The organism is Streptomyces sp. WAC 06738, from assembly GCF_003945505.1.
Taxonomy (GTDB): domain Bacteria; phylum Actinomycetota; class Actinomycetes; order Streptomycetales; family Streptomycetaceae; genus Streptomyces.
The window spans coordinates 2795172-2852842 of record NZ_CP029618.1 but is presented as its reverse complement, the minus strand read 5'-3'; the positions used below and the strand labels follow the sequence as shown (position 1 = coordinate 2852842).

General features: G+C 72.6%; 52 protein-coding genes, 1 tRNA gene, 1 pseudogene and 1 riboswitch (2 of these 55 cut by a window edge). Of the genes and pseudogenes, 33 read left to right on the top strand and 21 right to left on the bottom strand.

What is annotated here, in order from left to right:
- Positions 1–517, bottom strand: partial view of an ABC transporter ATP-binding protein gene (locus tag DMB38_RS11955; RefSeq protein WP_125935161.1) — the 5' portion only. The gene continues 248 nt to the left of window position 1, outside the view; the window shows 517 of its 765 coding nt (coding positions 1–517); it begins with the start codon at positions 515–517; the stop codon falls past the left edge of the window.
- Positions 518–1132: 615 nt separating this feature from the next.
- On the opposite strand from DMB38_RS11955, the gene mfd reads away from it, so the two are divergent.
- A complete protein-coding gene (mfd, locus tag DMB38_RS11950; RefSeq protein WP_125935160.1) occupies positions 1133–4687 on the top strand; it encodes a transcription-repair coupling factor in 3555 nt (1184 codons plus the stop codon).
- A gap of 24 nt (positions 4688–4711) precedes the next feature.
- Here mfd and DMB38_RS11945 read toward each other — a convergent pair whose 3' ends face one another.
- The 3 genes from DMB38_RS11945 to DMB38_RS11935 form a co-directional block, all read right to left on the bottom strand.
- Positions 4712–5146, bottom strand: a complete 435-nt coding sequence (locus DMB38_RS11945) for a TA system VapC family ribonuclease toxin (RefSeq protein WP_125935159.1) — start codon at positions 5144–5146, stop codon at positions 4712–4714.
- On the bottom strand, positions 5143–5385 hold the full coding sequence (locus tag DMB38_RS11940) for a type II toxin-antitoxin system VapB family antitoxin (protein ID WP_240662138.1): 243 nt from the start codon (positions 5383–5385) through the stop codon (positions 5143–5145). Before DMB38_RS11940 ends, DMB38_RS11945 begins: the two co-directional genes overlap by 4 nt.
- Positions 5386–5498: 113 nt before the next feature.
- A complete protein-coding gene (locus DMB38_RS11935; protein WP_125935158.1) occupies positions 5499–5783 on the bottom strand; it encodes an antibiotic biosynthesis monooxygenase family protein in 285 nt (94 codons plus the stop codon).
- A gap of 140 nt (positions 5784–5923) precedes the next feature.
- Between DMB38_RS11935 and DMB38_RS11930 the strand changes: the two genes are divergently transcribed.
- Positions 5924–6685: an N-acetyltransferase gene (locus DMB38_RS11930; protein ID WP_125935157.1), complete on the top strand. Its 762-nt coding sequence runs from the start codon at positions 5924–5926 to the stop codon at positions 6683–6685.
- A gap of 23 nt (positions 6686–6708) precedes the next feature.
- On the opposite strand, the gene DMB38_RS11925 is transcribed toward DMB38_RS11930, so the two are convergent.
- Positions 6709–7197, bottom strand: coding sequence for a DinB family protein (locus DMB38_RS11925; protein WP_125935156.1), 489 nt, complete (start codon positions 7195–7197; stop codon positions 6709–6711).
- A 226-nt stretch (positions 7198–7423) separates the two neighbouring features.
- Between DMB38_RS11925 and DMB38_RS11920 the strand changes: the two genes are divergently transcribed.
- Positions 7424–8608: an epoxide hydrolase gene (locus tag DMB38_RS11920; protein ID WP_125935155.1), complete on the top strand. Its 1185-nt coding sequence runs from the start codon at positions 7424–7426 to the stop codon at positions 8606–8608.
- A 99-nt stretch (positions 8609–8707) separates the two neighbouring features.
- Here DMB38_RS11920 and DMB38_RS11915 read toward each other — a convergent pair.
- Positions 8708–9154: pseudogene (locus DMB38_RS11915) on the bottom strand (ATP-binding protein); the annotation flags it as partial.
- A 1279-nt stretch (positions 9155–10433) separates the two neighbouring features.
- Here DMB38_RS11915 and DMB38_RS11910 point away from each other — a divergent pair.
- From DMB38_RS11910 to DMB38_RS11900, 3 genes are all read left to right on the top strand, one after another.
- Positions 10434–11279: a helix-turn-helix transcriptional regulator gene (locus DMB38_RS11910; protein WP_125935153.1), complete on the top strand. Its 846-nt coding sequence runs from the start codon at positions 10434–10436 to the stop codon at positions 11277–11279.
- A complete protein-coding gene (locus DMB38_RS11905) occupies positions 11276–11521 on the top strand; it encodes a DUF397 domain-containing protein (RefSeq protein WP_125935152.1) in 246 nt (81 codons plus the stop codon). Before DMB38_RS11910 ends, DMB38_RS11905 begins: the two co-directional genes overlap by 4 nt.
- A gap of 101 nt (positions 11522–11622) precedes the next feature.
- Positions 11623–12615 carry a helix-turn-helix domain-containing protein gene (locus DMB38_RS11900; protein WP_125935151.1) on the top strand — a complete coding sequence of 331 codons (993 nt, stop codon included), beginning with the start codon at positions 11623–11625 and terminating at the stop codon, positions 12613–12615.
- Here DMB38_RS11900 and DMB38_RS11895 read toward each other — a convergent pair.
- On the bottom strand, positions 12602–12937 hold the full coding sequence (locus DMB38_RS11895; protein ID WP_125935150.1) for a metalloregulator ArsR/SmtB family transcription factor: 336 nt from the start codon (positions 12935–12937) through the stop codon (positions 12602–12604). The two genes, DMB38_RS11900 and DMB38_RS11895, sit on opposite strands and share 14 nt — an antisense overlap.
- 91 nt (positions 12938–13028) lie before the next feature.
- Between DMB38_RS11895 and DMB38_RS11890 the strand changes: the two genes are divergently transcribed.
- The 6 genes from DMB38_RS11890 to DMB38_RS11865 all read left to right on the top strand — a co-directional run bounded on the left by DMB38_RS11890 (position 13029) and on the right by DMB38_RS11865 (position 21189).
- On the top strand, positions 13029–14192 hold the full coding sequence (locus tag DMB38_RS11890; RefSeq protein ID WP_125935149.1) for an MFS transporter: 1164 nt from the start codon (positions 13029–13031) through the stop codon (positions 14190–14192).
- Between the two features lie 74 nt (positions 14193–14266).
- The gene (locus DMB38_RS11885) at positions 14267–15778 is read left to right on the top strand and encodes a family 43 glycosylhydrolase (protein WP_125935148.1); all 1512 of its coding nucleotides are present in this window, start codon (positions 14267–14269) and stop codon (positions 15776–15778) included.
- A 78-nt stretch (positions 15779–15856) separates the two neighbouring features.
- A complete protein-coding gene (locus DMB38_RS11880) occupies positions 15857–16678 on the top strand; it encodes an HNH endonuclease family protein (protein ID WP_125935147.1) in 822 nt (273 codons plus the stop codon).
- A complete protein-coding gene (locus DMB38_RS11875) occupies positions 16666–18669 on the top strand; it encodes a hypothetical protein (RefSeq protein WP_240662136.1) in 2004 nt (667 codons plus the stop codon). Before DMB38_RS11880 ends, DMB38_RS11875 begins: the two co-directional genes overlap by 13 nt.
- Positions 18670–18825: 156 nt before the next feature.
- Positions 18826–19851, top strand: a complete 1026-nt coding sequence (locus DMB38_RS11870) for a glycosyltransferase family 2 protein (protein WP_125935146.1) — start codon at positions 18826–18828, stop codon at positions 19849–19851.
- Positions 19852–19854: 3 nt separating this feature from the next.
- Positions 19855–21189: a polysialyltransferase family glycosyltransferase gene (locus tag DMB38_RS11865; protein WP_125935145.1), complete on the top strand. Its 1335-nt coding sequence runs from the start codon at positions 19855–19857 to the stop codon at positions 21187–21189.
- A gap of 63 nt (positions 21190–21252) precedes the next feature.
- On the opposite strand, the gene DMB38_RS11860 is transcribed toward DMB38_RS11865, so the two are convergent.
- The gene (locus DMB38_RS11860; protein WP_240662134.1) at positions 21253–22386 is read right to left on the bottom strand and encodes an acyltransferase; all 1134 of its coding nucleotides are present in this window, start codon (positions 22384–22386) and stop codon (positions 21253–21255) included.
- 158 nt (positions 22387–22544) lie between these two features.
- Between DMB38_RS11860 and DMB38_RS11855 the strand changes: the two genes are divergently transcribed.
- The 9 genes from DMB38_RS11855 (at position 22545) to DMB38_RS11815 (ending at position 31934) form a co-directional block, all read left to right on the top strand.
- Positions 22545–23198 carry a SurA N-terminal domain-containing protein gene (locus tag DMB38_RS11855; RefSeq protein WP_125935144.1) on the top strand — a complete coding sequence of 218 codons (654 nt, stop codon included), beginning with the start codon at positions 22545–22547 and terminating at the stop codon, positions 23196–23198.
- A 92-nt stretch (positions 23199–23290) separates the two neighbouring features.
- Complete coding sequence (locus DMB38_RS11850; RefSeq protein WP_240662132.1) at positions 23291–24532, top strand: MazG family protein; 1242 nt, start codon at positions 23291–23293, stop codon at positions 24530–24532.
- Between the two features lies 1 nt (position 24533).
- On the top strand, positions 24534–25808 hold the full coding sequence (locus DMB38_RS11845; RefSeq protein WP_125935143.1) for a cytochrome P450: 1275 nt from the start codon (positions 24534–24536) through the stop codon (positions 25806–25808).
- 98 nt (positions 25809–25906) lie between these two features.
- Positions 25907–26950, top strand: coding sequence for a transglycosylase family protein (locus tag DMB38_RS11840; protein WP_125935142.1), 1044 nt, complete (start codon positions 25907–25909; stop codon positions 26948–26950).
- 161 nt (positions 26951–27111) lie between these two features.
- A riboswitch (cyclic di-AMP (ydaO/yuaA leader) is annotated at positions 27112–27323 on the top strand.
- 76 nt (positions 27324–27399) lie between these two features.
- A complete protein-coding gene (locus DMB38_RS37470) occupies positions 27400–28092 on the top strand; it encodes a transglycosylase family protein (protein WP_125935141.1) in 693 nt (230 codons plus the stop codon).
- A 383-nt stretch (positions 28093–28475) separates the two neighbouring features.
- On the top strand, positions 28476–29759 hold the full coding sequence (gene eno, locus DMB38_RS11830; protein WP_047016128.1) for a phosphopyruvate hydratase: 1284 nt from the start codon (positions 28476–28478) through the stop codon (positions 29757–29759).
- Positions 29760–29869: 110 nt separating this feature from the next.
- Positions 29870–30337, top strand: a complete 468-nt coding sequence (locus tag DMB38_RS11825; protein WP_164715962.1) for a septum formation initiator family protein — start codon at positions 29870–29872, stop codon at positions 30335–30337.
- A gap of 137 nt (positions 30338–30474) precedes the next feature.
- Positions 30475–31011, top strand: coding sequence for a DUF501 domain-containing protein (locus DMB38_RS11820; protein ID WP_101424179.1), 537 nt, complete (start codon positions 30475–30477; stop codon positions 31009–31011).
- Positions 31008–31934, top strand: coding sequence for a Ppx/GppA phosphatase family protein (locus DMB38_RS11815; RefSeq protein ID WP_125935139.1), 927 nt, complete (start codon positions 31008–31010; stop codon positions 31932–31934). Before DMB38_RS11820 ends, DMB38_RS11815 begins: the two co-directional genes overlap by 4 nt.
- Here the strand turns inward: DMB38_RS11815 and DMB38_RS11810 are convergent.
- Positions 31926–32303 (bottom strand): ASCH domain-containing protein, encoded by a 378-nt coding sequence (locus tag DMB38_RS11810; protein ID WP_125935138.1) that lies wholly within the window; start codon positions 32301–32303, stop codon positions 31926–31928. The genes DMB38_RS11815 and DMB38_RS11810 overlap by 9 nt on opposite strands.
- Complete coding sequence (locus tag DMB38_RS11805) at positions 32300–33418, bottom strand: hypothetical protein (protein ID WP_125935137.1); 1119 nt, start codon at positions 33416–33418, stop codon at positions 32300–32302. The genes DMB38_RS11810 and DMB38_RS11805 overlap by 4 nt, the downstream gene beginning before the upstream one ends.
- Before the next feature lie 142 nt (positions 33419–33560).
- Between DMB38_RS11805 and DMB38_RS11800 the strand changes: the two genes are divergently transcribed.
- From DMB38_RS11800 to DMB38_RS11785, 4 genes are all read left to right on the top strand, one after another.
- Entirely contained in the window at positions 33561–34355 is a 795-nt protein-coding gene (locus tag DMB38_RS11800) for a GntR family transcriptional regulator (RefSeq protein ID WP_125935136.1), read from the top strand.
- A complete protein-coding gene (locus DMB38_RS11795) occupies positions 34352–35017 on the top strand; it encodes a YdcF family protein (RefSeq protein WP_125935135.1) in 666 nt (221 codons plus the stop codon). Before DMB38_RS11800 ends, DMB38_RS11795 begins: the two co-directional genes overlap by 4 nt.
- Before the next feature lie 298 nt (positions 35018–35315).
- Positions 35316–36827, top strand: coding sequence for an NAD(P)/FAD-dependent oxidoreductase (locus DMB38_RS11790; RefSeq protein ID WP_125935134.1), 1512 nt, complete (start codon positions 35316–35318; stop codon positions 36825–36827).
- Between the two features lie 188 nt (positions 36828–37015).
- Complete coding sequence (locus DMB38_RS11785) at positions 37016–38302, top strand: cyclopropane-fatty-acyl-phospholipid synthase family protein (RefSeq protein WP_125935133.1); 1287 nt, start codon at positions 37016–37018, stop codon at positions 38300–38302.
- A gap of 277 nt (positions 38303–38579) precedes the next feature.
- Here the strand turns inward: DMB38_RS11785 and DMB38_RS11780 are convergent, their stop codons facing one another.
- The 5 genes from DMB38_RS11780 to DMB38_RS11760 form a co-directional block, all read right to left on the bottom strand.
- A complete protein-coding gene (locus DMB38_RS11780) occupies positions 38580–39248 on the bottom strand; it encodes a hypothetical protein (RefSeq protein ID WP_125935132.1) in 669 nt (222 codons plus the stop codon).
- Positions 39241–39918, bottom strand: coding sequence for a hypothetical protein (locus tag DMB38_RS11775; protein WP_125935131.1), 678 nt, complete (start codon positions 39916–39918; stop codon positions 39241–39243). Before DMB38_RS11775 ends, DMB38_RS11780 begins: the two co-directional genes overlap by 8 nt.
- A 34-nt stretch (positions 39919–39952) precedes the next feature.
- Positions 39953–41350 carry a hypothetical protein gene (locus tag DMB38_RS11770; RefSeq protein ID WP_125935130.1) on the bottom strand — a complete coding sequence of 466 codons (1398 nt, stop codon included), beginning with the start codon at positions 41348–41350 and terminating at the stop codon, positions 39953–39955.
- Complete coding sequence (locus DMB38_RS11765) at positions 41347–41655, bottom strand: hypothetical protein (protein ID WP_125935129.1); 309 nt, start codon at positions 41653–41655, stop codon at positions 41347–41349. Before DMB38_RS11765 ends, DMB38_RS11770 begins: the two co-directional genes overlap by 4 nt.
- A 93-nt stretch (positions 41656–41748) precedes the next feature.
- Entirely contained in the window at positions 41749–43137 is a 1389-nt protein-coding gene (locus DMB38_RS11760) for a cystathionine beta-synthase (protein ID WP_125935128.1), read from the bottom strand.
- Between the two features lie 333 nt (positions 43138–43470).
- Between DMB38_RS11760 and DMB38_RS11755 the strand changes: the two genes are divergently transcribed.
- Positions 43471–44505 (top strand): SGNH/GDSL hydrolase family protein, encoded by a 1035-nt coding sequence (locus DMB38_RS11755; RefSeq protein WP_125935127.1) that lies wholly within the window; start codon positions 43471–43473, stop codon positions 44503–44505.
- Positions 44506–44678: 173 nt separating this feature from the next.
- On the opposite strand, the gene DMB38_RS11750 is transcribed toward DMB38_RS11755, so the two are convergent.
- Positions 44679–45515 (bottom strand): MurR/RpiR family transcriptional regulator, encoded by an 837-nt coding sequence (locus DMB38_RS11750; RefSeq protein ID WP_125935126.1) that lies wholly within the window; start codon positions 45513–45515, stop codon positions 44679–44681.
- A 137-nt stretch (positions 45516–45652) separates the two neighbouring features.
- Here DMB38_RS11750 and DMB38_RS11745 point away from each other — a divergent pair, with 137 nt between their 5' ends.
- Positions 45653–46069 (top strand): hypothetical protein, encoded by a 417-nt coding sequence (locus tag DMB38_RS11745; protein WP_125935125.1) that lies wholly within the window; start codon positions 45653–45655, stop codon positions 46067–46069.
- 180 nt (positions 46070–46249) lie between these two features.
- Positions 46250–47602: an SGNH/GDSL hydrolase family protein gene (locus DMB38_RS11740; protein ID WP_125935124.1), complete on the top strand. Its 1353-nt coding sequence runs from the start codon at positions 46250–46252 to the stop codon at positions 47600–47602.
- Positions 47603–47869: 267 nt separating this feature from the next.
- On the opposite strand, the gene DMB38_RS11735 is transcribed toward DMB38_RS11740, so the two are convergent.
- Both DMB38_RS11735 and DMB38_RS11730 read right to left on the bottom strand, forming a co-directional pair.
- Positions 47870–48454 (bottom strand): hypothetical protein, encoded by a 585-nt coding sequence (locus tag DMB38_RS11735; RefSeq protein WP_125935123.1) that lies wholly within the window; start codon positions 48452–48454, stop codon positions 47870–47872.
- A gap of 268 nt (positions 48455–48722) precedes the next feature.
- A tRNA-Leu gene (locus DMB38_RS11730) sits at positions 48723–48804 on the bottom strand.
- Between the two features lie 350 nt (positions 48805–49154).
- Between DMB38_RS11730 and DMB38_RS11725 the strand changes: the two genes are divergently transcribed.
- Positions 49155–49943 (top strand): ABC transporter ATP-binding protein, encoded by a 789-nt coding sequence (locus DMB38_RS11725; protein ID WP_125935122.1) that lies wholly within the window; start codon positions 49155–49157, stop codon positions 49941–49943.
- 58 nt (positions 49944–50001) lie between these two features.
- Positions 50002–52560, top strand: coding sequence for an ABC transporter permease (locus DMB38_RS11720; protein WP_125935121.1), 2559 nt, complete (start codon positions 50002–50004; stop codon positions 52558–52560).
- A 153-nt stretch (positions 52561–52713) separates the two neighbouring features.
- On the opposite strand, the gene DMB38_RS11715 is transcribed toward DMB38_RS11720, so the two are convergent.
- Complete coding sequence (locus DMB38_RS11715; RefSeq protein ID WP_047016108.1) at positions 52714–52944, bottom strand: DUF4287 domain-containing protein; 231 nt, start codon at positions 52942–52944, stop codon at positions 52714–52716.
- A gap of 118 nt (positions 52945–53062) precedes the next feature.
- On the opposite strand from DMB38_RS11715, the gene DMB38_RS11710 reads away from it, so the two are divergent.
- On the top strand, positions 53063–53371 hold the full coding sequence (locus DMB38_RS11710) for a hypothetical protein (RefSeq protein WP_125935120.1): 309 nt from the start codon (positions 53063–53065) through the stop codon (positions 53369–53371).
- A gap of 68 nt (positions 53372–53439) precedes the next feature.
- Here the strand turns inward: DMB38_RS11710 and DMB38_RS11705 are convergent, their stop codons facing one another.
- Entirely contained in the window at positions 53440–54369 is a 930-nt protein-coding gene (locus DMB38_RS11705; RefSeq protein WP_125935119.1) for a hypothetical protein, read from the bottom strand.
- Positions 54370–54649: 280 nt separating this feature from the next.
- Positions 54650–55882: an acetyl-CoA C-acetyltransferase gene (locus tag DMB38_RS11700; protein WP_173534843.1), complete on the bottom strand. Its 1233-nt coding sequence runs from the start codon at positions 55880–55882 to the stop codon at positions 54650–54652.
- 238 nt (positions 55883–56120) lie between these two features.
- Between DMB38_RS11700 and DMB38_RS11695 the strand changes: the two genes are divergently transcribed.
- Both DMB38_RS11695 and DMB38_RS11690 read left to right on the top strand, forming a co-directional pair.
- Entirely contained in the window at positions 56121–57020 is a 900-nt protein-coding gene (locus DMB38_RS11695) for a Bax inhibitor-1/YccA family protein (protein WP_125935118.1), read from the top strand.
- Between the two features lie 98 nt (positions 57021–57118).
- Positions 57119–57671, top strand: the 5' portion of a protein-coding gene (locus tag DMB38_RS11690) for a pyridoxal 5'-phosphate synthase (RefSeq protein WP_206337681.1). It continues 101 nt past the right edge of the window; 553 of the gene's 654 nt are visible here — the first part of the coding sequence; it begins with the start codon at positions 57119–57121; its stop codon lies beyond the right edge, outside the window.

Genomic DNA, 57671 nt, shown 5'->3' with positions numbered 1-57671 from the left:
AGATGATCTCCGGCCGGGAGGCGAGGGCCCGCGCCACCGCCACGCGCTGCTGCTGGCCGCCGGAGAGCTGGCTCGGGCGGTGCTTGAGCCGCTCGGCCAGGCCCACGGTGCCCACCACGCGCTCCAGCCACTCGCGGTCGGGCTTGCGGCCCGCGATGTCCATGGGCAGCGTGATGTTCTCCAGTGCGTTGAGGGTGGGCAGGAGGTTGAACGCCTGGAAGATGAAGCCCACGCGGTCGCGCCGCAGTTGGGTCAGCTTCTTGTCCTTCAGCCCGGTGATCTCGGTCTCGTCGATCCAGATGCGGCCCGCCGTGACCGTGTCGAGGCCGGCGAGGCAGTGCATGAGGGTCGACTTGCCGGAGCCCGAGGGCCCCATGATGGCGGTGAACTGGCCCCGGGCGATGTCCACATCGACATTGTCGAGAGCGAGGACCCGCGTCTCCCCCGAGCCGTACGCCTTGGTCACCTGTCGCGCTCGTGCGGCGACGGCCGTGCGCGCCGCTACAGCCGTAGTCACTGTCGTGTCTCCTTCGTCTGCGGAACCGCCCTGCGGAACCTGTTCGCACCGCTGCCGCGGTGCTGCTTCGTCGTCTGTACGAGTCTTGTGGGCGGGGGCCGGGAAATCCCTGGTGCCTGGCGCCGTATCGGGTGTGGGGATATCCCCACCCCGCTCCTGGGGAAGGACCCCCGCCCGGCCCGCCGTCTCCGCCGTCGACCCGCCTGACCAGGCTAGACAGCCGCGCGGGCGGTCCCGTCGGCCGGACGGAGGAGCCCGCCCCTGCTTTCCGGCGGGGGCGTGCCCTTAGGGGTGCGCGGTGCGGTACGGGCCGGAGGTCGGGGTTCCGCGGCGGCACCTGCGGCTTCGTGCTGAGGGCGCGGGGCGGCGGGCAGCGGTGCGGGGAGTACGGGGGTACGGGGCCCGGGCGGGCGCGGGGGCGCCGGGCGGCGCGGCACCGGGCGGCCGGCCGCCGCCACCGCGCGGGCGGTCCGGCCGCTCGGGGCGCGGGGTGCCGGTGGGGCGTCGTACGCTGGAGACCCCCGGGGCGTCCGCCGCCTCGGGCTGTTCGCGTTGCCCGCGGCGCCAGCCGCCTGCCCACCCAGCCAGCACCCAGCCACCCGGAGCGGATGCCCCATGAGTCTGTACGGCCTGCTCGACGCCGTCGTCCGCGACCCCGCGCTCGCCGAGGCGGTGACCGCCGCGGAGGGCGGCGCGCGGCCGCAGGTCGACCTCGTCGGCCCGCCCGCCGCCCGTCCCTTCGCCCTCGCGGCGCTCGCCGCGCGTACCCGCCGCCCGGTGCTCGCCGTCACCGCCACCGGCCGCGAGGCCGAGGACCTGGCCGCCGCCCTGCGCTCGCTGATGCCGCCGGGCCGCGAGGACGCCGTGGTGGAGTACCCGGCGTGGGAGACCCTGCCGCACGAGCGGCTTTCGCCCCGCTCCGACACCGTCGGCCGCCGCCTCGCCGTGCTCCGCCGGCTCGCCCACCCGGACCCCGGCGACGCGGCGGCGGGCCCTGTCTCCGTCGTCGTCGCGCCCGTACGTTCCGTGCTCCAGCCGCAGGTCAAGGGCCTCGGCGACCTCAAGCCGGTGGCGCTGCGCAGCGGCAGGTCCGCCGACCTGGAGGAGACGGTGCAGGCGCTGGGGGCCGCCGCGTACAGCCGGGTGGAGCTGGTCGAGAAGCGCGGCGAGTTCGCGGTGCGCGGCGGGATCCTCGACGTGTTCCCGCCCACCGAGGAGCATCCCCTGCGGGTGGAGTTCTGGGGCGACGACATCGAGGAGATCCGCTACTTCAAGGTCGCCGACCAGCGCTCCCTGGAGGTCGCCGAGCACGGCCTGTGGGCGCCGCCCTGCCGCGAGCTGCTGCTGACGGGCTCCGTCCGGGCCAGGGCCGCCGACCTCGCCGTACGGCATCCGCAGCTCGGCGAGATGCTGGGGAAGATCGCCGAGGGCATCGCGGTGGAGGGCATGGAGTCCCTGGCCCCGGTCCTCGTCGACGACATGGAGCTGCTGCTCGACGTGCTGCCCGCCGGCAGCATGGTGGTGTCCTGCGACCCGGAGCGGGTGCGGACCCGCGCCGCGGACCTGGTCGCCACCTCGCAGGAGTTCCTCCAGGCGTCCTGGGCCGCCTCCGCGGGCGGCGGCGAGGCGCCGATCGACCTGGAGCTGCTGGGCCGCGCCTCGCTGTGGGGCATCGCCGACGTCCGCGAGCACGCGCGCGAGCTGGGCATGATGTGGTGGTCGGTCAGCCCCTTCTCCGCGGACGCGGAGCTGGAGGACGACACCCTGGAGCTGGGCCTGCACGCCCCAGAGGTCTACCGGGGGGACACCGCCCGCGCCCTCGCCGACACCAAGGGCTGGCTCGCCGACGGCTGGCGCGTGGTCTATCTCACCGAGGGCCACGGCCCCGCGCAGCGCACCACCGAGGTCCTCGGCGGCGAGGGCATCGCCGCCCGCCTCGACGCGGACCTCGCCCCCGACGCGCTCGCCCCGTCCGTCGTGCACGTCTCCTGCGGCGAGCTGGACCACGGCTTCGTCGCCCCCGGCCTGCGCCTCGCGGTGCTCACCGAGACCGACCTGTCCGGCCAGAAGGCCGCCGGCCGCGAGGGCGCGCGGATGCCCGCGCGGCGGCGCAAGCAGATCGACCCGCTGACCCTCCAGGCCGGCGACTACATCGTGCACGAGCAGCACGGCGTGGGGCGCTACCTGGAGATGGTGCAGCGTACGGTCCAGGGCGCCACCCGCGAGTACCTGCTGGTGGAGTACGCACCCGCCAAGCGCGGCCAGCCCGGCGACCGGCTCTACATCCCCACCGACCAGCTCGACCAGGTCACCAAGTACGTCGGCGGCGAGGCCCCCACGCTGCACCGGCTGGGCGGCTCCGACTGGGCCAAGACCAAGTCCCGGGCGAAGAAGGCCGTCAAGGAGATCGCCGCCGACCTCATCAAGCTCTACTCGGCGCGCATGGCCGCCCCCGGCCACGCCTTCGCGGGGGACACCCCGTGGCAGCGCGAGCTGGAGGACGCGTTCCCGTACGTGGAGACGCCCGATCAGTTGTCCACCATCACCGAGGTGAAGGAGGACATGGAGAAGCCGATCCCCATGGACCGCCTCGTCTGCGGCGACGTGGGGTACGGCAAGACGGAGATCGCGGTGCGGGCGGCGTTCAAGGCGGTCCAGGACGGCAAGCAGGTCGCTGTCCTCGTACCGACGACGCTCCTGGTGCAGCAGCACATGGGCACGTTCTCCGAGCGGTACGCGCAGTTCCCCGTGGTGGTGCGGGCGCTGTCGCGGTTCCAGACGGACACCGAGGCCAGAGCCGTGCTCGACGGGCTGCGCGAGGGCTCCGTGGACATCGTCATCGGCACGCACCGGCTCTTCTCCTCCGACACCCGGTTCAAGGACCTGGGCCTGGTCATCGTGGACGAGGAGCAGCGCTTCGGCGTGGAGCACAAGGAGCAGTTGAAGAAGCTGCGCGCCAACGTCGACGTGCTGACGATGTCCGCCACCCCCATCCCGCGCACGCTGGAGATGGCGGTCACCGGCATCCGCGAGATGTCGACGATCACCACCCCGCCGGAGGAGCGGCACCCGGTGCTGACCTTCGTGGGCCCGTACGAGGAGAAGCAGATCGGCGCCGCCATCCGCCGCGAACTGCTCCGCGAGGGCCAGGTCTTCTACATCCACAACCGGGTGGAGTCCATCGACCGCGCCGCCGCCCGGCTGCGGCAGGCCGTGCCGGAGGCGCGGGTCGCCACGGCCCACGGGCAGATGTCGGAGTCGGCGCTGGAGCAGGTGGTGGTCGACTTCTGGGAGAAGAAGTTCGACGTGCTGGTCTCCACGACGATCGTGGAGAACGGCATCGACATCTCCAACGCCAACACCCTCATCGTCGAACGCGGCGACACCTTCGGCCTCTCGCAGCTCCACCAGTTGCGCGGCCGCGTCGGCCGCGGCCGCGAGCGGGGCTACGCGTACTTCCTGTACCCGCCGGAGAAGCCGCTGACGGAGACGGCGCACGAACGCCTCGCCACCATCGCGCAGCACACGGAGATGGGCGCCGGCATGTACGTGGCGATGAAGGACCTGGAGATCCGCGGCGCGGGCAACCTGCTGGGCGGCGAGCAGTCGGGCCACATCGCGGGCGTCGGCTTCGACCTGTACGTCCGGATGGTCGGCGAGGCCGTCGCCGATTACCGCGCGACGCTGGAGGGCGGCGCAGAGGAGGCGCCGCCGCCGGAGGTGAAGATCGAGCTGCCGGTCGACGCCCACGTCCCGCACGACTACGCCCCGGGCGAACGGCTGCGCCTGGCGGCGTACCGCGCGATCGCCTCGGTGACGTCGGAGGACGACATCCGCGCGGTCCGCGAGGAACTCACCGACCGCTACGGCCCCCTCCCGGAGCCGGTCGAGAACCTCCTGCTGGTCGCCGGCCTGCGCATGCTGGCCCGTGCCTGCGGCGTCGCGGACATCACCCTGCAGGGCACCCGCATCCGCTTCAGCCCGGTGTCGCTGCGGGAGTCGCAGGAACTGCGGCTGAAGCGGCTGTACCCGGGCGCGGTGGTGAAGCCGGCGCTGAACCAGATCCTGGTGGACCGCCCGAAGCCGAAGCAGATGGGCGCCCAGCCGCTGAAGGGCCGGGAACTGCTGGCATGGGTGGGCGAACTGCTGACGACGATCCTGGATTCGTAGGGACGAGCGACGGGAGCGGGGGCGTCACCCCTGGAGAGGATTGCGCACCCGGACTCCGGGAAACCGGCTGAAGTCACGGTCGGCGGACCAGAGTTCCCGTACGCCGTGCATCCGGCACAGCGCGGCGACGCGCCCGTCGTGCACCATCGGCCCGGCGACCTTGCCCTGCTCCAGCGCCTCGCGGAGCACGGGCCAGTACCCGGTGCCCTCGGCGAGGAGGACGGCGGTGGGGGACTGCAGCCAGGCGTCGATCTGGGTCAGCGCCTGGTCGGTGGTGCTCGGCGGCTGGTAGACGCGCGGGTGGGTGGCGACGGAGAAGAACTCGTGCAGACACGGCCACGGCAGCGCCCACGGGACCGACCCCTCGGCGAGCCCCCGCACGGCGGCCGCGGCGGCGTCGTGGAACGGGCTGTCCGCGCGGTGGGCGTAGACGAGCACGTTGGTGTCGAGTGCGATCACGCCCGGTCCCCGTAGGCGAGGTCACGGATCTCGTCCCAGCTCGCCCCGCGCACGTCCCGCTGCAGCCCGTCGCCGGTCACGCTGGCGTCCCGCAGCGTGAAGGCGGCGCGGTCGGCCTCTTCCTCCAGGACGGCGCGCAGGCCCTGCTCGATGAGGGCCTTGAGCGTGGTTCCCTTGCGTCGGGCCGTCCGGCGTGCCTCGGTCAGCAGCGCGTCGGAGATGTCGACGGTGGTCTTCATATGGCTCACCATACCCATGGACCCATACTCCCATACATCGTGACACTCTGCATTGGATTATCACCCTGCGTACGGGTGTGCTGATTGGGTCGGTGTCCGGTGTGCCTGTGGCTCTACGGGGCCTCGATGCCGGAGATGCGGTACTTGTGGACGTCCGCGTCGAGGATGCGGACGGACTGGTCGGCGTCCGGGCCCGTGCCGCGGAAGCGGAGGACGTCCTCGTCGGTCTCCCACCGCTCGTAGACGTTGATCCGGTCCGCCTCGACGGGGTCGGGGGAGAGCGCGAAGTCCAGACAGCCGGCGGCGGCGCGCGCCTGCGTGACGACGTTCGCGCAGCCGGCCAGATAGTCGTCCCGCCCGGCGGCGTCGACTCGCAGCATCCCGGCGATGATGATCATGATGTTCTCTCCGGTTCTCGGTGCGGCGGTGTGTGGGTACAGACCACCGCGGCACGCAGGATTCATCGCACCGCCACGCCGCCCGCCACGCCCCGTTTAACCTCGGCGGATCGCCCCCACCCCTCGCTACACTCCGCCGGATGGACCCGATCCGCGTCACCAGCCTCGCCGAACGCCCGGAACTCCGTGCCCGGCTCTGGGAGATGGCGGACTCCTGGCCGGAGTTCATAACCCACGACCACGTCGCGAACGCCCTCCACGAGCGGATCGCCGAGGTCTTCCCCGAGCACGTCCACGTCGCCACCGACGAGTCCGGCGCGGTGGTCGCCCGCGCGTTCGCCGTACCGTTCGCGCTGCGTGGCCCGGGCCAGGACGGGGCGCTGCCGGGGCGGGGCTGGGACCAGGTGCTGGTCTGGGCGTTCCAGGACCGGCGGGACGGGGTCGAGCCCGACACCGTCAGCGCCATCGAGGTCGCCGTCGACGCGGGCCGGCAGGGCGGCGGGCTGTCGGCGGTCATGCTCGGCGCGATGCGCACGGCCGCCGCGGACCGCGGCTTCGCGGAGGTCGTCGCCCCCGTACGCCCCAGCGCGAAGCACCTCGAACCGCACACCCCGATATCCGAGTACGCCACCCGCGTACGCGACGACGGCCTCCCGCACGACCCCTGGCTCCGCGTCCACATCCGCGCGGGCGCCACCCTGGCCGCCCCCGACCCGGTGGCCCCGGCCTCGATGGTCATCGCCGCCCCGCTCCCGCAGTGGCGAGTGTGGACGGGCCTCCCCTTCGACAAGGAGGGCTGGACAACGGTCCCGGGCGCCCTCACCCCGGTCCGCTGCGAACCGGCCCACAACTGGGCGGTCTACGTGGAACCCAACATCTGGCTCCGCCACCACCTGGGGTGACCGAAGAGGGACTGCCGTCCCGGTCAGCGGCCTGTGGTGCCGTCGATTTGTTCGCGGAGGATGTCCGCGTGGCCCGCGTGGCGGCCCGTTTCCTCGATCATGTGCGTCAGCGCCCACCGCACGCTCGGCGCCTTCCCGCCCCGCCGCGGTACCTGCGCGCCCAGGTCCGTGCAGTCGTCGAGCACCCGGTTCGCGCCCGCCACCGCCTCGCGGTAGTCCGCGACGATCTCCGCCACGGTCGACGCCGCCGGGGCCTCGAACGTCGACGGCCAGTCGGTGACCCGTTCGCCGAGGAACGTCGCGCGCTCGACGTACGTGAGGTGGTGCAGCAGGCCCAGCAGGTTCGTACCCGACGGGACTCCCGCCGTGCGCACCTGCGGTTCGGGGGCGGACTCGACCTTCGCGGCGATCGACGTCCGCAGGTAGTCGAGGAAGCCGCGCAGCGTCTCGGCCTCCGAGGCTCCGGTACGGGGCGGCGGGGTGTCCCTGCGGCGGGATGCGGCGGTGGCCATGGGGTGTCCTGCCTTTCGGCGGTCGGCGGTCGGTGCTCTGCGGTCGGCGGGTCGTCGTGTCGGCGGTTGGCGGTTGGCGGTTGGCGGTTGGCGTGAGCCTTCGGTACGTCGTCAGTCTCCGCACGCCCGCCCCCATCCCGCGAGAAACGTTGCCGTTCCGGCAAATCCCCCGCACCCGTAACGGATGAACCGAAGCCGCCCCGACCCCGGCGGTAAGGTGCGTCGCATGCCGGATGCACCGTCCCGCCCCGAGCCGTTCACCCCGCACACCGAGCCCGCTGCGCTGGACGACCTCCGTGCGAGGCTGCGCGCGACCCGCTGGCCGGACGCGCCCGAGGACGCCGGCTGGTCCATGGGCACCGACCTCGCCTACCTCCGTGAACTCGTCGGCTACTGGGCGGACGGTTTCGACTGGCCGGCGCAGGAGGCCGCGCTCGCCCGGCTGCCCCGCTTCCGCGTCCGGCTCGGCGGCCTCGGGATCCACTTCGTGCACGTACGGGCCGCCGCGTTCTCCGCCTCTGCCGCGCCCGTCCTGCCGCTCGTCCTCAGCCACGGCTGGCCCGACTCCTTCTGGCGCTACACGAAGGTCATCCCCCTCCTCACCGATCCCGGCGCGCACGGCGCCGACCCCGCCGACGCCTTCGACGTCGTCGTGCCCGACATGCCCGGCTACGGCTACTCCGACCGCCCCGCAGGACCGCCCCTCGACTCCCTCGCCGTCGCCGGCCTGTGGGCCCGGCTCATGGACGTGCTCGGCTACGCGCGGTTCGGCGCCGCGGGCGGCGACATCGGCAGCCACGTCAGCCGCTACCTCGCGCTCGACCACCCCGACCGGGTCGTCGCCGTTCACCGTACGGACGCGGGCGTGCCCGTCCCGCCCGGCGACCCGGCGGACCTCGCCCCCGAAGAGCGCGCCTGGTTCGAGTCCGTCACCGCCTGGGCGGCGACCGAGGGCGCGTACGCCGCCATGCACCGCACGAAGCCCCAGACCGCCGCCTTCGGGCTCGCCGACTCGCCGGCCGGGCTCGCGGCGTGGATCGTCGAGAAGCTCCGGGCGTGGAGCGACTGCGACGGCGACGTCGAGCGCTCGTACACCAAGGACGAGATCCTCACCAACGTCACGCTCTACTGGCTGACGAACACGATCGGCTCGTCGATGCGCATGTATCGCGCGAACGGCGCGATCCCGCCCGCGCAACTCGCCCGCCGCGTCGAAGTGCCGTCCGGCTTCTCGCTCTTCCCCGGCGACATCGCCCGCCCGCCGCGGGCCTGGCTCAAGCGCACCGCGAACGTCGTGCGGGTGACGGAACCGGCGCGCGGCGGGCACTTCGCGCCGTTCGAGGAGCCGGAGCTGTACGCGGAGGAGCTACGCGCCTTCTTCCGCCCGTACCGGGCGGCGGGGGCGGCCTGAGCTACCCGGCTCCGGACTTCGCGGAACCGGCCGACGCCCTGGCCCGCTCCTGCCGGCTTCCGGCCGCGGCGGGGGAGGTGCCGCCGGCGCGTCCCCGCGTAGGTCCAGTTCGGCGCGGACCGTCTTCCCGACCGGCACCCGGTCCAGCACCGCCCACCGGTCGGCCAGTTCGTCGACGAGCAGCAGCCCCCGCCCGGATTCCCCCTCCGGTACGGGCATCGCCCCCACCTGCTCCGGCCCCGGCGGCCGCCGCTGCCCCCGGGCGTCGGAGACCTCGATCCGTACGGCCTGCCCGAGGAGCGAGAGCCGCAGCTCGAAGTCCCGCCCGGGCACACGGCCGTGGGTCACGGCGTTCGCCGCCAACTCGGCGACGATGGCGGCGGCGTCCCAGACGGTGGCGGTCTGCGGGACACCCCAGGAGTGGAGCTGCACGATCGTGAGATGCCGCGCCAGCCGTGCCCCGAGGGGAGTGGAGCTGAAACGCTGGCTGAACATACGTACGGTGACGGGAGGGGGTGCCGGGTGCGGCGTGGAGAGTGCGGTCATGCCCCCGAATCTGGCCCGGGGGAGGGGTGGTTCGCCAGGTCAGACGCGCGTACACGCCGGATGGTATGCGACGGCGGGATGGACGGTACCCGTCACTACCCGTAACCCTCGGGGAGGGTGCGGCGGTTCTGTCCGCCACCCGCCAAGTGAATCACCCGTGGCGCAACCGCGACGGGTGATGGGTGATGGGAAGCATGCCCGCCTCGCCACATCCCATGCCCGATCATGTCCGGATCCCTGGATGGGTGGATGTGGTTGCTCTGTGGGTGGGTTCGGTCGGAGGCACGGAGGCACGGAGGCACGGAGGCACGGAGGCACGGAGGCACGGAGGCACGGAGGCACGGAGGTCTGGAGGCACGGAGGTCTGGAGGCCCGGAGGCACGGACGCACCGGCGCCGACGCACTCGTGCCCTCACGCCCGCCCAAGGGTATGCGGCTGGTCTGACAGTTCGGGGGCGGTGCGGGGTGTAGCGGGGCGTTGAGTTGGTACGTGGTGGGTGTGTGGGGCGGGTGCGGGGGGTCGGTGTCGGGCGGGGTCTGCTGCGTGGGGTGGGCCGGTGTCGGGGGGAGCCGAGTCGGGGTGGGCGGTGTCGTTTTGGCTCCCACCGGGCCACCCATCTCTTGAGTGTGCGGGCCTCCGTCCGCCGTCAAGGGCGTCCCCTCCGCTTCGCTCCGGGAACGTCGCTGCGCGATGGGGCTTCGCCCCACCCTTGACTGCGGACTCCGGCCCGTGACAGACCGGCGGCTATGGGTGGCCCGGAGGGAGCGGCGTCCCTTGAAGCCGCGTACGGGTCGGTTGTCCGGTGACGGGGGCCGGCTGCCGGGGGCGGGCTTGCCCTGTGCGCGGGCGGGCCCGGTGTCGGTGGGGGATGGCGCCCTGGCCGGGGTCGGTCTGCCTGCGTGTCGGGGCTGTCGGCGGGGTGGTTCGGCTGGGGTGAAAGTCGGGCTGGGTGGGTGTTTTGCCCGGGTTTCCGGCTGCTGTTGCGACGACTTTGTGGCGGTGGGGTGCATTCCGGGTGGCCTGGGGGCGGATCTGGCGGCTGCCGGGTGGGTGGGTGCGTCTGGAGGGGCGAAAGTCGGCGCTGGGGGGCTGATTCGGCGCGGATCGGGGGGTGTTACCGCGAGTCACGGCCCATTTTCTCCGCTCGGAGTGCCATGACCCGCCCGCGTACGTGTCCAACTGTATGAAGGGGCGGGGATGGACGGTGATCGTCACTGTACGTAAGTATTCGCGTGCACGGTGTTCAAGGCGGGCCGGGTGAGTGGGAGGTGGCCGCTGATGGCCGGGGATGTGAGCGGGACGAGTGGGCTGGGGAGTGAGCCGGAGCCGTCGGACAGCATGAGGACCTTCGGTGCGGTGGTCCAAGCGCTGCGTGAACACGCGGGGTTGAGCCGGGAGCAGCTCGGTGAGCACGTGCGGTACTCGAAGCACACGGTGGCGTCGGTTGAAGGCGGACGCCGGATGCCCCCGCCCGACTTCGTGGAGCGGGCCGAGCCCGTCCTCGGGGGGACGGGGGTGCTGCGGAAGTCGGTCCCGCATGTGGTGCGAAGGCCAGGGCTGGCGCGGTGGTTCCGGGCGTGGGCCCACCTGGAGACGGACGCGATCAGTCTCTATACGTACGAGTGCCGGCTGATCCCTGGGCTGTTGCAGACGGAGGCCTACGCACGGTCCTCGTTCATGAATCAGTTGCCGCCGATGAGTGACGAACGCATCGAGGCGCAGTGGGAAGCGCGTGCCGAGCGGCAGCGGTTGTTGCGTGAGCGGACCGACACCGCGTTCAGCTTCATCCTGGAAGAGCACCTGTTCCTGCGGCAGATTGGCGGAGTGGAGGTCACTCGCGACCTGATCGGCCATGTTCTGGAGGTGGCCGAGCTGCGGAATGTCGAGATCCAGGTCATGCCGCTGGTGAGAGAGGCGCACGCCGGGTTGCACGGCCCGATCGTGCTGCTGGAGACGCCGGACAACCACTGGCACGCTTACAACGAAGGGCAGGAGAGCGGGCAGTTGATCTCCGACTCGAAAGTTGTGAGTGTGCTCCAGAAGCGGTATGCCAGGATGTGCGCGCAGGCTCTCACCCCCGAGGATTCCGTGAGCCTGTTGCAGCGGATTCGAGGAGCGCTATGAACACCTCCGACCTGGCCTGGTTCAAGTCCAGCTACAGCAGTCCCTCAGGCGACAACTGCATCGAGGTCGCCGTCTCCTGGCGCAAGTCCAGCCACAGCAGCGGATCCTCCGGCGACTGCGTCGAGGTTGCCGCCTGCCCCTCCGTCGTTCACGTGCGGGACTCCAAGGACAAGACCGGCCCCCAGCTCGCCTTCACCCCCGACGCCTGGGCCGACTTCGTCGCCTTCGCCCGGGGGCTCTGACTCCCCTTCCGTGGCTCCCCCGTGGGCGTACGGGGCGGTGTGAACGGGAAGTTGCCGTGCAACTTTGGCCGTGCGTCGCACGTCTCAACCACGGGGGGATCATGCTTCACATTGAGTTCACTTCTGCCGATCTCAACCGGCTGCGGTCGGCCGGGGACGTCAGTCCCATGTGGGAAGTCGTCCTCAGCTTGCAGGCGTTGCAGACCGCGCACGCCGCGCTCGCGCTGGATCCGTGGCGGCGGCGGGTGCGGGGCGCGTTGGCCGCCGCCGGGCTGGGGGAGACCCTTGGGGCGTTACAGCGACTGTGTCCCGAGGCCGCGTACTTTCCGGACTTCCTGACGCCCAGCGACGGGGGCGGCCGGACGTTCGATGCCGAGCTGGAGCAGGTGCTGCGGACCCCGAAGGCCCAGTTGCGCAAGGAGATCGGGCTCCTCTGTGCCCATGGCCAACCACCCCGTGGTGTACGGCGGCTGGCCGACGGGGACGTCGGCGCGCTGCGGCGGCTCGGTGACGCGGTGCGGCGGTACTACGCGGTGGCCGTCGCCCCCTACCGGGAGGCGATCCGGTCCGCTGCCGCCGCCGATCGGCCCGTACGGGCCGAGGCCGCCCTGCGGGAGGGGGCGGAGGGGCTGCTGGCCAGCTTCGCCCCCGAGGTCACCTGGCGCGGCGACCGGCTGGAGTGTGTGTACCCGGTGAGCAGGGGATTCGCCCTCGACGGGCGGCCGTTGACGCTCATCCCGTCGTTCTTCTGCACCCGCAGGCCCGTCGCCCTCGCCGACCCCGAGCTGCCGCCCGTGCTCGTCTATCCGCTCACCCCCGCCCCCGGGTGGCTGCCCGCGGCCGAGAGCGCCCCGGCGGACAAGGGTGACTCGCTGGTCCGGCTCATCGGTCTCACGCGCGCCCGCGTGCTGGAAGTCCTCGACCGGCCCATGTCCACCGGCCGCATCGCCGACGCCCTGTACGTCGCGCCCGCCAGCGCCAGCCGGCACGCCGCCGTCCTGCGCGAGGCCGGGCTCGTACGCTCCGAGCGGCGCGGGCACTGCGTGCTCCACCGGCGTACGGACCTGGGCGAGGCCCTGCTCAGCGGCGGGTGACGGCGTCGTCTGAAGCCGCCGCTCCGTTCAGCACCGAGTCCAGCAGGCCCGGGAAGAGGGAGTCCAGGTCGTCCCGCCGCAGCCGCACCAGTCTCGTCCGGCCCTGGACCGTCGTCCAGGTCACGCCCGCCTCCCGCAGCACGCGGTAGTGGTGGGACATCGTCGTCTGGTGGACGTCGAGATCGCCGCCGATGGCGGTGCAGCTCTCCTCGCCCGTCGCCGCGAGCCGTAGCACGACCTCCAGCCGCACCGGGTCGGCGAGCGCGCGCAGCACGTCCACCATGCGGATCGCCTCGGCCGCGGGCTGGGACACCTCGCGCATCGTCTTCCGTACTCCCTCCGGTGTCTGCCCGCAGCCTACCCACACATTGATACATGGACAAGCATCCATGTATTGGCTACGGTGCCGTCCCGTGACCAGACAGCTCCTGCCCCTCGCCCTCGCGACGTTCGCCGTCGGCACCGACAGCTACGTCATCGCCGGACTCCTCCCCGCCATCGCCGCCGACCTCGGGGTCTCCACCCCCGCGGCCGGCCAGCTCGTGACGGTCTTCGCGCTGACGATGGCCGTCTCCGCGCCGGTCGTCGGGGCGCTCACCGGCGGGCTCGACCGGCGTACGACACTGCTGATCGCGCTCGGCGTCTTCGTCGCCGGCAACGCCGCCACCGCCCTGGCCCCCGGCTACGGGACCGCCATGGCCGCCCGCGTCGTCACCGCCGTGGGTGCCGGTGTCATCAACTCCGCCGCCTCCAGCACCGCCGCCGCGATCGTGCCGCCGGAACGCCGCGGCCGGGCGCTGGCGTTCGTCCTCGGCGGGCTGACGCTCGCGACCGCGCTCGGGCTGCCGCTCGGCACGCTGATCGGCGGCGCGGACTGGCGCGTCACGCTCTGGGCGGTCGCGGGGACCGGGCTGGTGGCGGCGGGCGGCGTCGCCGTCGGGCTGCCCGCCGTACGGCTGCCGCCCGCCACGCTCGCCGACCGGCTGCGGCCGCTCGTGCGGGGCGGGCGGGTGCCGGCGCTGCTGGCCGTGACGACGCTGGCCTTCCTCGGCACGTACACGCTCTACACCTACGTCGCCCCCGCCCTCCGCGACGCGACCGACGGCGACGAGCCGCTGCTGACGCTGATCCTGCTCGCCTGGGGTATCGGTGTGCTGGCCGGGAACACGGCCGCCGGGCGGCTGGTCGACCGCCGCGACCCCGCGCGTGTCCTCACCGGACCACTCGCCCTCGCGGTCCCCGCGCTCGCGCTCACCCCCCTCGCCACCCGCGCGCTCATACCCGCGCTGCTCTGGGCGGCGGTCTGGGGCGTGGCCGTGGGCTTCGTCGTCGTACCGCAGCAGCACCGGCTCGTCGCGCTCGGCCCGGCCGCCGCGCCGGTCCTGCTCGGGCTCAACTCCTCGGCGCTGTACGCAGGGATGGCGCTGGGCGGCGGTCTCGGCGGGCTGGCGCAGGAGTGGTTCGGGCTGAGCCCCGCGGGGCTCGGTCCCGTGGCCGCGGGGGTCACGGGCGTGGCGCTGCTCTGGCATCTGGGTACGTCGCGGACGCGGACGCCGCGACGGCTTGTACAACGTTGAAATCTCCGCTACAAACCTCCTGACACCCTCCTGCGCACCACACCCCCACAGGCATCGCACGGAAGGTACACACCGTGACCCACGCCGTACGCAGACTCCGCCGCCGGCGCTGGCCGGCCCTGGCCGCGACGCTGCTCGCGGTCGCCGTGCTGGCCGGCCTCGGCCCGGCGGCCGCCGACGAAGCCCCGGCCACCGACAGCACCGCTGCCGCCGCCGAACGCGCCGCGGCAGCCACGGCAGCCGCCGCCCCGGCGGCCAAACCCGCCGCCGCCGGCCAGTTCCGCAATCCCGTCAACACCGGCGCCGACCCCACCCTCGTCACCCACCAGGGCAACTACTACGTCGCCACCACCCAGGGCGACGCCATCCGCATGTGGAAGTCCCCCTCCGTCGCGACCCTCCTCACCGCCTCCCCGCACGAGGTCTGGCGCGACAGCGACCCCTCCCGCAACCAGCAGATCTGGGCGCCTGGACTCCTCAAGGACGGCGGCCGCTGGTACCTCTACTACACCGCCAGCGACGGCAACGACGCCGCCCACCGCATGTACGTGCTGGAGTCCGAGGGCAACGACCCGCTCGGCCCGTACCACTTCAAGGCCAAGGTCGCCGACTCCGGCAACGACCGCTGGGCCATCGACGGCGAGCCCTTCCGGCACAACGGCAAGCTCTACTTCGCCTGGAGCGGCCAGCGCGACGACGGCGTCGGCAACCAGCTCTTCGTCGCCCCCATGTCCAACCCCTGGACCCTCTCCGGCGGCCGCGTCCACCTCCCCGCGGACGGCAACTGCCCCGAGGTGCGCGAGGGCCCCACCCCGCTCCACAACGCGGCCGGCCGCCTCTACCTCACGTACTCCGCCTGCGACACCGGCAAGCCCGACTACGCGATCTGGGCCAAGTCCCTCGCCCCCGGAGCCAACCCGCTCGACCCCGCCGCCTGGCGGCAGGAGCCGGGCCCGATGTTCTCGCGCAACGACGGCGCGGGCGTCTACGGCCCCGGGCACCACTTCTTCTTCAAGTCGCCGGACGGTAGCCAGGACTGGATCGCGTACCACGCGAAGAACACGACGACGTACACCTACAGTTGGCGCACCACCCGGGTGCAGAAGATCGGCTGGACCGCCGACGGCCGCCCCGACCTCGGCACCCCCGTGGCCGCGGGCGCGACCATCGACCTGCCGGCCGGCGACCCGGGCCCCGGCACCACGGCCATCAACGACACCGATCCGCAGGTGACGTACACGGGCAACTGGAACTCCGGCAGCGGCTGCGCCGTGCAGTGCTTCTGGGGCAACGACCACTGGAGCGCGGAGCCCGGCGCGACGGCGACGTTCCGCTTCACCGGTACGCGGCTGGCGCTGCTGTCGGTGAAGGACACCGGCAACGGCATCGCCGCGATCTCCGTCGACGGCGGCCCGGAGCAGCGCGTCGACTACTACGGCAGCCCGCGCGTCGGCGAGCAGTTGCAGTGGGTGAGTCCGGTGCTGCCGCGCGGCGAGCACACGGTACGGATCCGGGTGACCGGCGAGAAGAACCCGAGTTCGGGCGCGGCGTTCGTCTCCGTCGACCGGGCGGAGGTCTATCCGTAAGCGGCCCGGCGGGCGGCCGTTAGCATGCGGAGCCGGGGCCCGGCCGCGGTCCCGGCTCCGACGTGAAGTGCGAGTGCCGTGATACGAATACGCCGCCTGCTGCCGCCGCTCCTCGCCGCCGCCTCGGCCGTGACCGTGACCCTCACCGCGGGCTGCGACACCGCGGAGGACCGGGTGGACAAGCCACCCGCCGACAACGCCCCCGCGAGCCCCGGCAGTCCTGACGGCTCCGACGGCTCCCGCAGCCCCGGTGCTCCCGGCCGCGGAACCTCACCCCTCGACAACCCCGACGGCACCGCCCCCGGCCTGGCCCCCCTCACCTCCGCCGCCGACCGCAAGGCCGCCCTGGGCATCATCGGCCGCCTGGCCACCGGGAGCCGCGGCTCCGGTTCTGGTTACGACCGCGACGAGTTCGGCTACGCCTGGATGGACACCGCGACCGGCGTGCCGCTGGCGGGCAACGGCTGCGACACCCGCAACGACCTGCTCCGCCGCGACGGCCGGGACGTCCGGATGCAGAGCGGCGACGACTGCGTGGTGGCGGCGATGGAGCTGGCGGACCCGTACGCCGGCAAGGACATAGCGTTCGAACGCTCCCCGTCCACCTCGATGGACGTGCAGATAGACCACGTGGTGCCGCTCTCGTACGCGTGGCGGATGGGCGCCGGGAAGTGGCCGGAGGAGAAGCGGAAGCAGTTGGCGAACGACCCGCTGAACCTCCTCGCGGTCGACGGCGACACCAACTCCTCGAAGGGCGACTCGGGGCCGGAGGAGTGGCTGCCGCCGGCCGAGGGGATCCGCTGCGCGTACGGCGTACGGTTCGCGCAGGTCGCGCTCAAGTACGAGATGCCGGTGACCACGGCGGACAAGGAGACGCTGCGGCAGCAGTGCGGGACGTGACACCGGGCATGTGGGAGGGGCTGGCGGACGTCGACTGGGCGGGGCTGCGGCACAACTACGGCACCGCCGGGGACGTACCCGGGCTGCTGCGCCGCTGCGCCGGGGTGGACCGCGCGGACGCGGAGGCGGCGGCGTACGACCTGGAGAACGTCCTGTTCCACCAGGGCGGCTGGATCTGCCCCGCCGCCCCGGCCGCGCTCCCCTTCCTGCTCCGGCTCGCCGCCGCGCCGCACGTGCGGTGCAGGACCGCGGTGCTGGATCTGGTCGCGATGCTCGCGGCGGAGGCGGCGCGGGTGGAGGAACGGTTCCTGGCGCCCGGCTGGCCGGCCGCGTGGGACCGGGCCCTGCCCGGCGTCCTCGGCCTGCTGGCCGACCCGGAGCCGGAGATCCGCCGGGCCGCGGCCGGCATCGCGGGCGCCTGCGCCGGCCCCGGCGCGGTCCTGCTGCCCGCGCTGCTGGACCGCTGGCGGGCGGAGCCCGACCTGGTGAGCCGCCTCGACCTGGTGCTGGCCCTCGGCGAGGCGCGTACCCGCGCGCCCGCCGGCGACCGGTACGACGAGGCCGGCGCCCTGCTGCACGATCTGCTCGACTCCCCGGAGCCGCAGGTGCGTCTCGCGGCCGTGCACGCGCTCGCGGCCGGCGACCCCGGGTTCGCGGCCGGGCGCAGGGAGATGCTCCTGGCGGCGGTACGGGACCCGAGCGTGGCGCTGTGGCGGCAGAGCAGCACGCGGGAGAGCGGGCCGCAGGGCGTTCAGGCGTGGACCGCGGGGCTCTTCCCGGGCGCCTCGCCCGCGTTCGCGCTGGGCCTGCTCGCCGACCACCCCGACGCGGAGCAGCGGGCCGGCGCGCTGGCGGTGGCGGGCGGGCTGCTGGCGCAGTGGCGCTCGCCCGCGGCGGCGCTGCTGCCGGTGCTGGCCGGGCGGCTGGCCGATCCGGATGCCGAAGTGCGCTACCGGGCGGTGGAGTTGCTGGCCTGCCTCGGGCCGCAGGCGGCCGGCCACGCCGACGCGGTGGCCGGGCTGCTCGGCGACGGCGCCGCGCGGCCCGGCGCCCGTACGGACGAGACGGTCGGCGACACCGCCCTGTGGGCCCTGGCCCGGATGAACGACCCGCGCTGCCTGCCGGGCCTGGCCGGGCACATCGCCGGGGCCCGCACCGGCTTCGCCGCGCACTCCGCGTACCACGGCGGCGTCCGCGGCCGGCACTGGCCGGTGCTCCCTGCCCTCCACGAGGTGCTGGCCCGCCTCCCCGGCCACGCGCCGGCGCTGCTGCCCGCGATCCGGGACCGCCTGGCCGCCACCGCGGGCCCCGCCGCGGACACGGGCACGCTCACCCGGCTCTGCGACGTCCTCGCCGCCTGGGGCCCGGCGGCGGCACCCGCCGTGCCCGAGTTGCTCGACCTGCTGCGGAACGACGAGACCTGGCCCGCGGCGGCGAAGGCCCTCGCCGCGATCGGCCCCGCCGCCCACGCCGCGCGCGACCTCCTTCTCGTACGGGCCGACGCGGCCACCCCCGGCAAGCAGGCCCAACTCGCCGCCTGGGCCCACTGGAAGACCGGCGGCGACCCCGCCCCCGCCCTGCGCCTGCTCGCCCCCGCCGCCGGGGACCGCTACCCCCGGCACGCCCTGCGCCTGCTCGCCGGCCTCGGCCCCCACGCCGCGCCCTGCGCCGGCCGGCTGCGTCCCCTGCTGACCGCCGCCGACCCGTGGACGAGCGTCGAGGCCGCCCACGCCCTGTGGTCCGCCACCGGCGACGGGGACGCCGCCGTCCCGGCGCTCCTCCGCGCCGTACGGGGCCTGCCCGAGGGGACGTACCTCCCCGTGGCCCTCCCCGCCGTGCGCTACCTCACCCGCATGGGCCCCGCTGCCCGGGAGGCCGCGCAAGTCCTCCACGACCTCCCCGACCGCCGCCTCCACCACAACGGCGGCTGGCGCGCCTTCACCGAGGACGAGGACATCCGCCGCGCGGTCGCCGGACTGCTCGCCGGGTGACAGGCTCCCCCTATCGCCCTCCTCAGCGCGGGGCGGGGCGGCGCCCCCGTACGAAGCCGGAGGAACGGCACACGTTTGCTCACCGGGCACCGAGAATTCACCCGCTGGCCTCCTCGGCGGCAACCGCTTCAATGGCCGCACGCTTAGCCTTGCGAAGTGCCCAAACTGTCGGTCATCGTGCCCTTTCACAACGTGCAGGACTTCGCCCAGGACACCCTGCGCAGCCTGGCCCGCAACGCCCGTTCCGACCGGGAGTTCATCCTCGTCGACGACTGCTCGACGGATGCCACCCCGCAGATAGTCGACCGGGCCGCGAAGACGCTGCCCGGTGCACGGGTGATCCGGCACGAGGCCAACCAGGGCATCGCACGGGCCCGCAACAGCGGCATCGACGCCGCCAGAGGCGACTACCTGACGTTCCTCGACGGCGACGACTGGTACGCGCCGGGGTACCTGGACGACCTCATCGCCGCCATGGACCGCTACGGCACCGATTTCGTCCGCGTCGACCACGTGCAGTCCAACGGGCGCGACCGCGTCGTGCGGCGCGCGCCCGCGCGGCGCCGCGACACGATACTCGCGGCCCGCGACGGCATCGGTCAGGCCAATCTCGAAACGATGGTCGACTATCCCTTCGTCTGGGCCGGCATCTACCACCGCCGTCTCTTCAAGGACGGCGCCGGGCGCTTCGCCGCCGAACTGCGCACCGCCGAGGACCGGCTGTGGACGTGGATGCTCCACCTGACCGCCGAGACCTTCGCCGTCACCGGCCTGCTCGGGGTCTTCTACCGGCGCGGCGTCAAGACCTCCCTCACGCAGATCAGCGACGACCGCCAGCTCGACTTCATCCCCGCGCACGACGCGATGCTCGATGCCGTCCTCGCCGACCCGGACGCCGACCGCTTCCTGCCCAAGGCGGTACGGACGTACTGCGCCCTCATCGCCTTCCACCGCGGCAACTCCGAACGCCTGGAGCCGGGCCTCGCCAGACGCCTGGAGCGCGCCTCCGCCGAGGCGCTGCGGCGGATGCCGCAGGACGTGCTGGAGGAGACCCTGCGCGGCATGGACGAGCAGCGCGCCCGCATGCTGCGGCAACTGCGCGCGTCGGGGCGGGGGAAGCCCGGGAAGCCGGGCGGGCAGGGCACGCAGGACAGGACGGGAAAGCCGGAAAGGGTCGCCTGAAACGTGCACGAGCACCGCACCCAGATCTTCGAGGTCTCCACGCTGTACGGGGCGGCGACGCTCGCCGCCGCGCTGGACGCCGGGCAGTTCGGGCCGCGCGCCGGCGCCCGCCGCATCCTGCTCGTCGCCAACAACGCGACCGTACCCGAGACCGCCGTCCAACTGTCCGAAATGCATGGATGGACGCCGGTTTCCGCCCGCTTCGACGAGGTGCTGGACTACAACCACGAGATCCGCCCGCACCACCCCGCCGCCTGGCACCCCAAGGGCGGCGACGTGCCGCTGCTCCAGCGGCTGCTGCGGCGCGCCTGGAACCTGGGCGACGGGCCGCTGGACCTGGTGGTCGAGTCGGTGACCGCGCCGCCCGCCAAGGCGCTCGTCGCGATCTTCGCCGACGCCGGCGTGCACGTGTACGCGGACGGGCTGATGAGCTACGGCCCGACCCGCGAGAAGCTGCCGCAGCACGTGGCCTGCCGGGTGCAGCGGCTGCTCCACCTGGACCTGGTACCGGGGCTCGAACCGCTGCTGCTCACCGAGTACGGGGTGCCGGCGGAGGTGGTGCCGAACGCGGCGTTCCGCGCGGTGCTCGACGAGGTGACCGCCGCCACGCCCGCGGGAGACCACGGCCAGGGGGAGGGCGAGGGCGACGGTGCGCCCACCGCCGTGCTCCTCGGCCAGTACCTCGCCGCGCTCAACATCCTCGGCCAGGCCGAGGAGGAGGCGCTGCACGAGCGGATGCTGCGCGGCGCCGCGGCGGCCGGCCACCGCGCCGTCCTCTTCAAGCCCCACCCCACCGCGCCCGCGCGCTACTCCACGGTGCTGCAGAAGGCCGCCGCGGACGCGGGCGTCGCGCTGACGGTGCAGGAGGAGCCGATGCTCGCCGAGGCGCTGTACGGCACGCTGCGCCCGCGGCTCGTCGTCGGCTGCTTCTCCACGGCGATGCTCACCGCGGCCACCCTGTACGGCATCCCCGTCGCCCGCGTCGGCACGGACACGTTGCTGGAGCGGCTGACCCCGTACCAGAACAGCAACCGGATCCCCGTCACGATCGTGGACTCCGTCGTGCCGGAGCTGGGCGGCCCGGACCGCCCGGCGCGGGACGCCACCCAACTCGCCGGGCTCCTCACGGCGGTGGGGTACTGCATGCAGGCCGACAACCACGCGCGGCTGCGCCCGGGCGCGCAGGAGTGGCTGGCGGTGTACCTGGACGCGTCCACCCGGCCGTACTTCAAGCGCAAGCGGCTGACGGCGCTGCGGCTGCCGGGCGGCAACCTCGGCCGGGTCCCCAACGCCCGCAGGGCGCTGGGGAAGGTGCGCAGGGCGCTGACGAAGCCGTAGCCGCGCGGGCGGTGTGAAGGAGGGGCCGTACGGGGCGAGATCGCTCGTACGGCCCCCGGCCCGCTAACCCAGCAGCCGCCGCAGGCCCAGCCGCTGCCACAGCAGCGCCGCGCCGAAGGACAGCACCACGCTCGCCGCCCATATCCCGGCCGTGAGCAGCACCGCCTCCGCGCCGCCCAGGTCCGCCGACACCAGCGGCTCCGCCAGCGTCCTGATCACCATGAGGTGCACGAGGTACGCCCCGAACGCGGCCCCCGCGACGCGCTTCAGCGGGGAGCGCCACCGTTCCGGCACCCGCGCCCGGGTGAGCGTCAGCAGCACCGCGCCGGTGAAGACCGCGACCAGCACGTGGGCGTTGGGGATCACGTACTTCACCTGCGTCTGGTAGAGCAGCACGCCCAGCATCGCCGCCGTCGCCGCGCCCAGCCACAGCGCGCGGACGCCGCGCCCGCTCCGCGGGCGCAGCGAGAACAGCAGGGCGCCCCCGGCCGCGTACACGAGCGAGTAGACGCCGAAGCCCCAGCCGAACGACGGGGTGCCCGAGTCCGCCACCCGGCCCGCGTCGGCCAGCAGGCCGGGGCCGAGGGCGAAGCCGAGGAGCACCGCGCCGAGCCACCAGGGGCGCCGTCCCGCGCGCAGCAGGACGACGAAGCCGAGGAGGAGGACGACGGGGACGTACGCGTACAGGTACCAGAGGTGGTAGGCGGGGCGTACGGTCCCGAACGCGGCGTCCACGGCCAGGTCCCGCAGGGGGTCCTCATTTGTCTCCCGCAGCCTGCCCCAGAGCAGATAGAGCACCGTCCACACGGCCATGGGGACGACGATGCGCACCATGCGCTGCGCGAGCCGCCGCCCGTCGCGCGGGGGCGCGCCGACGAGGACGGCCCAGCCGGCGATCGCGAAGTACATGGGGACGGCGAACCGGCTGAGGGCGTCGGCGGTCATGCCCGCCCAGTACGCGGCGGCGCCGTTCGCCTCCTGGCGGCCCACGGCGTCGATGAACTCCGAGCCGGTGTGCCCCAGGATGACGCCGCAGGCGCAGAGGAGCCGGATGAGATCCACGTCGTAGCGGTGTCCGGGCCGCCGTGCGGGTGCCGCGGCGGGATCCGGGGCCGCGGCGGGGTCCGTGGCGGCGGTGCGCTTCGGCGGGGAAGTGGAGGCGGCTGCCGGCTGCGTCGGCACGTCGGATACGGTCACTGCCGAACCTTCTTGTGCCCCGGTGTACGGAACATGAATGACGGCCGAACAGACAAGTCATGCCTTGGCAGTGGTGGCGCCGGCCACCCCTTGCATAAGATCGTGATCCGTATCACGAAGTGGCACGCCGCCGCAGGAAAGCCGCCCAGGAGGCCGCCATGCGCAGGACAGCGCTCGCCGTAACCGCCGCCGCGTTCATCGCGGCCGTGCCGCTGCTCAGCTCGTGCAGCGGCGAACCGCGCGCGGGAGCCGCGGCCGTGCTCGGCGACGACGAGCGCATCACGGTCTCGCAGTTGCAGAACCGGGTCGCCGACGTGCGCGCCGCGCAGAACGCCAGCCCCCAGGCCGACGAGATGATCGACCAGAGCGGCGACCTCAGCGTGGACACGCTGAACACGATGCTCCAGGGCCGGGTCATCGAGCAGGCCGCGGAGAGCCACGGGGTGACCGTCCCCCGCGGCGAGGTGCAGCGCACGCGCCGGGCGGAGGCGGACTCGGTCGGCGGCGAGAAGCAGCTCGAGGCCATGTACCTCCAGCAGTACAGCATCCCGCCGGAGGGCCTGGACACGCACTACAAGCAGCAGCTCATGGTGCAGGGGCTGGTGGAGAAGCTGGGCATCAACCCGCAGACGCAGGAGGGCCAGGCGCGGCTCGGCGGCGTGCTGGTCGAGGCGTCGAAGGACCTGGGCATCGACGTCAGCCCGCGCTTCGGCAAGTGGGACAACGAGCAGGTGCGGCTCGGGCAGGCCGACACCCCGTGGATCAAGCAGGTGAGCGCCACCGCGGAGGACGGCGCCCTCCCCCAGCAGTGACCGGGCGGCGCGGGGCGTAGGCCCCGTCCGGGCCCGTCGTTCCCCGGCCGCCGGTGCCCGCGCTGTCGGCGGCGTCGGCTACGGTCGGGGACGTGACCGGCCGAATCGTCCTTCTGACCACCACCCACCGCATCGCCCCCGGGCTGCTGTCCTGGCCCGCGTGGGAGGCGCTGCGCGGCGCCGACCGCGTGCTGTGCGCCGACGCCGCACATCCGCAGGTTCCGTATCTGCGGGAGGCGGGCGTCGAGGTGGAGACCGCCGTGCCCGACGCCCGCGAGCTGGTCGACGCCTGCGCCGGGGGCGCGACCGTCGTCGTGGTCGCCGCGGCGGACGGCGAGCCCGCGCTGACGGACGGGCTGGCCCGGCTGGCGGGCTCGGGGCGGGTGGAGATGCCCTCGCTGGAGCTGCTGCCCGGTTCGTACGACGTGCCGGGCGCCCGGCTGGTCGACGTGGTCGAGGTGATGGACCGGATCCGGCGCGAGTGCCCCTGGAGCAGCGGGCAGACCAGCGCGGGCCTGGCGGCGCACAGCCTGGAGGAGGTCTACGAGCTGGTCGAGGAGATCGAGTCCGGCGACTTGGGGGCCGTCCGCGAGGAGCTGGGGGACGTGCTGCTCCAAGTCGTCTTCCACGCCAGGATCGCGGAGGAGGACCCCGAGGAGCCCTTCTCCATCGACGACGTGGCGGGCACGCTCGTGGAGAAGCTGGTCCGCCGCCATCCGCACGTCTTCGGCGACGCGGTCGCCGAGACCCCGGCGGACGTGAAGGCGCACTGGCTGCGCGAGAAGGCCATAGAGAAGCGGCGTTCGTCGGTCACGGAGGGCGTGCCGCTGGCGCAGCCGGCGCTGTCGCTGGTGGCGAAGCTGGCGGGCCGTGCCCGCTCGGCGGGCCTGGCGGTGGAGGCGCCCGGCGGGGGACGGGCCGGGCTCGGGAACGGGGTTCCGGCGGCCGCGGGGAACGGCGTTCGCCGGGAAGAGGCCGACGCCGCCGTACGGGAGGGCCGCGGCGCGGTCGCGCCCGCGGGCGACCCCGTGGACGGGTTCGGCGCCGAACTGCTCGCGCTGGCGCTGCGGGCAGAGGCGCGGGGCGTGGAGCCGGAGACGGCGCTGCGGGCCGCGGCGCGCACGTACCGCGAGGCGATCCTCGCGGCGGAGAAGGCAGGGAGGGCGGAGAAGGCGGGCGCGGGGGAGCCGGCCGGCGGGGGCGGCGGCACCGGCGCGTACGACGCCGCGGGGCCGACCACCGCCGAACCTCCGCCGGGCACGAACGGCAGGGCTGCGGAGGACTCCACCGCCTCCGACGGGCCGTCCGCCGCCGGGCCCTCCGGCGCGCGCTGACGTGGCCGCTCCGCCCGCGGGTGACGGGCCCGAGCCCGCGCTCTTCAGCTACGAGTTCGCCACCGACCCCTACCCCGCGTACGCCTGGCTGCGCACCCACGCGCCCGTCCACCGCACCACCGTGCCCAGCGGCGTCGACGCCTGGCTCGTCACCCGCTACGCCGACGCCCGCCAGGCCCTCGCCGACCCCCGGCTGTCCAAGAACCCCGCGCACCACCACAGCGACAAGACCGGCATCCCCGGCGAGCGCAGCGCCGGCCTCATGACCCACCTGCTCAACATCGACCCGCCCGACCACACCCGGCTGCGAAGGCTGGTCTCCAAGGCGTTCACGCCGCGCCGCGTCGCCGCCTTCGCGCCCCGCGTACAGGAGCTGACGGACAGCCTCATCGACGGCTTCGCGGACCGCGGCGAGGCCGACCTCATCCACGAGTTCGCCTTCCCGCTGCCGATCTACGCCATCTGCGACCTCCTCGGCGTCCCCGCCGAGGACCAGGACGACTTCCGCGACTGGGCCGCCGTCATGCTGCATTCCTCCGGGGGACGCCCCCCGGACCCCCGTAACCACGGCAAGGGCCCGCGCGGCGGCGTCGCGCGCGCGGTGAAGAAGATGCGCGCCTACCTCGCCGAGCTGATCCACCGCAAGCGCGCGGCGCTCGGCGGCGGCGACGCCGCGGCCGACGACCTGATCTCCGCCCTCATCCGCGCCTCGGACGAGGGCGAGAAGCTGACGGAGAACGAGGCCGCCGCCATGGCGTTCATCCTCCTCTTCGCCGGCTTCGAGACCACCGTCAACCTGATCGGAAACGGGACGTACGCCCTCCTCACCCACCCCGCCGAGCGCGCCCGGCTGGCCGCGGATCCCGGGCTGCTGCCCTCCGCGGTGGAGGAACTGCTGCGCTACGACGGCCCGGTGGAGCTGGCGACGTGGCGGTTCGCCACCGAGCCGCTGGAGATCGGCGGGCAGCGCGTCGCCGTGGGCGACCCCGTGCTCGTCGTGCTGGCCGCCGCCGACCGCGACCCCGCGCGCTTCGCGGACCCCGACACCCTGGACCTGTCCCGGCGTGACAATCAGCACCTGGGCTACGGCCACGGCATCCACTACTGCCTCGGCGCCCCCCTCGCGAGGCTGGAGGCGCAGACCGCCCTGGGTACCTTGCTGCGCCGCCTTCCCGACCTGCGGCTGGCGGGCGAGACGTCCGAATTGCGGTGGCGCGGCGGGCTCATCATGCGGGGCCTGCGGACGCTTCCGGTGCACTTCGGGCGTTCGTTGTGATCTGCGCGTGACTATCAGGCGATCAACTTGTGATCGGCGGTGGTTCGGTATTAAGTTCGGCCACTGGCTCGAACACACAGGGAACGAAAGGCACTCGCATGCGCTCGGGTAACGGACGCCACCGACGTCCCCGCCAGGCCCCCGCGTTCGTCGTCGCGGCCGGTGCGACCGGGGCTGGTCTCGCCCTGCCGCTGCTGGGCGCGAGCGGCGCGAGCGCCGCCGACGCCGGCACGTGGGACCGGGTCGCCGAGTGCGAGAGCGGCGGGCTCTGGAGCGCCGACGAGGGCAACGGGTACTACGGCGGCCTGCAGTTGACGATGGACATGTGGCAGGAGTACGGCGGCGAGGAGTTCGCCTCGCAGCCCGACTACGCCAGCCGTGCGCAGCAGATCACTGTCGCCGAGCGCATCCTCGCCGGCATGGGCGCCGACAAGGCGTGGCCGGAGTGCGCCGAGGACGCCGGGCTGGACGGCGACGTCGGGGTGCCGGAGGTCGACCCCGGCGCCGAGCTGCCGCTGCTGCCGACGGCGCCGCCCACCCTCGCCCCGAGCCCGGACGACGACTCCCGTGGCCAGGACGAGGACGGGCGTACCGACAGCGAGGACGAGCGCGACCGCAAGGACGGCGACGACTCCCGGCAGGCCGGTGAGGGCGGCGGCAAGCACCGCGGCGGCCAGGACCCGGGCGAGCGCGACGGCGGCTCCGGCGAACGGACCGGCCGGGACGACGACACCGCCTCCGGCGAGGGCTCCGGCCGGCACCGCGCCCCGGACGCCTCCGCGACCCCGGCCCCGTCCTCGCCCGGCTCCCCCGAGGCCCCGCGCGAGGCCGTCGAGACCCCCGGCGCCTCCCAGTCGCCCGACGAGACCGAGCCGCCGGAGCCCGGCCGCGAGTGGATCGCCGAGATCCCCGGTGACGCGGACGAGCGCGGCGGGGACCGCAAGAGCGACGCCTCGGGACGCGACGCCGCGGCGGGCGGCGGCAGTTATACCGTCCGACCGGGTGACACCCTCTCGGATATTGCCAGCGAGCATTCCCTGTCGGGCGGATGGTCCGAGTTGTACGACGGGAACAAGAACTCCCTCGGTGAGGACCCCGACACCATCAAGCCTGGTCAGGAACTCGAATTGAGCGGGAACTGAACAGTCGGCGGGTGAAGTCGGCGCGGATTAGTCATATTTGACGTAATCGGCTGACCGGGCTACCTGACGGACGTAAAACCGGGCGTGGCATTTTCCGAGGTCTTTGAATCGCACACGCCTATGTGCTTACCGTCACATCGCTCGCCAACGCGAGCCCCGGTGATCGCCTCACGCCGAATCCTGTCGGCGTTCACCCGGGCCACCTGTGCATGAAGCACCGCTGACAGGAGCGGGGGACCCACGGTAAGCGCCGCTCCGGTCCAACGAGAAGGCGGACCGGACGGCTTGGGGTCAAGCCGCACGTATGACGTACGGCCGGGCACTCACAGCCCGCACCCGACAGCTCACCTCGCAGGCGTCGGTGAGAAAAGAGCACCATGCTTCTTCCTGCCGGAATGGGTAAGCACCGCCGCCCCACCGCACAGGCACGCCTTGGCACACACTCCCGCGTGGTCGTTCTCATGGGCGCCACCGGAACCGCGATCGGGCTGCCGGTGCTCGGCGCCCAGCACGCGTCCGCGGCCCCCATCGATACATGGGAACGGGTGGCCGCCTGCGAGTCCAGCGGAAATTGGGCGACGAATACGGGGAACGGCTATTTCGGCGGCGTCCAGTTCTCCCAGTCGAGCTGGGAGGCCGCCGGCGGCCGCAGCTTCGCCCCGCGCGCCGACCTGGCGTCGAAGGAGCAGCAGATCGCCGTCGCGGAGCGGCTGCTTTCCATGCAGGGACCGGGCGCGTGGCCCAAGTGCGGCCCGCGCGCGGGTCTGGCGGCGAGCGGTCCGGCCGCCGGGCCGACCGTCCCACCGGCGCCACAGGAGGCCCCGCAGCAGCCGCAGGAACAGCCGCAGCCGCCGCAGGAGCCGCAGGAGGCCCAGACGCTGCCGGCCCCGGCGGCGCAGGAGCAGGCGCCGCAGGAGGCCCCGGAGGGCACCGAGGCAAGCGGCGCCGCCGAGCAGACGCAGCCGGAGTCCCGCACGGTCTTCCGCGGCTTCTACTACGAGGTCCGCGAGGGCGACACCCTCGACGACATCGCCCAGCGGCACGGCGCGGAGAGCTGGCAGCAGTTGTACGAGGACAACAAGCCGGTCGTCGGCGAGAACCCGGACCTGATCCGGCCGGGACAGAAGCTGAAGGTGAACTAGCCCCGCGCGCGGGCGGGCCGCACCGGACCACGAGCCGGCCGGCCCGCCCGCGCCGTGTGCACCGCCGCCGCCTGCCGCCCCCTGGTGCCCCTCTGGCGCCGCCCGCTGCCCGGCACGCCGCCGCGGTACGGCGCGGCCGTCCCGGCCCGTCCGGTGCGCGGGCCGGGACGACCACGCCGTACGCCACCCGCCCCCGCGGGCCCCGCCTCCGCGGGCCCCGCCTCCGCGGCTCCCGTTGCGCGCCGCCGCCGGTGGCCCGTCCCCCGAGCCGCGGCCCGAACCGTCTCGTACCGCGGAATGCGGCCGGGTGCGCGCCGGGGCCGTCACCCGGGGCGGCTAGGCTCAGGGCGGAACCCGTAGCGAATCCCTCCGAAGGAGACACCGTGCCGTCCATCGACGTCGTCGTAGCCCGAGAGATTCTCGACTCCCGCGGCAACCCCACGGTCGAGGTCGAGGTCGGCCTCGACGACGGCAGCACCGGCCGTGCTGCCGTTCCGTCCGGCGCCTCCACCGGCGCCTTCGAGGCCCTGGAGCTGCGCGACGGGGACAAGGCCCGTTACGGCGGGAAGGGTGTCGAGAAGGCCGTGCTCGCCGTCATCGAGCAGATCGGCCCCGAGCTCGTCGGCTACGACGCCACCGAGCAGCGCCTCATCGACCAGGCGATGTTCGACCTCGACGCCACCCCCGACAAGTCCTCCCTCGGCGCCAACGCCATCCTCGGCGTCTCCCTCGCCGTCGCGCACGCCGCCTCCGAGGCGTCCGACCTGCCGCTCTTCCGCTACCTCGGCGGTCCCAACGCGCACGTGCTGCCGGTGCCGATGATGAACATCCTCAACGGCGGCAGCCACGCCGACTCCAACGTGGACATCCAGGAGTTCATGATCGCGCCGATCGGCGCCGAGTCGTTCTCCGAGGCCGTCCGCTGCGGCGCGGAGATCTACCACCAGCTCAAGGCCGTCCTCAAGGAGCGCGGCCTGTCCACGGGACTCGGCGACGAGGGCGGCTTCGCGCCGAACCTCGACTCCAACCGGGACGCGCTGGACCTCATCATCGAGGCGATCCAGAAGGCCGGCTACACCGCGGGCCAGGACGTCGCCCTCGCGCTCGACGTCGCCGCCTCCGAGTTCTACAAGGACGGCGTGTACGTCTTCGAGGGCAAGGGCCGCTCCGCCGCCGAGATGACGGAGTACTACGAGCAGCTCGTCGCGGACTACCCGCTGGTGTCCATCGAGGACCCGCTCTTCGAGGACGACTGGGCCGGCTGGCACGTACTGACCGAGCGCCTCGGCGACAAGGTGCAGATCGTCGGCGACGACCTCTTCGTCACCAACCCCGAGCGGCTCCAGCGCGGCATCGACGAGGGCTCGGCCAACGCGCTGCTGGTCAAGGTGAACCAGATCGGCTCGCTCACCGAGACCCTGGACGCCGTCGAGCTGGCCCAGCGCAACGGCTTCAAGTGCATGATGTCCCACCGCTCCGGCGAGACCGAGGACGTCACCATCGCCGACCTGGCCGTCGCCACGAACTGCGGCCAGATCAAGACCGGCGCCCCCGCCCGCTCCGAGCGGGTCGCCAAGTACAACCAGCTCCTGCGCATCGAGGAGATCCTCGACGACGCCGCCGAGTACGCGGGCCGCAGCGCCTTCCCGCGCTACAAGAACGGCTGAACGGGCCGACCCGTACGACATCGGCGTCGGACGCCCCCGGCCCCGGCCGCACCGCGTAAGGTGCGACCGGGGCCGACCACCGCTTGCCGCCCGGGGAGGACGCGACGCACATGGCCAGGGAGCGCTTCTCCACCACCACCCGGCTCAAGCTGCTCGGCGAGCAGGCCGTCAGCCGGGTCTCGGAGCGCGTCTACCGTGCGCGCCCGCCGCGGCGCAGCCGGCTGACGGGGCGGGCCGCCGTGCTCGCGCTCGTCGTCTGCTCGCTGGTGGTGGCGCTCGCGTACCCGCTGCGCCAGTACATCGCCCAGCGCGCCGAGGTCGCCGAGCTGGAGCGGGAGAAGGCGCAGGCCGAGGAGCGGGTCGAGGAGCTGCGCGACGAGAAGTCCCGGTGGAACGACCCGGAGTACGTGCGCCGGCAGGCCCGCGAGCACCTGCACTACGTGCTGCCGGGCGAGACCGGCTACATGATGCGCGACGGCACCGGCTCCGCCCGCTCCGGCGAGGAAGGGGAGGCGGTGGACAGGCCGTGGTACGAGAACCTGTGGGACGGCCTGGACGCCGCGGACGGCCGGCGCTGAGGCGCGTACGTGCGCGGACTCCGCCCGCCGCGGAACGCCGGACCCGACGCGGTCCACCTGCCGCCCGGACGCCGCCGAACCCCGCCGCCCGACGCCGCCTGACGCCGGACGCCGACCGCCCGGCTGAACGAGGAGAGATGGACAAGCCCCCGCCGCCCACCGAGCACACCCCCGCCACCGCGGCCGACGCCGCCGCCGTGGCCGCGCAGTTGGGCCGCGCCCCGCGCGGCCTTCGCGCCGTGGCGCACCGCTGCCCGTGCGGCAACCCGGACGTCGTGGAGACGTCCCCGCGGCTGCCCGACGGCACGCCGTTCCCGACGCTGTACTACCTGACGTGCCCGCGCGCGAACTCCGCGATCGGCACGCTGGAGGCGGACGGCGTGATGAAGGAGATGACGGCCCGGCTGGCGGCGGACCCGGAGCTGGCGGCGGCGTACCGCGCGGCCCACGAGGACTACCTCGCCCGCCGCGACGCGATCGCCGAGCTGGCCGGATTCCCGAGCGCGGGCGGGATGCCGGACCGGGTGAAGTGCCTGCACGTGCTGGTCGCCCACGCGCTGGCGGCGGGGCCCGGGGTGAACCCGCTGGGGGACGAAGCGCTGGCGATGCTGCCGGAGTGGTGGGCCAAGGGCCCATGCGTGACGCCAGAGGAATCCGGGGAGGATGAGGCATGACCCGAGTGGCTGCCGTGGACTGCGGTACGAATTCGATCCGCCTGCTGGTCGCGGACGTCGACACGCGGTCCGGCGAAGTGAAGGACCTGGACCGCCGGATGGAGATCGTCCGGCTGGGCCAGGGCGTGGACCGTACGGGCCGGCTGGCGCCGGAGGCGCTGGAGCGGACCTTCGCGGCCTGCCGCGGGTACGCGGAGATCATCGAGCGGCTGGGCGCGGTCCGTACCCGGTTCGTCGCCACCTCCGCCTCGCGCGACGCGGAGAACCGCGCGGACTTCGCCCGCGGCGTGGAGGAGATCCTCGGGGTCCGCCCCGAGGTCATCACCGGCGACGAGGAGGCCGCGCTGGCCTTCACCGGCGCGACGAAGGAGCTGTCGGGGCGGGTGCCGGGGCCGTACCTGGTGGTCGACATCGGCGGCGGCTCGACGGAGTTCGTCGCCGGCACGGACGACGTGGCGGCGGCCCGCTCCGTCGACATAGGCTGCGTCCGCCTCACCGAGCGCCATCACTTCGCCGACCCCCCGACGCCGGCGCAGATCGAGGCGGCGAAGGCCGACATCGCCGCGGCCCTAGACACGGCGGAAGCCGCGGTCCCGCTCCGCGACACCGCCACCCTGGTCGGCCTCGCCGGCTCGGTCACCACGGTCGCGGGCATCGCCATGGACCTCCCCGCCTACGACACGATGGCCCTGCACCACGCCCGCGTCCCGGTGGCCCGCATCCGCGACATCACGAACTCCCTGCTCAAGGCCACCCACGAGGAACGAGCCGCCATCCCGGTCATGCATCCGGGCCGCGTCGACGTGATCGCCGCGGGCGCCCTGGTCCTGCTGTCGGTCATGGAGCGCACGGGCGCCCCCGAGGTGATCGTCAGCGAACACGACATCCTGGACGGGATCGCGTACCGGTGTGCCTCAGCCTGATTGAGCCCGCTGACCTGCCATGATGCGGGTGATGCTGATGGCGAGGGCGCCGAGCGCTTCCTTTTCGGGGCCGTAGATGCTCCGGATGTTCGCGAGCTGCTGCGCGCGCGGGGCTGTCGGATTGACGTTCTCCGGCCCCTCGCCGTCGAGCAGCGCCTCGAAGGTCGGATACTCGTTGACCCGGGTGACCCGTACGTCGACGGTTTCCTCGGTGCCCTTGATCCGGAACCGGATCACGTCGCCCGCGGCGAGGTCGGCGAGGTGCGGATACTTGACCCTTACCTCTACGGACTTTCTGCCCGCTGCGACAAGATCGAAATACTGCCGGTAGAGATTGAGTTCGTGAACGCGAGCCGTGACTCCGGTCATGGGGCGGGAACGCTCCTGGTCGCTGGTTCGGAGATCATCCGGCCGACTTCGCCGGCCGAGTACGAACGGAAGAAGTGCCGCGGGTCCGAGAGCACGATCTCGGTCATGCCGAGCAGGCGCTCGACGTAGTCGGCTAACGTGCCGGGCCATTCTCGGGTGTCGAGCATCCAGGGCGCAGCGCCGTCCGGCAAGGGCGTATGTCCTTCCCGAATAAGGGATTTCGAGAGCTTCGCCCCCGTGTCCGTGACGACCTGCGGGCAGAACAACCGGGTGGGAAGCTGCTGCGGGGCGAGGCCGACGGCCTGAAGGGCGCCGTCGACGAGCTGCGAGCCGAACACCCAGTCGCCGCCCTTGACCATCACGTGCAGCGTGCCGCTGTGCTTGTCGCTGAGGGACAGCTCTTTCACGAGGTTCCGGTACAAGGTGGCCAGGTCGAGGTACCCGCCACTGCCAGGAGCGATGGTGACCTCGTACGCGCCATGGTGCAGGCATTCGGCCGTCACGACCGCGTGCGCGCGGCTGCTGTCGCGTACGCGCGTGCGCTGGGCGTACTTCTCGGACCAGCCGCACCCCGATGTGGGGCACGGCACGCGGAGGTGAGCGACGCCGGTCGAGGGGGCGAGCCACCAGCGGGCAGCGTCCATACGCGGCAGAACACGCAGCCACGTGCGCCGGTAGTGCTCGGTGGCCTGCTGCCGGCTGTAGGTCTCGACCGTGTACGGCACCGCCAGGCGCTCGGAGAGCGCTGCGAAGAGCGGTCGGTACAGGGCGTCGATCTGCCCGAGGATGGCCTGCACGCCGAGGGCGTGCGCGTAGGACCGCATGTACCGGTGGCCGGTCGAAGGGTCCGTGATGACGGTGTGCGGGGCGTTGTCCAGCGCGGCGAACCGCACCTCGACCGGCACGTCGAACTTCTCGCGCACCTTTGCTGCCGTGGCGAAGGTGAGGGACTGGACGAGTGCTGTACCGATGTGCGGCGCCCCGTTGATCTGCGTCCCGACGACGAACACGATCCGCTCGGGTGTCGCGTCGAGGACGCGGGGTGTGAGTACGTCCTGAGCGTGTGAAAGCGCGTTGGCAAGGACGGTGTTCGGCGATACCGGGTAGCCGCTCACACTTCCCCCTCGGTGGTGAGACGGGACGATGCCACTCGCTGTCCTAGGACTGTGGCCGATAGGTAAGACTGTGCCATGCGGCCCTAGAGCGGTCAACAGTCCTGGGACTGTGCTTCACTGTCGCTGTCGAGAGGAGTGCTGCATGGCGCCCAAGTGGCGAGAGCTTGCGGACCGGCTGGCCGGACAGATCAGGAACGGCGAGTACGCGCCCGGTGACCGGTTGCCGCAGATCAGGGACCTCGTCGAAGCGGGGGAAGGCTCGAAGTCCACTGTCCACGCGGCCTACAAGGCGTTGGAAGTCGAAGGCCTGGTCACGTCGTCGCGCGGGCACGGCACGGTCGTCCGCGAGCGGACCCCGCTCAAGCGACTCGGTATCGCGCGATACGACAAGGCCAAGTGGCGCGACAGCGATGAAGTGGCGTTCATCGCGGACCGTGTGGCGTCCGGGCGCGCGTACAGGCGGAACGAACAGACTCAGACCGTCAGCCGCGTGCCTGCTTCGGCCACCGTCGCTCAGGCACACGGCCTGCCGGAAGGCGCGGAGGTCTATGCACGCGCGCGCGTGGTCAAGGAAGGCTCACAGCCGACGCACACCCTGACCAGCTACTACCGTCCCGAGCACGTGGAAGGGACCCGCATCGTCGACCCGGCGCCGGGGCCCGCCGGCAGGGGCGGCGGCTTCCGTGTCCTGTATGACGCCGGATACGAGATCGACCACATGCAGGAGACGCTCTTCGCGCGCATCCCCACGGCCGACGAAGCGCAACTCCTTCAGCTTGCACCGGGCGAGTGGGTGGTGGAGCTGCACCGGACGACCTACACGGCGGACGGCACCGTCGTGGAGTTCGCGGTCGGCGTCCATGCGGCGACGCGCTTCGCATGGACCTACGACTTCAAGGTCCCCGACTCGGCGACGGCGAAGGGCGAGAGCAAGTGATCTCAGCGCAGGTCTGGGCCGACGCGCAACGGCTCTGGGACTTCCAGCAAATGGGTCATGAGCCGCGCCCGTGCTCTGTCGCGATCGGCCTCGGCAGCCATGACCTCGGAGTCGCGGACGCGACCGCGGATCTCTACCGCCGGGGCCTGATGCCGCTGATCGTCTTCACCGGGGCGACCAGCCGCACCACGCGCGACCGCATGCCGCGCGGGGAGGCCGAGCACTACCGGGAGCGGGCGATGGAGCTGGGGGTGCCGGCCAGTGCGATCCTCGTCGAGCCGCGGGCCCGGAACACGGGGGAGAACATCCGCTTCTCCCGCACGCTTCTCGGGGAACAGGGTGTGCCGGCGTCGTCCGTCCTGCTGATCAGCAAGCCGTACGAGGAACGACGGGCCTACGCGACCGCACGCAAGCTGTGGCCCGAAGTCGAGTGGATCAGTGCCTCTACGCCCATGACGCTGACCGGATACGTCGGCTCGATCGGGGACGCGCGCCTGGTGCTCGACATGCTGGTCGGGGCACACCAGCGGCTCATGATCTACCCCCAGCGGGGATTCATGATCGAACAGCACATCCCCGACGACGTGGGCGCAGCGTACGAGCGCCTGTGCGACGCCGGTTTCACGAGCCGACTCGTGCCGGACAACCCGGAAGCGAAGTGACGGAGCGGAGCACGGAAAGAAGTTCGTGAAGTTATTCACATGCTTCCGGGGCGGATTTGGCCATCTGGCTCGGATCCTGGACTTCGCGGGCCCGCGCGGCGTGTGACAGGCGCTTTGCGTCAGAGTGACATCTGTGCGTCGTGGGTCCGAAATCCCAGTTCAAGGGCCTGTCGCCGAAAACCGCCCCGCGGTTCGCGGTGAGCGCACAAGGTGCGGCGGCGCAGTGTAGCACTACCGGGGGTGGAGCTTGTGAACCCCCTCACGAGCACCCCTCCGGTACCGGGGGGATACTCGAATCATGAGCACTACGGAGCGTCCCAGGATCCTCGTAGTAGGCGGCGGTTACGTCGGCCTTTACGCGGCGCGCCGCATCCTGAAGAAGATGCGGTACGGGGAGGCGTCGGTCACCGTCGTCGACCCGCGCTCGTACATGACGTACCAGCCCTTCCTCCCCGAGGCGGCCGCCGGCAGCATCTCCCCCCGGCACGTCGTGGTGCCGCTGCGCCAGGTCCTCCCCGGCGCCGAGGTGCTCACCGGCCGGGTCACCTCCATCGACCAGGACCGCAAGGTCGCGGTCGTCGCACCCATCGTCGGCACTCCTTACGAGGTGCCGTTCGACTACCTGATCGTCGCGCTCGGCGCCGTCTCCCGTACCTTCCCGATCCCCGGCCTCGCCGAGAACGGCATCGGCATGAAGGGCGTCGAGGAGGCCATCGGGCTCCGCAACCACGTGCTGGAGCAGCTCGACAAGGCGGAGTCCACCAACGACGCCGACACCCGGCGCAAGGCCCTCACCTTCGTCTTCGTCGGCGGCGGCTTCGCCGGCGCCGAGACCATCGGCGAGATCGAGGACCTGGCGCGTGACGCCGCCAAGTACTACCCCTCGATCAAGCGCGAGGACATGCGCTTCGTCCTCGTCGACGCCGCCGACAAGATCCTCCCGGAGGTCGGCCCCGCGCTCGGCAAGTGGGGTCTGAAGCACCTCCAGCAGCGCGGCATCGAGGTCTACCTCGACACCTCCCTGGAGTCGTGCGTCGACGGCCGCGTCGTGCTCAAGAACGGCCTGGAGGTCGACTCCCACACCCTCGTGTGGACCGCGGGCGTCAAGCCGCACCCGGTGCTGAGGGAGTACGGCCTGCCGCTCGGCCCCAAGGGGCACGTCGACACCGCCCCCACCCTCCAGGTCCAGGGCACCGACTACATCTGGGCCGCCGGCGACAACGCCCAGATCCCCGACCTCGCCGCCCGCGCCGCCGGCGTCGAGAACGCCTGGTGCCCGCCGAACGCCCAGCACGCCCTGCGGCAGGCGAAGCTCCTCGGCGACAACGTCGTGGCGGAGCTGCGCGGCTTCCCGCAGCGCCAGTACCGGCACAAGAACAAGGGCGCCGTCGCCGGGCTCGGCCTGCACAAGGGCGTCGCGATGATCAACGTGCTCGGCAGGTCCCTGAAGTTCAAGGGCCGCCTCGCCTGGTACATGCACCGCGGCTACCACGGCCTCGCCGTGCCCACCTGGAACCGCAAGATACGGGTCTTCATGGACTGGACGCTCGGCGTCTTCCTCAAGCGCGAGGTCGTCTCGCTGGGTGCCATGGAGTCGCCGCGGGACGAGTTCTACGAGGCCGCTGCGCCGGTCACCGCCGCCGCCCGGGCCCAGCACGACCAGTCCGTACGCGAAGCAGAGGCGACGCGGGAGAAGGAGCGGGCCCGCGGCGCCGCCGGCCTGCCGCCCGCCGAGGACGGCCGCGACGAGCGCGGCCGTGACGAGCGCGGCCGCGAGGAGCACAGCCGCGAGACGGCCCGCGCCTCCTGACCTCCCCGGTGAACGCCGGTCAGGCGCCCGCCCGGTCCGCCGGGCAGGGCGCCTGACTGCTCTTTTCGGTGGTGGTACCCGCGCCCCGGCGGGCAACGGGACTTCCCGGGGTGGGTCTTGGTGTTTACGTGTAGTCCAGCAACGGCGGACATCACGTCGACCACCTGCCCATCTCACGGAGGTGCGCCATGCCCCACGGAGCCGCGCCCCGGCTCGCCGCCCTCGCGGAGGAGCTGCTCGGAGGCCCGCTGCCGATCCGTATCCGCGCCTGGGACCGCTCGGAAGCCGGTCCCGAGGGCGCCCCCGTTCTCGTCGTACGCCACCGCAGAGCGCTGCGCCGCATCCTGTGGCGCCCCGGCGAACTCGGCCTCGCGCGCGCCTGGGTCGCCGGCGAGATCGACGTCGAAGGCGACCTCTACGCCGCCCTCGACCGCCTCGCGGGGCTCCTCTGGGAACGCGGCCCCGACGCCCCTCGCCCCCGCCCGGCCCGGCTCGCCGCCGCCGCCCGCGGCGCCCTCGCCCTCGCCCGGCCGCTGCCCCCGCCCCCGCCGCCGCCCGAGGAGGTGCGCCGGCACAAGGTCCGCGGCGCGCTGCACACCCTCCGCCGCGACAAGGCCGCCGTCAGCCACCACTACGACGTCGGCAACGACTTCTACTCCCTCGTCCTCGGCCCGTCCATGGTCTACTCCTGCGCCTACTGGCACGAGGACGGCACCCTGGAGGACGCCCAGGCCGCCAAGCTCGACCTCGTCTGCCGCAAGCTGGGCCTCCGGGAAGGCGACCGGCTGCTCGACGTCGGCTGCGGCTGGGGCTCGATGGTGCTGCACGCGGCGCGCGAATACGGCGTACGCGCCGTCGGTATCACGCTCTCCCGCGAGCAGGCCGCGTACGCGCGCAAGCGGGTGGCGGACGCCGGCCTCGGCGACCGCGTCGAGATCCGGGTACAGGACTACCGCGAGACGGCGGACGGCCCGTACGACGCGATCTCCTCCATCGGCATGGCCGAGCACGTCGGCTCCCAGCGCTACGGCGAGTACGCCCGCGTCCTCCACCGCCTGCTGCGCCCCGGCGGCCGGCTGCTCAACCACCAGATCGCCCGCCGCCCGCTGGCGGACGAAGAGGACTACGCCATCGACGAGTTCATCGACGCGTACGTCTTCCCCGACGGGGAGCTGTCGCCGCTCAGCACGACGGTGGACCAGTTGGAGCGCGCGGGCTTCGAGGTGCGCGACACCCAGGCGCTGCGCGAGCACTACGCGCTGACGCTGCGCCGCTGGGTGGCGAACCTGGAGGCCCGCTGGGCTCAGGCCGTGGCGCTGACCTCGCCGGGGCGGGCGCGGGTGTGGCGGCTGTACATGGCGGCGTCGGCGCTCTCCTTCGAGCACAACCGGATCGGCGTGAACCAGGTCCTGGCGGTACGGACCCCGGCGTCGGGCGACTCGGGGCTGCCGCTGCGGCAGCCGCGGTGGCGGTGAGGCTGGTCGTGGGGGTCCGGGGGTGTGGGGCGCGGTCCGTGGGGGTGCGGATCGGTTGATTCCGCAAACGGTACGAGGGCGTCACGCCGGCGCAGCACGGGGTTAACACGGGTCCTGCATTGTTGAGGACGTCGGCAAGGAACTCTCCGGAGCGGCTCCCGGACCTCCTGGTCGCCGGACGCAGGGCACGGCCTGACCGGGCCCGCAGCGTCCCCACGCGGGGACCGCCGTCGTCCCGCCCCTTGGTGCACGCACCGGGGGTGCGGCGGTCCCCGCGTCACACGTTTGTTCGCAGGTGCACCAGCGGGTCGTCGAAGCTGACGTGCTCGGCGACGTCGTGCAGCATCGCGCGGTAGTGGGCACGGCGCTGCGGCGCGGGAGTGGTGAGGGTGAGCACGGCGAGCCGGCTGCCGTCGGGGTGGGGCAGATAGGCGTGAATCTGCAGCAGCCGCTCGACGGCGATCCCGAGATCGGGCGCGACGGACCTCGCCACCTCGCCGAGGGCGGCGGGGCCGCAGGGGAGGTCGAGGACTTCGATACGGTCGTGACCTGCGGCGACGGCCCGGGCGGCGGTGAGGTGGCGGGGGGCGCGACTGATTTCCTGCCACCGGAAGGTGAAAAATGAGGTGAGCAGGCGGCCGTCGCCGTCGTCGTCGCGATGTAATCCGAGCGAACAGTGCACGACGCCTTCTTCCCGGAGGGCGAGCATCATCCGCTGAGCCCCGGCTAACTGCCCGATGATTTGCTGCCGAACAATTCCGTCGGGCACCGCACCGAGAATCCCGTCGACCACCTCCCGCAGCCGCGAGGCACCGGGGCTGCCGACAGGGGCGGTGAGGACATCGAGCGGCAGGGGGGTGAACCCGGCTGGCAACGCGAACCACGCGTCACGGTCGGGCGCGGTGGCGGAGTCGCTGAGGATGTAGGTGTTCTGGTCTTCAGCCACGGGGGCCTCGCCAACCAATGGCTTGCCGTGCGTGAGCGAGATCCTCGGGGGAAGCCTGCCATGAGTTGACGTCGATGGGTGCCGTTTGCTTCGTCTCTCCGACCTGGACGATTAGGTGCATGCGTTTTGGTGCTGGGGTTTCAGGGGCGCTTCCGGGTTTGGTGACGGCGATGACACCGAAGAAGCGCGGATCGCCGACGAACCAGATGGGCTTCAACTGAGCCTTCAGCTCAGGCTTGGCGCGGGGTCCCATCCTTCTGGTCCACCATGTGTGCAGGTCACGCAGGTGTTGGTACATCAGGAACGTTTCCCCCGGCTGCGCGGGGTGGGGGATTTTGAGGCAGAGCTTCGTCGGCGTTCCTCCGGGGAGGGTGGGGAAACTGTAGGGGATATCGTCGAGACGCCAGGGATAGGCCCGAAGGACTCTGCGGATTCGGACGTTGGCGAGGATTTGAGCAGGCTGAATTTTGGCGCGATACGCACCGTAGCCCATGAGAATGATGATGAAGATGCTGAGTGCGAGCGAGTAGAACGCGAGGAGAAGGATCAGCAAGCACCAAGGGCTCAGGAACCAACCGATAAAGGCAAGGACACTGATCGTCGTCTGCTTGGCCCAGGCGCGCCGGGTCGGCGGGTGTTCCCATGCTGTGGGGTAGTTGGCTGGGTGCACGTTAAACCTCCTTGAGGCATGGTCGGGAGGTGTGTCAGGGGAAGACGCGAGGGATGACATTTATGAGATCCCCACTGCTGACTCCGGCAATCTCAAGGCCACCGAAGATGGATCCCGAATTGCTGACGCCTTCGTTGTCGAGGGCGTCCACCTTGGTGCCGAGCAGGTTGATTCCTCCGGAGGCCACCCCGATGGAAGCCGCGCTTACCTCTATGACTTTGGGTGCTGAGGGTGGCATCCTTGTACTGTGGACAATCCAGGCCACCGTCGGGTTTTCCAGTGCACTGATAGCTCGTGCTTCTGTTATTACGTGGCTGCCTACGGTGCTAATTCTCTGGCCGAGTGACAGAGCTGCGGATCCTGTCCGAATAGCGCCCACGCCGAGTTTGATTCCCTGGCCTACCGCAGCCAGGCCGGGCACCATGCCGAGAGCGTCGGCACCCACGCCTGTCAGGTTGGAGAAGAAGTCCGCGTCGAATTCGCCCTTCGTGATGCCGTTCCACAGCGATGCCCGCACTTCCGGATCTGAGAACCGCATCGCCAGTGCGGACGCGCTCAGCCCTGCCGCCACCAACAGCAAGATGGCCGTTGCCGTGCCGCCCGTGACGATCGTCAGCGCGGCCAGGGCCACCACACCTGCCGCGATGCTGAGGATGTCCGGGAGGTTCTCCTTGACCCAGGCCGCTGCCTTGGCGAAGAAGCCCGGTTCCTGGGGGGCGAGTTTGTCCGTGGCGTCGCGGATCCTGTCCGCTCGAGCACTCGCCTCGTTCTCGTGCTCCCAGGCGAGCGCGCGCGCCCGCGACAGGATGCGCTCCAGTTCCGCCTGCGCGTCGTCCACCGCCGCGTCCAGGCGCCGCATCGTCGCCTTCGCCTCGCGGCCGTCCCGGCCCTCGCGCTGCCCGTCGTTGTCGCCGGTTTCCATGGCGTCCTGCTTTGCCGCTCCCGCGCGGGATTCCGCCTCATCGAGAGCCTGCCGCGCTTCGCGGGCACGCTCGTTGAGGCGGTTGGCGCGGCGTTGGAAGTCGCCGAGGTCGGATTCCCAGCCGTCGAGCTGGTGGGCGGCCTTTCTGATGGACCGTGCGGCGTTGCGGAGGTTCAGGGGGAGCGGGCCGTCCTCCAGTTGTTCGCGGAAGGCGACGGCTGCGTCACCCTTCCAATAGCTGCCGTCCATCAGCTTGGTGATCATGTCGCGTGTGTCGTCGAGTACGTCCGCGCACTTGATCAGCTTGGCTCGCAGCGTGTGGACGGTGTCAGTGCTGCCGGGTGCGGGGTTGAAGCCCAGGTGCGGGTAGGCGTCGGGGACCGTACCTGGCTGCAGGCCCTGCGGCTGGTTGCCGCGCCACGCCTGCCCAGGCGGGACCAAATCGGCAGGTTTGGCTCCCGGTTGCAGCCGCGGGGTGCCGCCTAAGCCGGGGGTGCCGTCGTTCGTCATGTGCCGCCTCCCTGGGCAGACTTCGCCAGGTTCTCCTCCAGGGCCTTGTCGACCTCGGCGTAGCTCTCCTTGCTGTCCCCGACGATCTCCGCCAGTTCCTCTACCTGTTCGCCGATCTGCCCGGTCCCGTACTTCCAGTCGTCCTGGAAGTCCTGGCACGCGTCATCGAGATCGTCCGTACCCAGTCCGCTGATGGTGGAGTCGCGCAGGGCCTTGTGGACCCCTTCGAGTGACCGCACCGAGCGCTTCAGCAAGCGCATGAAGCGCTCTAATTCGTCGCCGTCGACTGCGAGTCGGTCCGCCAATCTGTCCCTCCGCACGTGTCGTCACCGGGATACGCACGCATCGTAGCGGTGCGTGGTGACTCGTGTTCGAAGGGTGTGGGCAACGTGGCGACTTCACGCCGTGCCGGCGCCTTTCGCCAGGTACGCCAGCAGGTCCGTGCGCGACACCACGCCCGTCGGCTTGCCCTCCACCAGCACCACCGCCGCGTCCGCGCGCTCCAGGACCGCGACCAGGTCCGCCACCGGTTCGCCCGAGCCGACCTGCGGGAGCGGGGGGCACATGTGCTGTTCCAGGGGGTGGTCGAGTTCGGCCTTGTGGGTGAAGAGGGCGTCCAGCAGCTCCCGTTCCACGATCGAGCCGACGACCTCCGCCGCCATCACGTCCGGGTGGCCCGCCCCGGGCTTGACGACCGGCATCTGCGAGACGCCGTACTCGCGCAGCACCTCGATCGCCTCGCCCACCGTCTCCTCCGGGTGCATGTGCACCAGCGAGGGCATGCTGCCCTCCTTGTCCCGCAGCACGTCGGCGACGCTCGCGGCGCCGGCCTCCTCCATGAAGCCGTAGTCCGCCATCCAGTCGTCGTTGAAGATCTTCGACAGGTAGCCGCGGCCGCTGTCCGGGAGCAGGACGACGACCACGCCGTTCTCGTCCAGCCGTTCCGCGACCCGCAGTGCCGCGACCACCGCCATCCCGCAGGAGCCGCCGACGAGCAGGCCCTCCTCGCGGGCCAGCCGGCGGGTCATGCGGAAGGAGTCCTTGTCGGAGACGGCGACGATCTCGTCGGCGACCCCGCGGTCGTACGCGTCCGGCCAGAAGTCCTCGCCCACGCCCTCGACCAGGTACGGGCGGCCCGAGCCGCCGGAGTACACCGAGCCCTCCGGGTCCGCGCCGACGATCTGCACGGCGCCGTCGGAGACTTCCTTCAGATACCGGCCGGTGCCGGAGATCGTGCCGCCGGTGCCGATGCCCGTGACGAAGTGGGTGATGCGGCCTTCGGTCTGCGTCCACAGCTCGGGGCCCGTGGAGTGGTAGTGGGACGCCGGGTTGTCCGGGTTGCTGTACTGGTCGGGCTTCCAGGCGCCGGGGGTCTCGCGGACCAGGCGGTCGGAGACGTTGTAGTACGAGTCGGGGTGCTCGGGGTCGACGGCGGTCGGGCAGACGACGACCTCCGCGCCGTACGCCCGCAGCACGTTGATCTTGTCGGTGGACACCTTGTCGGGGCAGACGAAGATGCACTTGTAGCCCTTCTGCTGGGCCACCATCGCCAGACCCACGCCGGTGTTCCCCGACGTCGGCTCGACGATCGTGCCGCCCGGCCGCAGCGCGCCCGAGCGCTCGGCGGCCTCGATCATGCGCAGCGCGATGCGGTCCTTCACCGAGCCGCCGGGGTTGAAGTACTCGACCTTCGCCAGCACCGTCGCCCGGATGCCCTGGGTCACGCGGCCCAGCCTGACCAGGGGCGTGTTGCCCACCAGGTCGGTGATCGACTCGTGATACTGCACCGCTCACTCCAGGGTCCGTGGCTCTCGGGGCGAGCCCAGCGTACGGCTTCCGCCGCGGGTGATTGAGCCGGGCACAAGGCCGGGCAACAAAGTGTTAGCACGCGCGTAGACCGCGCCGGGCGGCGGGTGCCCGCGCGCCGCCGCGGACCGGAGGGGGAGACGGCGTAGGACAGAGAAGGGGAGGGGACCGACAGCGGACAGTAACTGGCGCAAAGGACAGAAAAAGGGACAGGGGCGGCGACGGTTCGGACACGGTCGTACGGACCTGGCGGCAGCGGTACGTACGGACACGGCGCGGCCGGTACACGGGGGCCGGCGCGGAACGGAGAGGCGATGTCGATGACCAGGGCGAGGGCGGCACGCCGGATCGCCGCGGCGGCGGCGTACGGCGGCGGGGGCATCGGCCTGCTCGGCGGTGCGACGCTGGGGGTGCTGGTCGCGGAGGTGCACCTGGCGCGGCGCCGGGTGGGCGGCAGCGACGAGGAGCCGCCGCGGGCCGACGGGCGGTACGGGGCGGCCTTCGGCCGCAGACGCGGCGTGCGACCGGTGCTGCTGGCGTTCCTCGGCGACTCCACCGCAGCCGGCCAGGGTGTCTACCGCCCCCGGCAGACGCCGGGGGCGCTGCTTGCCTCCGGCCTCGCGGCGGTCGCCGAACGGCCGGTGGACCTGCGCAACGTGGCGCTCTCCGGGGCGCAGTCAGACGACCTCGACCGGCAGGTGACGCTGCTGCTGGACGAGGAGGGGCTGCGGCCCGACGTCGCGGTCATCATGGTCGGTGCCAACGACGTCACCCACCGGGTGCCCCCCGCGGTGTCGGTGCGCTGCCTGTCGGACGCCGTCGCGCGGCTGCGTGACGCCGGTACGGAGGTCGTCGTCGGCACCTGCCCGGACCTCGGCACCATCGAGCCGGTGCAGCAGCCGCTGCGCTGGCTGGCCCGCCGGCTGAGCCGGCAGCTCGCCGCGGCGCAGACCATCGCCGTGCTCGACCGCGGCGGGCGCACGGTGTCGCTGGGCACGCTGCTGGGGCCGGAGTTCGCGGCCAACCCGCGCGAGCTCTTCGGGCCCGACAACTACCACCCCTCGGCGGAGGGCTACGCCACCGCCGCGATGGCCCTGCTGCCCACCCTCTCCGCGGCGCTGGGCCTGTGGCCGGCGGAGGAGGAGCGCCCGGACGTCCGCCGCGACGAGGGCTACCTGCCGGTGGCCAAGGCCGCGGCCCAGGCGGCGGGCGAGAGCGGCACGGAGGTCGCCCCGGCGGGGCCGACGGGCGGCCGCGGGCCGTGGGCGCTGCTGAAGCACCGGCGCAGGCGGCGGGTGGCGGAGTCGGAGACGGACGCGGAGCAGACGGCGGTGGGGGAGCGGGGGTAGCGGGGTAGCGGGCAGGGGGCGTGCGGAGGCGGGCGCGTGCCCTGCGGCCCGTAGGGCACGCGTTTCGCGTACGGGACGGGCGTCGCGTACGGGACGGGCCTCGCGTACGGCGCCTCGCGTCCGGCACGCGCCTCGTGTACGGCGCCGGCCGTGCGCCCTCCGCCCCGTACGCCTCAGTCCAGGAACAGTCCCCGCTCCGCCGCCCGTGCGTCGAACTCCTCCAGCCGCGCCTGCGCCTCCGGCAGCGCGTCGCACATCGCCTCCAGCAGCACCCGCCCCAGCAGCATCGGCCCGCACGCCGTGTCGAACGACAGCCCCGTGCCCACCGCCGCCGGCAGCAGCACGTCGCTGTCCTGCGCGACCGGCGTGAACGAGCTGTCCGCCACCGTGACCACCGTCAGCCCGGTCGCCCGCGCCGTGCGCAGCGCGTCCGACAGCTCCCGCGGGTGCCGCGGCAGCGCGAAGCAGAGCAGCGCCGTGGCGCCGGCGCGGGCGGCGGCGTCGACGCGGTCGTCGAGCATCGAGCCGGCCTCGTCGAGCACCCGGATGTCGGGGTGGACCTTCGCCGCGAAGTACGCGAAGCCGCGCGCCTGCGCGGCGGCGGCGCGCAGGCCCAGCACGGGCAGCGGCCGGGAGGCGGCGAGCAGCCGGCCGGCGTCCTCGACGGGGGCGGGGTCGGCGAGGAGCGCGGCGAGGTTGCGCAGGTTCTCGATCTCGGCCTGCACGGCCTGCTGGTACTCGTTCCGCTCCGCCCGTCCCGCCGGCTCGCCGAGCCCCGCCTCGCGCAGCGCGCGGCGCAGCGCCGGGTACCCGTCGAAGCCGAGGGCGACGGCGAAGCGGGTCACGGACGGCTGGCTCACCCCGGCCAGCTCGGCCAGCTCCACGCTGGACAGGAACGGGGCGTCGGCGGCCCTGCGCACCATGCAGTGCGCGATACGGCGCTGGGTCGGCGTCAGCCGGCGCCCCTCGAAGAGCTTCTGCAGCCTGGCGCCCGCGTCGGCGGAGACCATCCCACCTCCGGATCCGGTGTCCTATTCACTGCACGACGACTCTGCATGACCGTATGCACGACGGCAAGGGCGCACCCGAACGAATTGGGGGGGTAGCACTACTGCACCTGGACGCGCGGGCTCGTACCGTACGGGGTATGAGTGCGCGGGACCCGGAGATCAAGAGTGAACTCGATGCCACCCTGCAGACCCGCAGGGACCTCGGCCCCGAGTACGAGGAAGAGCTGATCGAGGGCTTCCTCGAGAAGGTGCAGCAGCGGATGGACGGGACGTTCGACACCCGGCTCCGCCGCCAGCTCGCCGAGCAGCAGATGCAGGTCGCGCGGGGCACGCAGCCGGGCGCGAGCTCGCCGGAGGGCACGTTCGGCGAGCGGTTCGGCTTCGCCGCCGTGTCGATGGTGCTGGCGATTCCGCTGTCGGCGATCGGCGTGGTGAACGAGGGGCTGGCCGGGCTGCTGGTGACGTGGGGCGGCATCGTCGGCGTGAACGCGGTGCACGCCACGGGCCTCTTCCGCCGCCGCCGGGCGGAGAAGGGCAAGTCCGACTGGGACTGACGCGGCTGCCGGGGCGGTTGCGGCCGTGCCGGTCGCGGCAGGCCGCCGCAGGGGCCCCGGCGTGGCATGAAGCTGCGCGGGTGGCGGCGTTGACCGGGGTGACGGCGGACCGTAGCGTACGGTCAGAAATTTTCGGCATTGATCTCGAAATATTTCGCCGTCTCGCCCCGGGAGCCGCAGATGCCCCAGCCCGCGTACCGACGCCCCCGTGACCGCCGCGCCGCCGTGTATCCGTACCTCGCCGCCGCGCTCGTCGTGGCCCTCGTCGCGGCCGTCGCGGTGGCGGCGAACGCGCTACGCGGCCCCGCCCCCGCCGCCGGGACCCCCGCGGCGGCGCCCGCGGCTCCCGGCGGGCCCGCGCAGTGGGTCGCCGCCTGGACCTCGATGCCCCAGCTCACCGAGCCGGCGAACATGCCGCCCCCGCCGTTCACCCAGGACGACGGCGTGCTGCGCGACGCCACCCTGCGCCAGACCGTGCGCCTCGCCGTGCCCGGCGAACGGCTCCGGTTCCGCTTCTCCAACGCCTTCGGCGGCGCCGAACTGCCGATCACCCGCGCCGCCGTCGCCCTCCCCGCCGGCGGCCGGGCCGGCGTCGACGGCATCGTGCCGGGCAGCTCGCGCCCGCTGACGTTCGGCGGCCGGACGGGCGCGACGGTCCCCGTCGGCGCGCAGGTCGTCTCCGACCCCGTACGCCTCGACGCCGCCCCCGGCGCCAACCTGACCGTGACCCTGTACCTCGCCGACGGCCAGGCGTCCACCGCCGTCACCTCGCACCCGGGCTCGCGCACCACCTCGTACCTGCTGGCCGGCGACCACACCGGCGCCACCGCGCTGCCCGGCGCGACGGCCACCGACCACTGGTACTTCCTCAGCGGCGTCGAGGCCCAGGCCCCCGCCCGCACCCGCGCCGCCGTCGTCCTCGGCGACTCCCTCAGCGACGGCCGGGGCTCCACCACCAACGGCAACGACCGCTGGCCCGACGTGCTCAACGACCGGCTGCGCGGGCCCGGCGCCCCGCCCGCCGCCGTCGTCAACCAGGCCGCGGGCGGCAACCGCGTCCTCGACGACGGCCTCGGCCCCAACGCCCTCGCCCGGCTCGACCGCGACGTGCTCGCGGTGAGCGGGGCGCGCTGGCTGCTGGTCTTCGAGGGCATCAACGACATCGGCACCGCGCCGGCCACCGAGGCCGCGCAGCGCGCCACCGGCGACGAACTGCTGGCCGCGTACGACCAGATCGTCACGCGCGCGCACGCGCAGGGCATCCGTGTCTACGGGGCGACGCTCACGCCGTTCGGCGGCAGCGCGCCGTACGACGACCCGGCGGGGCTGCGCGAGGCGACGCGGCAGCGGGTGAACGACTGGATCCGCAGCAGCGGGCGCTTCGACGCCGTCGTGGACTTCGACGCGGCCACCCGCGACCCCGCGCACCCCCGCGCGCTGCTGCCCGCCCTCGACACCGGGGACCACCTCCACCTCAACCCCGAGGGTTACGCGCTCCTGGCCCGCACGGTCCCGCTGCGCCTCTTCCGCTGACGTTGTTTCTATGCGTTCACGGTGATTTGGGCGACGAACGGATTAGCCGCCGGGAGGCCCGCAACTACGCGGGTAATGCGGAACGTTGTTTTTCACTTAACGCCGGGTAATTCGTGTGCCGCTGAAATTCCATGTGCGCGGTGGGCGCCGGTGGCAATAGGCGGGATTTTCCGGTACGCGAATATCACTCGCCGCCGCGCACCGGCGCACCGGCGCACCCCGCCCGTGCGCGCAGCCCCGCACCCCCGCGCTCCGGGCCCGCCGCCGTCAGACGGTGGCGGGCGAGCCCCGGCGTACGCCCCCGCCCGGCAGGGCGTCGCCGGCGGCGATGCCCGTACGGAGGTACGCGGCGCCCGAACCGCCCGTTCCGGCGCCGCGGGCGGTGACCGCGTCGACCGGCAGCCACAGCAGCGCCTCCTGCTCCCGCTCCCAGCGGCCGAGCCACGCGGCCTTCGCCCGCAGCCCCGCACCGGCTCCGGCCAGCGCCAACCCGCCGGCGACCGGCATCGCCGCCGCCGAGCCCGCCGCGACGGCGAACGCCGCCGCCAGCCACCACCGGCGCGCCCGCCGCCATGTCCGTACGGTCACCGCACGGTCCTGCAACACCGCGCCGCGGCCCGCCCGTTGGGCCTTTCGCGCCTGCGCCATAAGACGCCCGCGGCGGACCGCGCAGACCGCGGGGGCGACGACGAGGAAGAGCGCCGCGCCCGCGTAGACTCCTATCCACTGACCGGTCAGCCCGTCCTGCCAGGCCCCCGCCGCCGCGGCGGCGATACCCAGCCACCACAGCGGCGCCGCGCCCGCGCGCACCACGACCGCCGCCCGCGCCAGCGTCACCGTTCCGCGTGCCACTTCCGCTCCTCCCGTCGGGGTCCTCGACCGCGTAGCGCGCGAGGCTACCTGCGGATTCTGAGGAGTGCATGAGAAGGGGGCCGCCCGGCGCCAGGAGGCCGCAGTCGTCCGATCTGCGTCCCGGGGGATCCGGGTGAACGTTTCAGCGCTGTGGCCGGTTCCAGACTGCCGGGGCGAGGCCGAAGGAGGTGTCAGCGGTGCCCCGGAGGGGCGGGGTCACCGTTGCTGACCAGCCGTCTTCGCAGGTCGACGACCTCTTGCCGGGAGGTGCCCGGAGCCGGACTTGAACCGGCACGGCCCGAAGGCCAGCGACTTTTAAGGTCGCCGTGTCTGCTTTCCACCATCCGGGCAGGACTCCCGGCCCGCACACGCTGCGTACGGACCACCGCATGGCGCGTAACCAGAGTAGCGGGGCGGATGGGCCGAACTGGCCATCTACGGACTGATGTTGGCTTGAATTAGGCCCGAGTTGTCGAAGAAGTCCTCGGATGAAATTCCACTTCCCTTATTGCCCCTCCGGGGGCCCTTGCCCCATGCCTTCGTCAGGGTGCGGGTCATCCCCGAGGAGGAGCCGGCGGCGGCCCGTGTACCTCCTCGGTCTCGCCCGGAACCGGAGCGCGGGCTGATCCGGGCGACGGATTCCGCAGCCACGATGGAGGGGACAGGTTGCACACCACCGTCCCGACAGGAGCCCACCGCCGTGACCACCACCATCCCCGGCGCCTCCGGCCCCGGTACCGCCTATGCCCGCGTGGCGGCGGCCGGCGCCACCGAGCTGACGAAGGTCTACGGCGAGGGCGAGACGAAGGTCGTCGCCCTCGACCGCGTCTCCGTCGAGTTCATGCAGGGCGAGTTCACCGCGATCATGGGGCCGTCCGGCTCCGGCAAGTCCACCCTCATGCACTGCATGGCCGGCCTCGACACCATCTCCGGCGGCTCCTCGCGCATCGGCGAGACCGAGCTGAACGGGCTGAAGGACAAGAAGCTCACCCAGCTCCGCCGCGACAAGGTCGGCTTCGTCTTCCAGGCGTTCAACCTGCTGCCGACGCTGAACGCGCTGGAGAACATCACGCTGCCCATGGACATCGCGGGCCGCAAGCCCGACGAGCAGTGGCTGCGGCAGGTGGTGGAGACCGTGGGCCTGTCCGGACGGCTCAAGCACCGCCCGAGCCAGCTCTCCGGCGGCCAGCAGCAGCGCGTCGCCGTGGCCCGGGCGCTGGCCGCCCGGCCCGAGATCATCTTCGCCGACGAGCCGACCGGCAACCTCGACTCCCGCTCCGGCGCCGAGGTGCTCGGCTTCCTGCGCAACTCCGTGCGCGAGCTGGGCCAGACGGTCGTCATGGTCACGCACGACCCGGTCGCCGCGGGATACGCGGACCGCGTGGTGTTCCTCGCCGACGGCCGCATCGTCGACGAGCTTCGCGACCCCACCTCCGAGCAGGTGCTGGACAAGATGAAGCGCTTCGACGCCAAGGGCCGGGTGAGCTGAGCCCCGCTCGCTGACCAGCAGGCCGCCCCGCTACCGGCTTTCCACCACAGGACCCCATATGCTTCGCACCGCCTTGCGCAACGTGTTCGCGCACAAGGCCCGGTTGCTGATGACCGTGCTCGCCGTGATGCTCGGCGTGGCCTTCGTCTCCGGCACCCTGGTCTTCACCTCCACCATCTCCGACGCCTACACCAAGAGCTCGGAGCAGGGCTTCGACCACGTCGACGTACGCCTCCAGCCCGACGACGACGCCGACGAGGGCCGCCCGGGCGAGCCGCCGCCGCTCACGCAGGACCTGCTGGACGAGGCCGCGGCCCTGCCCGGCGTGAAGTCCGCCACCGGCAACGTCGCCGGTTTCGCCGCGCTCGCCGACAAGGACGGCGACCTCGTCGGCGACGGCTGGTCCACCAGCGGCGCCAACTACTACCCCGGCGACGGCGGCAGGGGCGAAGACCCCCGCTACCCGATGCGCGACGGCCGCGGGCCCGCGAACGCCAACGAGATCGCCATCGACGCCAAGACCGCCGAGCGCACCGGCTACGAGGTCGGCGACACCCCGCGGATGTCCGTCGACGGCCCCGTACTCGAACCGGTGATCACCGGCATCTTCACCACCGACGACGGCAACGTCGCCGCCGGCGGCAGCCTCGTGCTCTTCGACACGAAGACCGCGCAGGACCTCTTCACCAAGCCCGGCGAGTACACCGAGATCGACCTCGCCGCCGCCCCCGGCACCTCCGAGTCGCACCTGCGGGCCGAGGCGCAGAAGATCCTGCCCGCCGAAGCCGAGGCGCTCACCGGCACCAAGCTCGCCGACGACCAGGCCCGGCAGATCGAGCAGGGCATGGACGGGCTGCGTACCGCCATGCTTGCCTTCGCCGGCATCGCGCTCTTCGTCGGCATCTTCCTCATCGCCAACACCTTCACCATGCTCGTCGCCCAGCGGACCAAGGAGCTGGCGCTGCTCCGGGCCGTCGGAGCCAGCCGCCGCCAGGTGACCCGCTCCGTGCTCTTCGAGGCCACCGCCGTCGGCACCGCCGCGGCCCTGACGGGCCTCGCCGCGGGGGTCGGCATCGGCGCCGGGCTGCGCTCGCTGATGAGCGCCACCGGCGAGACCGTGCCCGACGGCCCGTTGGTCGTCTCGCCGGCGACGGTCGTGATCTCGCTCGTCGTCGGCATCGTCGTCACCGTGCTCGCCGCCTGGCTGCCCGCCCGCCGGGCCGCGAAGATCCCGCCGGTCGCGGCGATGAGCAGCCTGCACGCCCAGGCGTCCACCCGCAGCCTCGTCGTACGCAACATCATCGGCGCGCTCATCGGGGGCGTCGGCGCCGTCATGGTCGTCGCGGGCACCACCGCGAGCGACGGCAAGGCGCTCATGGGCATCGGCGCCGCGGTGCTGCTGATCGGCATCTTCGTGCTGACGCCGCTGCTCTCCCGCCCGGTGATCGCGCTCGGCGCACCGCTGCTGCGGGTGTTCGGGGTCTCCGGCAAGCTCGCCCGGCAGAACGCCGTACGCAACCCGCGGCGCACCGCCGCCACCGCCTCCGCGCTGATGATCGGGCTCACCCTCATCACCAGCCTGACGGTGATCGCGGGCGGCGTCGCGAACGCCATCGACAAGATGGCCACGGACGCCATGAAGGCCGACTACTCGGTCTCCATGACGAACTTCACCCCGCTGAACCCGGAGGTCGGGGAGAAGCTCGCCGGCCTCGACGAGGTCACCGCCGCCTCCCCGCTGCGCACGGTCCCCGTCGACATCGGCGGCGACGACGAGGACCTCACCGGCGTCAACGGCGAGACCGTCGGCAAGCTCGTCGAGCTGGACTTCGAGCAGGGCTCGTTCGCTGGCCTCGCCGAGGGCGTCCCGGCCGGCGGCGGCCCCGCCAAGGCGATCGTCGACACCGACACCGCCGAGGACGAGGGCTGGAAGATGGGCGACACCGTCCAGGTCACGTACCAGGACGGGGCCAAGGGCGAGCTGACCGTCTCCGGCCTCTACAAGGGCAACGAGATGCTCAGCGGCATCATGCTCGACACCTCGGTCGTCAACCCGCACCTCGACCGGATCACCGACTTCGAGGTCTGGGTGAAGACCGCGGGCGGCGAGAGCGACGCCATGAAGGACAAGCTGGAAGCGGCCCTCGGCGACAACCCGGCCATCGCGGTGATGGACGAGGAGGACGTCTCCGAACTGGTCGCCGGGCTCATCGGCATGATGCTCAACGTGCTCTACGCGATGCTCGGCATGGCCGTCCTGGTCGCGGTCCTCGGCGTCATCAACACGCTGGCCATGTCGGTCTTCGAGCGCTCGCAGGAGATCGGCATGCTGCGCGCCATCGGCCTCGACCGGCGCGCGGTGAAGCGGATGGTCCGGCTGGAGTCGCTGGTCATCTCGCTCTTCGGCGGGGTGCTCGGCATCGGGCTCGGGGTCTTCCTCGGCTGGGCCGCGGGTGAGTTGATCGCCAGCTCGATCGACACGTACTCGCTGGTGCTGCCGTGGGAGCGGATGGGCTACTTCATCCTCGGCGCGGCGCTGGTCGGCATGCTCGCGGCGCTCTGGCCGGCCCGCAGGGCGTCGCGGCTCAACATGCTCGCGGCCATCAAGAGCGAGTAGCGCGGGGAGAGCGAGGCAGGGGCCACGGGGGTACGGGGAGACGGGCGGCCGCGCCCGTCGGAAGGGCCCGCGAGGAGGGATCACCCTCCCGCGGGCCCTTGGACGTGCCGTGGTGTGCTCTCGTGGTGCGCCAGGGGTGCGCGGAGTCCCCTCCTAGAGCAGTTTGCGCGCGGCCCGCCTCAGGTCGTACTCGTGGATGATCGCTTTGGCGTGGCCGTACGCCAGGTTGTGCTCACCACGGAGCCAGCTCACTTTCTCCTCGAAGCGGAGGAGACAGGGACCGTCTTCGACGGTCTGCAACCAGTCGGAGACTTCACGGCCGGTGCAGTGGGGGATGCGGGAGAGCAGGTTCCGGTGGGTTTCTGCGGAGAAGACTTGGGACATCGGCGCCTCCGGTATGCAGTCCTTCTCAGCACCGTGCCTGAGGGCGCGCCGATTGACAACCGTCTGGAACGGGACGGCTCGAACCGCCCGGCGGCTACCGGCGGGTTAGGCTCGGCTCGTGCTCGACGTCCTCGACTTCGTGACCGCGGTCGACCGGATCGCCGACCGGCTGCGGTCGCTGCCGCAGAGCCGGCTGCGCGCGGGGGCGGCCGCCGCCGGGCTCGCGCTGGCGCGCGAGCTGTCCGCGCGTGCGCAGCGCCTGGAGGCGCCGGAGCGGGTGCCGTACGAGATGCCGGCGGCGGGGGAGTTCGCGGTGGGGGACCAGGTGGCGGTCGCGGGCCGGGACCTGGCGGAGGCGCTGCGGGCGGCGGGGGACGCCGAGGGGCTCGCGGAGGCGCTGGCGGTGGTGAGGGACGTACGGCTGTGAACGGGGCGCTCTGACGGGCTTGTACGGGCTCTGCGCGGCCCGTCCGCACGGGGCCCGGCCCGTACGGCTCAGAGCGAGGCGATGACGCGGTCCGCGAGGATGTAGACGCTCTCGCCCGCGCAGTCGAAGGTCAGCGCGAACGCCCCGCTGATCGCCGAACCGCCCAGCAGCACCGGCTCCGTGCCCCCGTCGAGGGCATCGGCGAGGCGCTCCGCGGTGTCGCGGTGGCCGGGGGAGAGGCAGAGCGTGGTGCCGTCGGCGAAGACGTAGACGTCGAGGGTGCCGAGCGGGCCCAGCCGCACGTCGGTCAGCGGCGTACGGCCCGCGGCCAGGTCCTCCAGCCGGTTCACGGTGCGCTCGTGGTCGGCGACGGCGGGCTGGGGGCGGAAGTCGGGGTGCGAGGGGTGGCGGCGGCGGGCGGCGGCCAGTTCGGCGGACTCGCCCTCGGCGGGCGGTGCGTCGGCGGCGGCGACGTCGTCCGGCTCGGCGGGTTCGGCGTGCTCCAGCCGGTCCATGCGGTCCATCCGGTCGATGCGGTCCAGCCGGTCCATCGGGTCGAGCAGCGGCTCGAAGCCGGCGAAGTCGGCCTGGCGCGGTATGAACACCTCGCCGCCGAAGTCGACGGGGTCGCCCGGGAAGGGGGTCGCGTCGATGCTGTCGCGGGCCTCCTGCTCGGCCCAGAACGCCCGGGCCTCGGCCAGCTCGCGCTCCCGCTCGTCGGCGAGCGCCTGGGCGACGGCGATACGTATCTCCGCCGCCGGTACGGGCCGGGCGGCCGGCACCGCCGCCTCGTCCGCGGCCTCCGCCGCGCTCTCCTTCGCCTGCTGCGGGACGGCCTGCGCCCGTTCCCCGGCGTCCCGCGTCGCGGCCCGCGCGGTCAGCTCGGCACGGAGCGTGACGACTTCGCGCCGCAGCCCGCTCACCGCGCGCAGCACGGCGGCGCCGAGCAGCGCGGTGGGGGTGGCGGCCAGCAGGACGGCGAAGTTGGTGGCGCTCACTGTCGGACTCCCGATTGCTGTAGGACCCCCATGTTCTACCTCAGCCTGCCGGAGCGCAGAACCCCACCCCTAGCGGAAAATGGCATGAATAGGACGGGCCTTTGGTCCCACCGCCGCATGACGGGGCGCGGAACACACCCCGCACGCCCCCGCGCCAGGCTCCGTACCGGCTCAGCACTGGCCCAGCCGCGCGGTGTCTCCGGTCGCGCTGGGCTTCGCTTCCGCTCCGGGCGGGTCCCGCCCCTCGTTCCTCGGGACGGCCCCCACCCTCCGCTGCAGCTCAGCTCAGCCGCTCCAGCACCATCGCCATTCCCTGCCCGCCGCCGACGCACATCGTCTCCAGGCCGAACTGCTTGTCGTGCCACTGGAGGGAGTTGATGAGCGTCGTCGTGATCCGCGCGCCCGTCATGCCGAAGGGGTGGCCGACGGCGATGGCGCCGCCGTTGACGTTCAGCCGGTCCAGGTCGATGCCCAGATCCCGGTACGAGGGGATGACCTGCGCGGCGAACGCCTCGTTGATCTCCACCAGGTCGATGTCGCCGATCGCCATCCCGGCCCGTGCGAGCGCCTGCCTGCTCGCCTCCACCGGGCCCAGGCCCATGATCTCCGGCGACAGCGCGGAGAGACCGGTCGAGACGATCCGCGCCAGCGGGGTGAGACCCAGCTCACGCGCCTTGGTGTCGGACATCACGACGACCGCCGCGGCGCCGTCGTTGAGCGGGCAGCAGTTGCCGGCGGTGACCCGCCCGTCCGGACGGAACACCGGCTTCAGCCCGGCGACCCCCTCCATCGTCACGCCCGGCCGCGGGCCGTCGTCCTTGGTCACCACCGTGCCGTCGGGGGTGGTGACCGGCGTGATCTCGCGCTCCCAGAAGCCCGCGGCGATGGCCTTCTCCGCGAGGTTCTGCGACCGCACGCCGAACTCGTCCATGTCCTGCCGGGTGACGCCCTTCGCCCGGGCGAGGTTCTCCGCGGTCTGCCCCATGGCGATGTAGACGTCCGGCACGAGGCCGTCCGCGCGCGGGTCGTGCCAGCCTCCGCCCTCGAAAGCCGACCCCTTCTCCTGCCGTTCCGCGGTACGGGCCTCGGCCTCGGCGAAGAAGGGGTTGTGCGTGCCGGGCATCCCGTCGGAGGAACCGTTGACGAACCGCGAGACCGTCTCCACGCCCGCCGAGACGAACACGTCGCCCTCGCCGGCCTTGATGGCGTGGAACGCCATCCGCGTGGTCTGCAGCGAGGAGGAGCAGTAGCGGGTGACGGTGCAGCCGGGGAGGTGGTCCATGCCGAGCTGCACGGCGACCACCCGGCCGAGGTTGTGCCCCTGCTCACCGCCGGGCAGGCCGCAGCCGAGCATGAGGTCGTCGATGTCCCCGGGGTCGAGCCCCGGCACCTTGTCGAGGGCGGCCCGGACGATCCCCGCGGTCAGGTCGTCGGGGCGGACGTCCTTCAGCGAGCCCTTCCCGGCCCGGCCGATCGGGGAGCGGGCGGCAGAGACGATCACGGCTTCGGGCATCACGGCTCCCAGGGGACGCGGAGGGGCAGGGTCCTGGGCTGAAGTTACCCGTACGTAGCGAAGGGGTCACGGTTCTCGCCCTGTGACGCGGACCTCAATTTCTGAGCGCTTGCTTACCCGGAAGTGGGAAAGTCCGGGAAAAGCCTTGTGAAAGATCCTCCTGAGGTACTGGCGCGATGTCTTTGCCTACCCATTACTCTTGTCCCAAGGCCGCGCAGTGCGGCCACGGAGGAGTGAGATGAGGAGCAGCAACCCGGTCTTCACGCGACGGGGGTTCAGCCGCGAGGGCGGTTCGGCAGGCTTCAACGCGCCGTCGCAGGCCGGGGGCCCCACTGTCGCCCAGGGCAACAACCCGTACGCCCAGCCCGGCACCAACCCGTATGCGCAGCAGCCGGGTGGCGCCCCGCGGAACCCCTACGCGCCCGCGGACCAGCAGCAGGGCGAGTGGGCGCCGTACGCGGCGCCCGCCGGCGGCCGGATGACCATGGACGACGTCGTGTCCCGCACGGGCATGACGCTCGGCCTGGTGATCCTCGCGGCCGTCGCCTCCTGGATCACCTTCGACGGCGAGAAGTCGCTCGGCATCGGCCTGGTGGCCGCGCTCGGCGCCTTCGTGCTCGCGATGGTCCAGGCGTTCAAGCGCCGGCCCGTCCCCGCGCTGATCCTGTCGTACGCGGTCCTCGAGGGCGTCTTCCTCGGCATCATCAGCGAGTACTTCAACACCTACGTCGACGGCGCGGTCATGCAGGCCGTGCTCGGCACGATGGCGGTGTTCTTCGGTGTGCTCGTCGCGTACAAGCTGCGGATCATCCGGGTCACGGCCCGGTTCCAGCGGTTCGTCGTCGGCGCGGCCATCGGCTTCGTGCTGCTGATGGCGGTGAACCTGTTCGCCTCGCTCATCGGCGGCGGCGACGGCATGGGTCTGCGCAGCGGGGGCCTCGGCATCCTGTTCGGCATCATCGGCGTCGTGCTCGGCGCGTGCTTCCTGGCCCTGGACTTCAAGCAGGTCGAGGACGGCATCGCCTACGGCGCCCCGAAGAACGAGGCGTGGCTCGCCGCCTTCGGTCTGACCCTGACCCTCGTCTGGATCTACCTGGAGATGCTGCGCCTGGTCGCCATCCTTCAGGGCAGCGACTGACGCGGCGGAGACGACTGAACGACCGACACGACGACTCGACTGACCGTGTGGCCCGGCCGGATCCCTCCGGCCGGGCCACCGGCATGAAGGGGGCGGGCATGACCGACCTGAGGCGGCTGCTGCGGGGAATCGAGGTCTTCGAGGGCGACCTGCCGACGTTCGACCCGCGCGAGACACCGGACGAGCCGGTCGCGCTCTTCACGAACTGGCTGCTGGAGGCCGTACGGGCGGGGGTGCGCGAGCCGCACGCGATGACCCTCTCGACGGCGGACGCAGCCGGCGACCCGTCGGCACGGGTGCTGATCCTCAAGGACGTCGGCCCGGACGGCTGGCAGTTCGCCTCGGACGCGGGCAGCCCGAAGGGCCGGGAGCTGGCGGGGCGGCCGTACGCGGCGCTGACGTTCTACTGGTCGCCGCTGGCCCGCCAGGTACGGATCCGGGGCCCGGTCGCGACCGCGGACCCGGAGGTGAGCGCCGCGGACTTCCGCGCCCGCGGAGCCGCCGCCCGCGCGGAGGCCCTCCTCGCCCGCCAGTCCCGCCCGCTCGCGGACCCGGCGGAGCGGGACGCGGCGGTCGCCGGGTCCCTGGCCCGGATCGAGGCGGACCCGGAGCTGGTGTCGCCGGGGTGGACGCTTTACGCGGTACGGCCGC

Coding starts and splice junctions, on each gene's coding strand:
- DMB38_RS11800 (WP_125935136.1), top strand. CDS start 33,561: ATGGCGCCCAAGTGGCGAGAGCTTGCGGACCGGCTGGCCGGACAGATC.
- DMB38_RS11815 (WP_125935139.1), top strand. CDS start 31,008: ATGACCCGAGTGGCTGCCGTGGACTGCGGTACGAATTCGATCCGCCTG.
- DMB38_RS11715 (WP_047016108.1), bottom strand. CDS start 52,944: ATGTCCCAAGTCTTCTCCGCAGAAACCCACCGGAACCTGCTCTCCCGC.
- DMB38_RS11750 (WP_125935126.1), bottom strand. CDS start 45,515: ATGGTCTCCGCCGACGCGGGCGCCAGGCTGCAGAAGCTCTTCGAGGGG.
- DMB38_RS11905 (WP_125935152.1), top strand. CDS start 11,276: ATGAACACCTCCGACCTGGCCTGGTTCAAGTCCAGCTACAGCAGTCCC.
- DMB38_RS11900 (WP_125935151.1), top strand. CDS start 11,623: ATGCTTCACATTGAGTTCACTTCTGCCGATCTCAACCGGCTGCGGTCG.
- DMB38_RS11825 (WP_164715962.1), top strand. CDS start 29,870: ATGGCCAGGGAGCGCTTCTCCACCACCACCCGGCTCAAGCTGCTCGGC.
- DMB38_RS11785 (WP_125935133.1), top strand. CDS start 37,016: ATGCCCCACGGAGCCGCGCCCCGGCTCGCCGCCCTCGCGGAGGAGCTG.
- DMB38_RS11740 (WP_125935124.1), top strand. CDS start 46,250: ATGCCCCAGCCCGCGTACCGACGCCCCCGTGACCGCCGCGCCGCCGTG.
- DMB38_RS11770 (WP_125935130.1), bottom strand. CDS start 41,350: ATGACGAACGACGGCACCCCCGGCTTAGGCGGCACCCCGCGGCTGCAA.
- DMB38_RS11935 (WP_125935158.1), bottom strand. CDS start 5,783: ATGATCATCATCGCCGGGATGCTGCGAGTCGACGCCGCCGGGCGGGAC.
- DMB38_RS11695 (WP_125935118.1), top strand. CDS start 56,121: ATGAGGAGCAGCAACCCGGTCTTCACGCGACGGGGGTTCAGCCGCGAG.
- DMB38_RS11920 (WP_125935155.1), top strand. CDS start 7,424: ATGCCGGATGCACCGTCCCGCCCCGAGCCGTTCACCCCGCACACCGAG.
- DMB38_RS11895 (WP_125935150.1), bottom strand. CDS start 12,937: ATGCGCGAGGTGTCCCAGCCCGCGGCCGAGGCGATCCGCATGGTGGAC.
- mfd (WP_125935160.1), top strand. CDS start 1,133: ATGAGTCTGTACGGCCTGCTCGACGCCGTCGTCCGCGACCCCGCGCTC.
- DMB38_RS11930 (WP_125935157.1), top strand. CDS start 5,924: ATGGACCCGATCCGCGTCACCAGCCTCGCCGAACGCCCGGAACTCCGT.
- DMB38_RS11940 (WP_240662138.1), bottom strand. CDS start 5,385: ATGAAGACCACCGTCGACATCTCCGACGCGCTGCTGACCGAGGCACGC.
- DMB38_RS11855 (WP_125935144.1), top strand. CDS start 22,545: ATGCGCAGGACAGCGCTCGCCGTAACCGCCGCCGCGTTCATCGCGGCC.
- DMB38_RS11925 (WP_125935156.1), bottom strand. CDS start 7,197: ATGGCCACCGCCGCATCCCGCCGCAGGGACACCCCGCCGCCCCGTACC.
- DMB38_RS11910 (WP_125935153.1), top strand. CDS start 10,434: ATGGCCGGGGATGTGAGCGGGACGAGTGGGCTGGGGAGTGAGCCGGAG.
- DMB38_RS11840 (WP_125935142.1), top strand. CDS start 25,907: ATGCGCTCGGGTAACGGACGCCACCGACGTCCCCGCCAGGCCCCCGCG.
- DMB38_RS11700 (WP_173534843.1), bottom strand. CDS start 55,882: ATGCCCGAAGCCGTGATCGTCTCTGCCGCCCGCTCCCCGATCGGCCGG.
- DMB38_RS11790 (WP_125935134.1), top strand. CDS start 35,316: ATGAGCACTACGGAGCGTCCCAGGATCCTCGTAGTAGGCGGCGGTTAC.
- DMB38_RS11720 (WP_125935121.1), top strand. CDS start 50,002: ATGCTTCGCACCGCCTTGCGCAACGTGTTCGCGCACAAGGCCCGGTTG.
- DMB38_RS11820 (WP_101424179.1), top strand. CDS start 30,475: ATGGACAAGCCCCCGCCGCCCACCGAGCACACCCCCGCCACCGCGGCC.
- DMB38_RS11745 (WP_125935125.1), top strand. CDS start 45,653: ATGAGTGCGCGGGACCCGGAGATCAAGAGTGAACTCGATGCCACCCTG.
- DMB38_RS11810 (WP_125935138.1), bottom strand. CDS start 32,303: ATGACCGGAGTCACGGCTCGCGTTCACGAACTCAATCTCTACCGGCAG.
- DMB38_RS11755 (WP_125935127.1), top strand. CDS start 43,471: ATGTCGATGACCAGGGCGAGGGCGGCACGCCGGATCGCCGCGGCGGCG.